The organism is Amycolatopsis sp. NPDC048633 (genome assembly GCF_040650695.1).
Lineage (GTDB): Bacteria > Actinomycetota > Actinomycetes > Mycobacteriales > Pseudonocardiaceae > Amycolatopsis.
Genome location: NZ_JBEZHS010000003.1, coordinates 1 through 54,630, shown reverse-complemented (window position 1 = coordinate 54,630; position 54,630 = coordinate 1). Strand labels below are relative to the sequence as shown.

The window sequence follows — 54,630 nt, the reverse complement described above, 5'->3', positions numbered from 1 at the left end:
GCGACCAGCTGCTGAGCGCCGTCTGGGGCTACGCCGCCGCGGCGGGCACGCGCACGGTGGACGTCCACGTGGCGCAGCTGCGGGCGAAGCTCGGCGCGTCGAGTCCGATCAGGACGGTGCGCAGCATCGGCTACGCGGCGGACCCGGCATGAGGTACCGCGGCACCCTGGCCGGGCGGATCACGCTGGTGTGCCTCGCCGTCGCGGGCGTGGCGGTGATCGTGGCCGGGCTCGTCGCGGCCCGGCTGATCCGGACCACGGCGGACAACGTGCTGCAGTCGTCGCTGGCCGCGCAGGCCGACGTCGTCGCGTCGCAGCTCGACGAGACCGGCATCGGGAACCGGCTGGGAGTCGGCAAGGTCGCCGACGTCGTGCGCGGGCAGGGCATCTCCGTGGTGGTCCGGCGTGCGGGCGGGCAGGCGGCCGGCGACGCGGTCGCCGTGCAAGCGGCGAACAAGGCGGGGCTCGCCGCCCGGCATTCGACGCGGGTGACGGTCGCGGGCGCGCAGTACCTGGTCGAGACCCGGGTGATCGGCACGCGCGGGGCGGCGTTCGCGCTCGTCCTGCCCGCGCGCAGCGCCGAAGCGACGCAACGGGCGCTGGTGCGCAACATCGCGCTGGCGCTGGGCATCGGGCTGCTCGTGGCGGCGTTGGCGGGCTTCTTCTCGGGCCGGCTGCTGGGCCGTCCCCTGCGCCGGGCCGCTCTTGCCGCGGGATCACTGCGGGCCGGACGACGGGACGTCCGCGTCCCGGTGGAGGGACCGCGCGAGGTCGCGGAGGTCGCCGGGTCGCTGAACTCGCTGGCCGACGCACTGGCGATGAGCGAAGCGCGGCAGCGGGACTTCCTGCTGTCGGTGTCGCACGAGCTGCGGACGCCGCTGACCGCCGTGACCGGGTTCGCCGAGGCGATCGCGGACGGCGTGGCAACCGGTGACGACGCTTTGCGCGCGGGTCAGACGATCCAGCGGGAGGCCGCGCGGCTGGAGCGGCTGGTTTCCGACCTGCTGGAGCTGGCGCGGCTGGGTGCCGACGAGTTCCGGCTCGACATCGCTGCGCTGGATCTGGGCGCGCTGGTCCGCGACTGTGCCGAGGTCTGGCAGCTGCGGTGCGCGCGGGAGGACGTGCGGCTCTCCGTTTCGGCGCCTTCTTCCCCGGTCCCGGTACTGGCGGACGCACGGCGGCTGCGTCAGGTGGTCGACGGGCTGGCGGAGAACGCGCTGCGGGTGACACCGGGTGGCGCGCCGATGGTGTTCGCGCTGTCGGTATCGGCTTCGGGTGCTTCGTTGTCGGTGCGCGACGGCGGCCCGGGCCTGGCGCCGGAGGACTACTCCGTGGCGTTCGAGCGCGGGGTGCTGAACGCGCGTTACCGCGACCGCCGTCCGGTCGGGTCGGGCATCGGGCTGGCCCTGGTCCACGGCCTGGTCACGCGCATGGGCGGCACGCTGACCGCGGGCCCGGCGCCGGAGGGCGGCGCGGCGTTCACGATCACGTTCCCCCTCGCGGCGTCGGACCACACGGTTCCCCTCCCTCTGGGCTGACCGACCCTCCAGGTACGCGAACCGACCGTCCAGGTACGCGAACCGACCCTCCGGGTACGCGTGTCAGACCGGCGGAGCCAGCTGGGCCGCGCGGTCGGTGACGTCCATCAGGGCCCAGTGCTCGACGACCCGGCCGTCGCGGACGCGGATCATGTCCATGCTGGTCACGGCGTAGCCGCGGCCGGTCGAAATCTGCGTGCCCGTGCTCGTGTAGCGGTTCACCGAGAACTCGCCGTCGGCGACGTTGCGCTCGACTCGCACGCCGACGTCGCGGAAGTCGGCGAAGAACTCGCCGCCGAGCATGGCTTCCCACTTCGCGCGCCAGGCGTCGATGCCGTGGTGGTCGCCGCCCGCGCCGCCGCGGTGGTCGATCACCTCCGGGTCGATGTAGCGCAGGCCTTCGGCGACGCTCTCCGCCGTGAACGGGGTCAGCGCGATCAGCCGGCGGTGGACTTCGGCGGCGTCCATGCTCGCTCCTTAAGTGGGGAGTTCCCCGGTTAGTGTTCGGCTACGCTAACCGGGGACATCCCCACTTGGCAAGGGAGCAGCATGACCGCACGGGCCCGCAGGTCGGACGCGCGGGACAACCAGGCCCTCGTGCTCGCCGCAGCCAAGGAGGTCTTCGCCGAGGACGGGCCGGACGCGCCGCTCGACCGCATCGCCCGCCGCGCCGGCGTCGGCAACGCCACCCTGTACCGGCACTTCCCGAACCGCCGCGAACTGGTCGTCGCGGTGTACGCCGACGAAGTCGCGGAGCTGCGAAGCCGCGCGGAACTCGACGCCGGCGACTCCGGCGAAGCACTCTTCGCCTGGCTGGAGCTCTTCGTCGAGCACGTCCGGACCAAGCGCGCCCTCGCGCTCTCGCTGGCCGATCCCGCGGGCGAGCACGAGAGCCTGTTCGCCGGCTGGCACACGGCGATGAACACGACCGCCGCCACGCTGCTCGACCGCGCGCGGACGGCCGGCGCGGTGGCCGCCGACGTCACCGAACTGGACCTCCTCCTGCTCGCCACCGGCATCGCCCTCTCCGGCGGCGAGCCCGGCCGGCTGCTCACCCTGGTCCGCCGAGGCGTGTCGACCCCCTGATCACGCGTGCCGACCCTCCAGGCACGCGAGCCGACCGTTCCGGTACACCGGACTCGCGTGATCGGGCGCGGAACTCGCGTGATTGAAGGCGGGACTCGCGTGATCGGGCGCGTGTCTCGCGTGATTGGGAGGGCATCACGTGTGATTGGAGGGTCGACTCGTGTACCTGGACGGTCGGGTCGCGTGCCTGGAGCGTCGGCTCGCGTGCCTGGAGCGTCGGCTCGTAGGGTCGGGTCATGGAGATGCTGCACCTGCGCTACTTCGTCGCGGTCGCCGAGGAACTGAACTTCTCCGCCGCCGCGCGGAAGCTGCACATGGCCGCGTCGCCGCTCAGCCAGCGGATCAAGGATCTCGAGCACGAGCTCGGGCAGCAGCTGTTCGACCGCAGCACCCACCACGTCACGCTCACCGCCGCCGGGACCGCGTTGCTGCCGCTCGCGCGGGACGTTCTCGAGCAGGTGAGCGCCATTCCGTGGCGGCTGCAGGAGGCCGTGCGGCCCCAGCGCAGCACCGTTTTCCTCGGCATGCCCGCCGGCGTGCACCCCGACCTACGGGAGCGGGTCAACACCCTGGCCGAGCGGGTCAAGGCGCGCTACGAGCTCAAGCGCTGGCCCGGCACCACCGCCGACCTCGTCCAAGGCGTGCACGACGGGAAGCTCGCGCTCACCCTCGCCCGGCTGCCGGTCACCGATCCGGCACTGGAGCAGCTGCCCGTGATGTCGGAACGGCTCGGCGCGGTCGTGCCGGCCGACCTGTTCGCCGGCCGGGACTCCGTCACCCTGGCCGAGCTGGCCGAATTCCCGTACGTGGCCTCACCTGGGGAGATCACGCCCGCGTACTTCGACCAGCTCGACCACCAACTGACCGAACTGGGCGTCAAGAAACGCATCCGGCTGACCAACACGGGATACGGCGGAACGTCCGAAATCATTTCCAGTGGCGAGGCTTTTTCCATTTCCATGCTCGACGACCGGAGCCCGATGCACGGTTACCGCCTGGACAACGTGATCGTGGTGCCGTTCAGCGACTTCCGGCCCCAGCTGGACACCGGCCTGCTGTGGCGCCGGGACCGCGATCTGCAAGAACTCGTCGAGGCCGCGAGAGACATCTTCAAAGAGCCGCTCAGCACCTGACGAAATGGTATGACCACCGCGGTCACACCATTGTGCGTATCATGATCATTCCCTTTCGCGCCGCCCGCGCCTACGTTCGTAAGTAGAGCGAAACAGCAAGGCGCGAAAGGACGAACGATGACGGACATCAGCACCGCGACCGGCCCGCTGGACGGCGTGCGCGTGATCGACCTCTCGACCGTGGTGATGGGCCCGTACGCGGCCCAGATCCTCGGCGACCTCGGCGCCGACGTGATCAAGATCGAGTCCCCCGCGGACACCGTGCGGGTGGGCCAGTACCGCACCACGCCGGGCATGACCCCGCTGAATCTGAACGTCAACCGCAACAAGCGCAGCGTGGCCCTCAACCTCAAGGACGAGACCGAGCGCGAGCAGGCGCTGAAGCTGATCGACACGGCCGACGTGCTGATCACCAACATGCGCCCCGGCGCGCTGGCCCGCCTCGGCCTGAACTACGCCGACGTCGCCGAGCGCAACCCCCGCCTGGTCTACGCCCACGCGCAGGGCTTCCGCGGCGACTCCGCGCAGGCCGGCAACGCCGCCTACGACGAGACCGTGCAGGCCTCCTCCGGCCTGGTCGACGTCGCCAACCGCGCCCTGGGCCAGCCGGTCTACCTGCCGACGATCATCGGCGACAAGGTGTCGTCGCTGACCATCGCCTACAGCGTGCTCGCCGCGCTGGTGCACCGCGACAAGACCGGGCAGGGCCAGCAGGTCGAGATCCCGATGACCGACACGCTGCTCGCGTTCAACCTGGTCGAGCACCTCGCCGGGCACACCTACGAGCCGGCCGAGGGTCCCACCGGCTTCGCGCTGTCGATGACGAAGGGCCACGCCGCGGTCCACACCAAGGACGGCCTCGCCTGCGTGATCCCCTACAACCCGAAGAACTTCCGCGACTTCTTCGCCGCGGCCGGGCGCGCGGACCTCGCCGGCGACCCGCGCGTGAACGGCGAAGCCATCGACCGCGTCGACAACGACTGGCTGACCGAGCAGATCGCCGCGTGCGCCCCGGCGCTGACCACCGACGAGTGGGCCGAGGTCTGCGCGAAGCACAGCATCCCGATGGCGCCGGTGCTCGAACTGGACCGCGCGCACGAGGACCCGTACGTCCGCGACGGCCACCTGCTGGACACCGTCGAGCACCCGAGCGAGGGCGCCATCCGCACGGTCGGCATCCCGGTGAAGTTCTCCGCGACGCCCGGCTCGATCCGCCGCCTGGCCCCGCTGGCCGGGCAGGACACCGCCGAAGTCCTCGCGGAACTCTGAGAAAGAAGCAAGACCATGACCGAAGTACGCACCGAGCGGATCGGCAGCACCCTGCTGATCACGATCGACCGGCCGCAGGCCCGCAACGCGGTCAACGCCGCCGTCGCGGCCGGGCTGGCCGCCGCCCTGGACGAGCTGGAAGCCGACCCCACGCTCCGGGCGGGCGTCCTCACCGGCGCCGAGAACACTTTCAGCGCCGGCATGGACCTCAAGGCCGCGCTCAAGGGCGAGTCCCCGGAGATTCCCGGACGCGGGTTCGGCGGCCTGACCGAGGCCGAGCTGGCCAAGCCGCTGATCGCCGCCGTCGAAGGGTTCGCCATGGGCGGCGGGTTCGAGCTGGCGCTGGGCTGCGACCTGATCGTCGCCGCCGAAGACGCCAAGTTCGGCCTTCCGGAAGTGAAGCGCGGCCTGATCGCCGCGGGCGGCGGCGTGATCCGGCTGCCGAAGCGGATCCCGCACCACTTGGCGATGGAGTTCCTGCTGACCGGCGAGCCCGTCACCGGCCGCCGCGCGGGTGAGCTGGGCCTGGTCAACCGCGTCACGCCGAGCGGGGACGCCGCCGCCGTCGCGCTGCAGCTGGCCGAGAAGCTGGCGGAGAACGCGCCCCTGGCGCTGGCCGCCGTCAAGAAGATCGTACGAGCCGCGAATCCCGCAGCCGTGCAGGGCGAAGAAATCAAGAAACTGATGCAGTCCGCCGACGTCCGCGAGGGCATGACCGCCTTCGCCGAGCGCCGCGCTCCGAAATGGACCGGTGAGTGACATGAAGATCGACGAAGTCCGCCGGCACGTGACGACTCCCCTGACCGCCCCGGCATTCGCGCCGGTGGTCCCGAGGTTCACCAACCGCGAATACCTGAACATCGTCTACCGCACCGACGCCGACGCCCTGCGCGCCGTCGTGCCGGAGCCGCTTCAGGTCGAAGAACCGTTGGTGCGCTTCGAGGTCATGAAGATGGGCGACGTCTCCGGCTACGGCCCGTACACCGAGTCCGGCCAGGCGATCGAGGTCAGCTTCGACGGCGAGCGCGGCGAGTACCTGCACGCGATGTACCTCGACAACTTCCCGGCGACAGCGTCCGGGCGCGAGGTCAGCGCGTACCCCAAGACGGTCGGCAGCCCGAGTCTGTACGTCGACAACGGTGTCCTGGTAGGCACTTTGGACTACGGGACGCTCCGGGTGGCGACCGCGACCATGGGCTACAAGCACCACGAGCTGGACGCCCGCGAGGCCGAACGCCAGATCACCGTCCCGACGTTCATGCTCAAGACGATCCCGGGCTACGACGGCGCGCCGCGCGTGCAGGAGCTGGTCCGCACCGAGATCACCGACGTGGTCGTCAAGGAGGCCTACACCGGCCCCGCGCGGCTGCAGCTGTTCCAGCACGTCCTGGCCCCGCTGGCCGATCTGCCGGTGCTGGAGGTCGTCTCCGCGAGCCACATCCTCACCGACCTGACGCTCGCCCCGGTCAAGCCGGTCTTCGACTACCTGAAGGGAGCCCAGTCATGAAGTTCACCAACGCAGCGGTGATCGGCGCGGGCACCATCGGCCTGTCCTGGACGGCGCTGTTCGCCCACCACGGCCTGACCGTCCGGGTCAGCGACCCGCGACCGGACCTCGCCGAAGCCATCACCGACGCACTGGAGATGTTCGCCCCGCACCTCGGCACGACCGCCGCGGAGCTGGCGAGCCGGGTCCAGGTCGCCGCCGACGTCACCGAAGCAGTCCGTGACGCCGATGTCGTGCAGGAGAACGGACCCGAGAACGTCGAGTTCAAAAAGGACCTGTTCGCGACGCTCGTCAAGGAGGCCCCGCAGCACGCGCTGCTGCTGAGTTCGTCGAGCGCCATCCCGTCGACGGCGTTCACCGGTGAGATCGACGGCAGCCGGGTCCTGATCGGACACCCGTTCAACCCGCCGCACCTGATCCCCTTGGTCGAGGTCGTCCCCGGCGAGCGCACGAGCGAAGAGTCCGTCCGGAACGCCGTCGACTTCTACACCTTCCTCGGCCGGACGCCGGTCGTGGAGCGCAAGGAGATCCCCGGGTTCGTCGGCAACCGGCTGCAGAACGCGCTGAGCCGCGAGGCGATCTACCTCGTCGAGCAGGGTGTCGTGACGCCGGAAGAACTCGACGCCGTGATCACGAATTCGCTTGGTATCCGCTGGGCGACCGTCGGGCCGTTCCTCGGCTCGCACCTCGGTGGCGGCCCCGGCGGCTACCGGCACATGGCCGAGCACATCGGCAAGTCCATGAAGAAGATGTGGGCCGGGCTGGGCAACCCCAGCCAGAGCCCGGAAGAGCAGGAACGGCTGATCGAAGCCGTCGAACAGGCTTACGGCTCCTCCACGTACTCGGAACTCGCCGAGACGCGCGACCGCAAGCAGCTCGCCGTGTTGCACGCAGTGGAGGAGAACTGACATGGAACCGCTCAAGGACAAGCTGACCGCCGACTTCTACGACTTCGAGGCGCTGCTGCCGGACGACGAGCGCAAGCTGCTCGTCCAGGCGCGCGAGTTCATGCGGAACGGCGTCAAGCCGCTGGTGAACGAGAACTGGGAGAAGGGCACCTTCCCCAAGGAACTGATCGGGATGTTCCGCGAGAGCGGCCTCGCCGGCCTGCCCTACGAGGGCTACGGCGAGCACAAGCCCGCGGTCAGCCACCTGCTCACCGGCATGATGGCGATGGAGATGAGCCGCACCGACGCGTCGGTGGCGACGTTCTTCGGTGTCCACAACGGACTCGCGATGTACTCGATCTACAGCGGCGGCAGCCAGGAGCAGCGTGACCGCTGGCTCCCCGAGATGGCCGCGATGGACAAGATCGGCGCATTCGCGATGACCGAGCCGCTCGGCGGGTCCGATGTGGCCGGTGGCATGCGTACGACAGCCAAGCGAGACGGCGACACCTGGGTTTTGAACGGCGCCAAGAAGTGGATCGGCAACGCGACCTTCGCCGACTACATCGTCGTCTGGGCTCGGGACGTGGATGACAACCACGTCAAGGGTTTCGTCGTCGAGAAGGACATGCCGGGCTTCGTGCCGGAGAAGATCGAAGGCAAGATCGCGTTCCGGATCGTCGAGAACGCCGAGATCACCCTGACCGACGTCCGCGTGCCGGAGGCGAACCGCCTGCAGGGCATCGACTCCTTCCGCGACGTCGCGGAGATCCTGCGCGCCACCCGCGGCGGCGTCGCCTGGCAGGCGCTCGGCGTGGCGATCGGCGCCTACGAAGCCGCGCTCGCCTACGCCCAGGAGCGTCAGCAGTTCGGCCGGCCGATCGCCCGCTTCCAGCTGGTGCAGGACCTGCTCGTGAAGAGCCTCGGCAACATCACCGCGTCGTGGGGCATGCTGGTGCAGCTCGCCCGCCTGCAGGACGCCGGGATCTTCAAGGACGAGCACTCGTCGCTGGCCAAGGCGTTCGTCACCTCGCGGATGCGCGAGGTCGTCGCCTGGAGCCGGGAGATCTTCGGCGGCAACGGGATCGTGCTCGGCTACGACGTCGCGCGGTTCTTCGCCGACGCCGAGGCGATCTACTCCTTCGAGGGCACGCGCGAGATGAACACCCTGATCGTCGGCAAGGCGATCACCGGACAGTCCGCGTTCGTCTGAGCACTCAGTTCACGCAGCCGGCGGCCGTCGAGGTCGCCGGCTGCTTGCTGCCCGGCGTGGACGTCGTCGTGGTCGCCGCCACCGGCTTCACGCCGCCGCCGGTGTCGTCGCCCGAGGCCTGCACCGCGGGCGTGCTGATCGCCGTGCGCACGAACTGCTGGACCTGCCCCGGGTCGACCTTCACCGCGTCGCCGTCGGACGGCGTGGCCAGCGAGAGGCTCTGCACCGGGATCGTGGCGAACGCGATCGCTCCCGAGCTCATCCCCCGCAGCTGCTGCGCGAAGCTCAGCACGTCCCAGCCCTGGTCCAGCACCACGGACCCCTGCACGGCGTCGACCAGCGCGGAGAGCTTCGACAGGCTGGTGAACGTGCCCGCGCTCAGTACCTTTTTCGCCATCCCGGACAGGAACGCCTGCTGCCGGGCGATCCGGTCGAGGTCGCCGTTGGCCAGGCCGTGGCGCTGCCGGACGAACGCGAGCGCCTGCGCCCCGGACAGCGTCTGCGGCCCGGCCGCGAAGTCCGCGCCGGAGTAGCTGTCGTGCACCGGTGCCTTGAGACAGACCTCGACGCCGCCGACGGCCTGCGACAGCGCGTCGAAGCCGGCGAGGTTGATGGCCGCGTAGTGGTTGATCGTCAGCCCGGTGAACTTCTCCACCGTCTGGATCGCGGTCTTCGCGCCCATCTCGTTCGAAGCCACTTCCAGCTGCGCGCCGGACAGGCCCTGGGCGCGCAGCCCGGACATCGCGGCGTTCTTGCCGCGGCTGTACGCCGAGTTGATCTTGTGCTTGCCGTAGCCGCTCGCGATGTCCACATAGGAGTCACGCGGGATCGAGATCGCCGTCGCCGCGGCGCCGCCCGCCGGGATGTGGACCACGATCATCGTGTCGGTGGTGTCGCCGCCGTCGTCGCCGCTCCCGGCGTGCAGCGCGTCGAGCACGTTCTGGGGCAACGGGTTGCCGTACGCGTCGGTACGCGCGTCGATCCCGACGAGCAGAACGTTCTGCGCGACCTTGAGCGGCTCGCCGGGGATCGAGTCCTCGTCGTCGACCTGGGCCGACGGCGCGATGACGTTGGCGGTGACGAGGCCGTCGTCCAGCTTGCTCAGCTGCGACCACGCGTACCCGGTGGCGCCGAGCACCAGCGCCGACACGACGCCGAGCGCGACCCGCCCGCCGATGCGGCGCCCCCGGGACGACAGCAGCACGACACTTCCCCTTGCTTCCCTGTGGTGAACCTCCGACCCCGCCTTCGAGGATCACCGGGTTAGCTGGGAATCAGCTGAGAAACTTGTTGAAACCTCGTGACGTTGCCCGATCGGCCGAGCTGAATCGAGCCGATCGGCCGATTTCGCGACGGAAAGTACCGGCGCGCACACGAGAACGCGCTGTGGCCGTGGCCACAGTCAGCGCGGCATGCGGCGCCAGACCGCGCGCGGCAGCAAGCGCATCCCGAAGAACACCGGACGGAGTACGCCGGGCACCCAGACGACCGCGCGGCGCTTGCGCAGCGCGGCGACGGTCGCGTCGGCCACCTGGTCCGGCGTGCTCGAGAACGGCGCCGGGCTCATGCCCTCGGTCATCCGCCCGATGACGAAGCCGGGTCGGACGAGCAGGAGGTGGACGCCGGAGCCGTGCAGTGCGTCGGCGAGGCCGCTCGCGAAGCCGTCGAGGCCGGCCTTCGCCGAGCCGTACACGTAGTTGGCGCGCCGCACGCGGACCCCGGCGACCGACGAGAACACGACGAGGCTGCCGTGCCCCTGGGCGCGGAGCAGGTTCGCGGCGTGGGTCAGCACGCCGACCTGGGCGACGTAGTCGGTGTGCACGATCGCGGTGGCGTGAGTGGCGTCTTCTTCGGCGCGGGCCTGGTCGCCGAGGATGCCGAAGGCGAGCACGACGACGTCGACGGACCCGTGCTCGGCGGCGACCTTCTCGAGGAAGGGACCGTGGGCGGCGAGGTCGTCGGCGTCGAACTCGGCCGTCTCGACGGTTTCGGCACCGGCTTCGCGCAGAGTGGTCGTGGCGGCGGTCAGGTCCGCACCCGGGCGGGCGGCCAGCACGAACCGCCGGTGGTCCCCGGCCAGGCGTTGCGCCACGGCCAGTCCGATCTCACTGCGTCCGCCGAGTACCAGCACCGTTCCGCTCACGCGGGCAGTCTTCCAGCCCCGGGTGCGCTAGCGTGCCCGGGTGGGTCATGCTCCGGACTTCGAGACGGTCGTCGAACGGCATCGGCGTGAGATCCAGGTGCACTGCTACCGGATGCTCGGCTCGCTGAGCGATGCCGAAGACCTCGCCCAGGAGACCTTCCTGCGCGCCTGGAAGGCCCGCGACCGGTTCGAAGGCCGGGCCAGTGTGCGGACGTGGCTGTACCGGATCGCGACCAACGCCTGCCTCGACGTCCTCGCGCGGCGGCCGCGGCGGGTGCTGCCCGATCAGCTCGGGCCCGCCGGGGAGCCCGCCGGCCCCATCTCGGCCGTCGACCTGCCGTGGCTCGAGCCGTACCCGGACCGGCTGCTGGACGAGGCCGGCCCGGACGCCGCCGTCGTCGAGCGGGAGACCATCGAGCTCGCCTACCTCGCCGCCGTCCAGTACCTGCCGCCACGGCAGCGGGCGGCCCTCGTCCTGCGCGACGTCCTCGGCTGGTCGGCCAAGGAGACCGCGGACCTACTGGAGACGAGCGTCGCGTCGGCGAACAGCGCCCTGCAGCGGGCCCGCGCGACGCTGCGTGAACGGCTGCCCGCGCGCCGTGCCGAGTGGACGGCCGGCGATCCGACGGCCGGGGAAACCGCGCTGCTCAAGAGGTTCATCGCGGCTTACGAACAGGGCGACCCCCAGGCGGTCGCGCGGCTGCTGCACGAAGACGCCCGCGCCGTCATGCCGCCGTACGACCTGTGGTTCGCCAGCGCGGCCGCGATCGTCCACGCGCTGTCCCTGTCGCTCGACCCGGCTTCCCCGCACTGCGTCGGCCGCTTCCGGATGCGGGCGACGCGCGCCAACCGCCAGCCCGCGGTGGCGACCTGGCTCCGGCACCCGGGTGCGGACGAGTACCGCTGGTTCGGGGTGTCCCTGCTGACGATCGAGCACGGGCTGATCACGGACCTGGCCGCCTTCGAGTCCGTCCCGGCGGCGGCGTGGGGCCTTCCGGAGATCTGGCGCGAGGGGTGAGCACGATGACCCCGGGTCGCCACAACCGTCATCGCGCACCGATGACCGGTGCGCGCATTCAGTAGTGCATCGATCACCCGTGAACGGCGTGAAAAAGCCCGGGCGGGTGATTCACGGGGAATCACCCGCCCGGGCGCACACCAGCCGGAAAGAAATTCTTCCGATTTCGGTGTTCGTCTTCCTGGCCGCCGGGAAGAGGTCACCGGCGGCGGGTCAGGCCGCTCGGTGCCGCTGCGGCGCGGTGCGCGCCAGCCGGCGTCGGTCCTCGGCGGTGGTCCCGCCGAAAACACCGTGGTCGAGACCGTTGTCGAGCGCGTAGCCCAGGCACTCGGACCGCACCGGGCAGCGCGCGCACACGGCCTTGGCCTGCGCCTCCTGCCGGGCGCCGGGTCCCACCGTGGAGATCGGGAAGAACAGTTCCGGGTCCTCGTCCTTGCAGGCCGCGAGTTCCGCCCAGCCCGTCATCGTGGCTTCCATTTCCTTCGTTCACCTCCCTCTGCTTCTACTTGTTTCCCATTGTCGTGACGCGTCAACCGACTTGACCGCGGTGGACGCGCGAGCGTATCCGCGTCGGTCAAGGGGTTTTGGCTTCGGTCCCCGGCTCACCCTCCGGGCAACCAAGACTGCAACACGTGAGAGTACGCCTTTCTTCCCGGGATCTCGATGTCGATCACGTCACCCGATCGGCGAGATCGGGCTCCGGCGCGGCCCGCGGCGAGGTGCGCCGGCTCGACCGGATCGACGAGCTTCGCGAGCCGCTCCGGCTACGCCGGCAGGCCGAGCTTTTCCGGACCCCGTAAGGCTTTCCGGTCCAGGTGCGGCCGGTACTCCGACCAACCTCGCGGGTGAAGATCCCGGCCCGAGCCGCGGCACCTTCGCCGCAGCCGGCAGTGTCCGGAATTCGCCGTTCGCGGCCTCGCGCACGCGTCTCAGGTTCTCGCCGCGCTCGCCCGAGGAGGTACTGCGCCCCTTCGCCGAGCGCGGCGGCCGTCTGTTCGTCGTAGCTCGCTGGGTCATCGGGACCGGGTACCCGAGATGCCCGCGCCCATTCGTCACCGGTCGTCACCGATCCGGAGCAGTGCATTACTCCTACCGAGCAGTCTTGATCGAATCGTTACACGTAGCGGTCACCTCACTGCACTTGTTCCAGTGGAGGCGAGGGGTGGTGAGGGGTCCGTGTGGGCTGACGACGATTTCGACGCGTTCTTCCGCGCCGACTTCCCGCCGCTCGTGGCGTTCCTGTGCAAAGCCGGGTTCGAGGCCGAGCTGGCCCGCGACATCGCCGCCGAGGCGATGGTGCTCGCGCTGGAGGCGTGGCCGCCCCTCGAAGACCCGCGGGCCTGGGTCCGCCGGGTCGCCGGCCGGCTGCTCGACGCGGTGGACGACGCCCGCGCGGACTGGACGCCGGCGGGCGACCCGCACGACGACGAGAAGCTGGCCGCCCTGGTCGACCAGCACGCGGGGCTCCTCGACCTGCTCACCTCCCTCCCCGGCCAGCAGCGGATGGTCCTCGCCTGGTCCCTCGACGGCTTCACGCCCACACAGATCGCGACGGCGCTGCGCATCGCCCCCGCGACCGTCCGCTCCAACCTCCGCCACGTGCGGGAACGCCTCAGGCGCCACCGGGCCGCACGACCCGGCGACCAGCGGGACAGGGAAGGGTGAGCACCATGCCGGCAACCGAGTACGGGGACCCCGCGATCACCGAGCTGCTGCGGGAGTCCAACGCCGCGCTGCACGACTCGCTGCGCGTCGGCCTCGACGTGGAGGGCACCCTGCTCCGGGTGCGCAGCCGCGCCCTCGTCCGCGAGATAGCCGCGTCGCAGCCCCCGGAGGCGTTCCCCCCGCACTGGCGGAGCCACGACGAGCCGGTCGCCGACGCGATCGCCGGCGACGACGCGGCGACCGCCCGCCTGCTCGCCACCATCCGGCCGCTGGTGGTGCGCTACTGCCGGGCTCGCGTCGGCCGGCACGAACGGTCGTTCGCCTCGGCCGACGACGTCGCCCAGGAGGTGTGCGTGGCCGTGCTGACCGCGCTGCCGTCCTACCGCGACCAGGGCCGCCCGTTCCTCGCGTTCGTCTACGGCATCGCCCAGCACAAGGTCGCCGACGCCCACCGCGCGGCGGCCCGCAACCGCTCCGACCCCGTCCCCGAGGTCCCCGACGGCGTGTCCGAAGCGGACGGCCCGGAGCAGCGGGCCCTGCGGTTCGAGCTGAACGAACGGCTGGCGCGGCTGCTGGACGTGCTGCCCGCGAAGCAGCGGGAGATCGTCGTGCTGCGGGTGGTCGTCGGGCTGTCCGCGGAGGAGACGGCCGGGGCGGTGGGCTCGACCCCGGGCGCCGTCCGCGTCGCCCAGCACCGCGCGCTCGCGCGGCTCCGAAGACTCTTGACCGGCGAAGAGGAGTAGCCGGCTACCGCAGGTCCGCGACGCCGGGAACGACCACGCCGTACAGGTCGGCGATGGTCGCCAGCGCGCCGTGGTGCAGTTCCTCGGCGGTCACCGCGGCGACCGGGGTCGCCAGCGGCCGGGTGGCGCAGGCGTCGGCGACGACGGTGGGGCAGTTGCCGCGCAGGAACGCGCCCTCGGCGGTGAACGTGACACACATGTTGGTCATGAACCCGGCGATGACCACGTCCTCGTGCCCGGCGGCGTCGACCCGCGCCCCGAGATCGGTTTCCACGAAGGCGTTCGGCACCTTCTTGACCACCACCGGCTCGCCCTCGGCGGGGGCGAGCGCCGGGTGGATGCCGCCGATCTCGGCCCGCACGTCGTACGGCGTGCCCTCGCCGCCGTCGTTGACGACGTGGATCACCGTCGTCCCCGCGGCCCGGGCCGCGGCGAGCAGGTCCTCGGCCGCGGCCAGCGCGGGCCGCCACCCGTCGAGCTCCATCACGCCGCGGGTGTAGGTGTTCTGGTAGTCGACCAGGATCAGCGTCGAGCCGGCCAGTGCGGCCGGAGTCCCGTCGAGCCCGTTCAGCTCACGCAACGTCGTCCTCGCCATGTTCGGATGTCCTTTCGCGGTGTTCGTCCGGCTTGCCCGGGCACCACCGACGCTATGCTCGGCCGTGAGTGTCGGCAATGACATGCTCGACGCAGAAACCGACATGCGTGGAACGGAGCACCGTGGAACACCCCGACCGGCTGGTCGTCGTCGTCCTCTTCGACCGGATCGACCTGCTCGACGTCACCGGTCCCGCCGAGGTTTTCTCGCTGCTGCACCGGGAACTGGACTCCCCGGCCGGCTACCGCGTGCTCCTCGCCGCCGAGACGCCGGACCCGGTGACCACCTCCGCCGGGGTGCGCGTGCTGCCCGACATCACCTTCGCGGAGCTGGCCGGCACGCCGATCGACAGCCTGGTCGTGCCGGGCGCGGTGACCGTCGGGGAGAACCGGGAGATCGTCGCCCGGTGCGACCCGGCGGTGGTCGAGACCGTGCGCCGGCTGGCCGGCCAGGCCCGCCGGGTGGCGTCCGTCTGCGTCGGGGCGCACCTGCTGGCGGCGGCCGGGCTGCTCGACGGCAAGCGCGCCACCACGCACTGGTCCACCGCCCGGCAGCTCGCCGCGGACCACCCCGAGGTCACGGTCGACGCCGACCCGATCTTCATCCGCGACGGCGACGTGTGGACCGGAGCCGGGCTGAGTGCCTGCCTGGACCTCGCCCTGGCGCTGGTCGCGGACGACTTCGGCCCCGGACCGGCGTCCCGGGTCGCCCGTCAGCTCGTCATGTTCCTCCGGCGGCCGGGCGGGCAGAGCCAGTTCAGCGTGGGTGTCGAGCCGGCGTCCGCGACCCGGCGCGTCGACGAGCTGCGCCAGTACATCGCCGCCCACCTCGCCGACGAGCTGACGGTGGCCGGCCTCGCCGCCCGGGTCCACCTGACCGACCGACAGATCACGCGGGTGTTCAAGGCCGAGCTGGGCATGACACCCGCGGCCTACGTCGGACACGCGCGGGTCGAAGCGGCCCGGCAGCAGCTGGAAACCACGGACGACACGCTCTCGCGGATCGCCGGGACCTGCGGTTTCGGCACGGTGTCCACGCTGACCCGGGCCTTCCGCCGGACGGTGAACACGACGCCGGGCGAGTACCGGGAGCGGTTCCGGATCACCCCGGACGTGGCCTAGCGCCGCACGCTGTCCAGGACGAACTCCTCCAGAGCCGCGGCCGGGCCCTCCATGGATTCGCGGGCCAGCAGCATGAACTCGATGTCGCCGGGCTCAGGCAGGCCGTCGAGCTCGAGGAGGTCGCCGGGCACCAGGCTGCGCGCGTGCAGGGTGACGCCGAGCCCGGCCGCCGCCGCGGCCCGCAGGCCGGTGAGGCTCGACGTCTGGCACGCGGCCCGCCACTCCAGGCCGGCGCGTTCGAGGCACTCCACGGCGAGCTGCCGCGTGATCGACGGCATCGGGTACTGCACCAGCGGCACCGGCTGGCCGGGCTCCAGCACCGTCGCGGCCGAGCCGATCCAGACCAGGGGCTCCCGCCAGAGCAGCCGGCCGTGGTGGGCGCCCGGGCGGCGCTTGCCCAGCACCAGGTCCAGCTGACCGGCGCGCAGCCGCTGCGCGAGGACGTCCGACAGCTCGACGGTCAGCTCGACGTCCACCAGCGGGTGGCTGCGGCGCAGCCGGTGCAGGATCTCCGGCAGCTCGCCGAGCGCGAAGTCCTCCGAGACGCCGAAGCGCACGCGGCCGCGCAGCTCGGCGCCGCGGAAGTGCCGCTCGGCCCGCTCTTCGGTGTCGACGACGGTCTGCGCGAAGCCCAGCATCGCCTGCCCGCGCGCGGTGAGCTCGACGGTGTGGGTGTCGCGCGCGAAGAGCAGCCCGCCCGAATCACGCTCCAGACGCCGGACGTGCTGACTGACCGTCGGCTGGCCGACCCCCAGCCGCCGCGCGGCCGCGGTGAAACTGCGCGTCTCGGCGACGGCGAGGAACGAACGGCACAGGCGAGGGTCCAGCACCCGGCCACTTTATCGCGATTCGCGATGACAGTCAGTCCGGTCATCGGGGTTCACAATGAGCACGGCGTCGCGGAGAATTGCCGGGGAAGGAGACCCATGTCCCGATTTCGTCTCGACCCGTTCGTCGTCGCCATCCTCGCCACGGTGGGTGTCGCCACCCTCCTGCCCGCTTCGGGCGTCGTAGCCGACGGCTTCAGCACCGCCACGACGATCGCCGTCGGGTTGCTGTTCTTCTTGTACGGCGCCCGGTTGTCCACGCAGGAGGCCCTGGAGGGGCTGCGGCACTGGCGGCTGCACGCGGTCGTGCTCGCCGCGACGTTCGTCCTGTTCCCGCTGCTCGGCCTGGCGCTGTTCCTGCTGCCGTCGTCGGTGCTGCCCGCCCAGCTCGCGGCCGGGGTGCTGTTCCTGGCCGTGCTGCCCTCGACCGTCCAGTCGTCGATCGCGTTCACCTCGATCGCCCGCGGCAACGTCGCGGCGGCGATCTGCAGCGCGTCGCTGTCCAACCTGGCCGGGATCGTGCTCACGCCGCTGCTGGTGGCGCTGCTGCTGTCGGGGGACGGCGCCGGCGTCGACGGTTCGGCCGTGCTCGGGATCGTGCTGCAGCTGCTCGCGCCGTTCGTCGCGGGACAGCTCGCGCGCCGCTGGATCGGCGCCTGGATCACGCGCAATTCGGCGCCGCTCAAGCTGTTCGACCGCGGGTCGATCCTGCTGGTCGTCTACACGGCGTTCAGCGCGGGCATGGTCGAGGGCATCTGGCACCGGCTCGACGTGGGCCACCTGCTCGTTCTGGTGGTCGTCTGCTGCGTGCTACTCGCGGCGGTGCTGGGCGCGACCGGCTGGGGTGCCCGCGTGCTGGGCTTCGCCCGCGTCGACCGCATCACGATCGTGTTCTGCGGGTCGAAGAAGAGCCTGGCCAGCGGCCTGCCGATGGCGACGGTCCTGTTCGGGCACGCGCAGGTGGGGCTGATCGTGCTGCCGCTGATGCTGTTCCACCAGATCCAGCTGATCGTCTGCGCGACGCTGGCCCGCCGGTACGCCGCCGCCGGGGCGGAGGAGCTCGTCCCGGCCTGACCGATGAGTTTTCCCGGCCACTCGCGTCGGTACCGGTGACCCGCTACCGGAAGGCACCATGGCCAAGGTCCTCTACCACATCACGATGTCCCTCGACGGCTTCGTCGCCGGCCCCGCCGACGACATGACGTGGCTCTCCGGCCTGCACCCCGGGCCGAACCCGGTCGTCGAGCGGGTGATCGGCGGGATCGGGGCGGTGGTGATGGGGCACCGCACCTACGCGCCGGCGACGACGGCGGAGGGCAAGGTGTACGGCGGCCGCTGGGAAGGCCCGATCTTCGTGGTGACCCGCTCGGCGGCGCCGTCGCCGGGCTTCACCCTGGTCGACGACCTCGGCAAAGCCGTGGCAGCGGCGTCCGCGGCGGCCGGGGACGGGTACGTCGCGGTGCTGGGCGCCACGACGGCCCGGCGCTGTCTGGAAGCCGGGCTGCTGGACGAGGTGCTGGTGCACGTGGCGCCGGTCCTGCTCGGCGACGGCGTCCGGCTGTTCGACCACCCCGGCGGCACGCGGGTGCGGCTCGAGCCCCTGGACCTGAGCAGCGCCGGACCGATCGGCAACTGCTGGTACCGGGTGGCGTGAGTCGTCACCCCACCAGGACGTTCTTGTAGAAGATGTTGGCGTAGCGGTTGATGTTGTCCAGGCTGCTGCGCGAGCCGAAGCCGAGGAAGAGCCGGGTTTCGCCGTCCGCGGTGCGGTAGACCGCCATGCCCTCCGGTTCGCGGTAGACGAGCGACTGGCCGGCCTTCGTCAGCGCGCGGCTCTTCACCGTGCCGGTGTTCATGTCGACGCGCGTCACGTAGGAGTCGATGTCCGCGGCGTCGGCGTGGCCCTGACCGTCCAATGTGTACAGCTGGTCGCCGAAGACGGTGTAGCCCTGGAAGACCACGCTTCCCGTGCTCAGCGCGGGCTGCGGGAAGTGCGCCAGCGGCGTGGAGAAGTCCCCGGCGGCGGCGCTCGCGAGGGGGAAGACGCTGTACCACATCTTGCCGCCTTCGCTGCGGCGCACGGCGATCCGCTGGTAGACGGGATCGGTGGCGCAGGTGATGGTCTTGCTGCCGGTGAGGAACTTCTTCACCGACGGCGTCCCGCCGTTGACGAACTTGAAGCGCGCCAAGGCGGTGCCGCGCGCGTCGGTCGTGGTGCCGTCGGCGTCGCACTCCATCCAGATGTAGGACGCGGTGCCGACGGGCTCCACCCCGATCGACACGCCGTGCCCGGCGTGCGCCAGGTGCATCGAGCCGAGCAGCTCGCCGCTGAAGCTGAGCTGGTTGACGCAGAGGTCGTCGCCGGAGGTGCCGTTCTGCGCCTGGACGACGAAGAGGCGCCGGTTGACGTTGTCGAAGGCGAAGCCCTGCATGACGTGGTGCGACTCGTGGAGCAGCTTGCCGCGGAAGAGGTCGTACGAGGGCTGGGTGATGTCGAAGTAGGGCGAAGCGGGCACACCATCGGCGCCGGCGGCGGTCCCGGCGAACACGGCACCGGCACCGAGCGCGGCGGCGGTCACGGCTCCCGCGCGGAACAGCGAGCGCCGCGACAGCGTCCGGCCGGCGATGGTCAGGTTCGGGTTCATGGGACGCAGACTGCACCCGCGGCCTACACGCGCCGTACAAACCGGCGCCGATCGTCCAGGCGGCGCAGGCGACCTGCGTGACCGACGGCAACGGCTTCTGCACCGTGACCCACGGCCTCGGCAAGGTGCCGGAGGCGATCGCGGTGTCGCTGAACACGCCGAAGACGTTCGGCCAGATCTGGTTCACCTACGCGGCTTACGGTCCATCGGAGCCGCCGTCTTTCCCGACCACCTCGGGCAGCTGAGCGGAATCCGCGTCTTCACCGGGGCCGGGGCGACGGCTTCCGCAGTTCCTCGGCGAAAATCGCGTCCACGCGGCGGTTCGCTCGGCGCAGGACTCGCGCCGCCGCGCGGATCGCGTAGCCCAGCACGAACGCGAACAACAGGGCGAGGCCGATGGCCGCGAGGTTCGCCACGAGCGCCTCCCGGTACTGGTGTGCCAGGTAGCCCAGGCCCGCCCCGGCGGTCAGTGCGTCCAGCAGCGCCAACCGAAGTGCGTGCGGCCCGTGGGGGACGGCTCGCGGTGCCGTGACCATCGCTCACCCTCCCGCCGTTCCGTTCAGCGGTGACGCCCCTGCAACCTAGACGAGACTGGGCCGGTCGGTCGCCACTTCAACCTGTTTGGCCTACCGGATCTCCCCGAATGGGCCCCTGTGATAACTTGAAGCGAACTGAGTCTTCTGTGCAAATGCAAATCCCCGTGCCGCCTGCGCGCCGGGGCCAGGGGGCGGTAGCTCAGTTGGTTAGAGCAGGGGACTCATAATCCCTTGGCCGCGGGTTCGAGCCCCGCCCGCCCCACGAGGCGGGGATTGCTGTTCGCAATCCCTCCGGGATTGCTCCCAGTGCCCGCAGTATCCACCCGGGGGACAACCACCGGGCACGTGGTGGTCCCGTTTCGCTGTCCACAAAGGACCTCAGCGGGCGCGGTCGTAGACCAGGGCCGTCTCCCCCAGCTCGCCCGTTTCGTGGTGGGCCAGGAGCCACTTCGACGCCGGCAGGCCGTCCTCGAACAACCGGGGCCCGCCGCCCGCGATTTCGGGGCAGACCATCAAGTACAGCCGGTCGATCAAGTCCGCCGCCAGCAGCGCCTTGATGACGCTCGCGCTGCTGTTGACCAGAATGTCACCCGATCCGGTGGTCTTCAGGTCCGCGACGACGTCCGCGGCCGGAGCGTTCACCACCCGGGTGCGCTCCCACGGCGCCTCGGCCAAGGTCGTCGAGAACACCACCTTTTCCGCGTCCACCAGCCACTTCGCGTAACCGCGGTCACGCGGGTCCGCGTTCTCGTCGGCGGCGACCGTCGGCCAGAAACCCAGGAAGCCCTCCGCGTTGCGGCGGCCGAGCACCGCCGTCGTCGCCCCCTCCCAGATCCGCGTCAGGTAGCGCCGCGCGACCTCGGTCGTCGCGTACGAAACGATCGCGCCCATGTCGCCGGGTCCGCCGGGGCCGTGGTAGCGCCCGTCGAGCGTCAAGCTCAGGTTCGCGGTGACTCGGCGAACGGTCATGGTGGTCAAGCCTTTCCTTGGAGGAGCACGTCGGTGAGGTGGTCGAGCACCTGGACCCAGCCGGTTTCGATCCCGGCGATGGCGGAGACGGCCCCGACCGTCGTCGCGGTGATGCGCAAGCCGAGCCGCAACCGGGTGCCGCCGGGCACCGGCGCGAGCTCGAGGTCGTAGTGGCCGGTGAAGGACGCCTCGCCCGTCACCGCGAGGTCGAACGCGAGCCGCCCGGGCTCGTCGGCGAGGCGGACCCACCCTTCGGAGTGGTACTCGCCGTCGGCGTCGCGGTAGGCGAGCACCGCTCGCCCGCCGAGCCGTGGCTCGAGGACGCAGGCAGTGACCGTCATCGACGGCGGCACCCACCACGACGCCAGCAGCGCCGGGTCGGTCCAGTGCCGCCAGACGACCTCCCGCGGCACGGCGACCACGCGCTCGAACGCGAACTCCCGCCCGTCCGCCCACCGGTCCCGGTCCGCGGCCGCGGTGTCCTCTTCGACGGCCACGCGGTACCGCGTGACGGCGTCCCGCTCCCCCTCGTGCGCTTCGGTCGCCTTCGCCAAATCCGCCAGCCGGCCCGCGAAAGCGAGCAGTGGCTCGGCTTCGAGGGCGTAGACGCGACGCTGCCCGAGCGGGAACACCGTGACGAGCCCGGCGCGGGCGAGGGTCTGGAGGTGCTTGGTGGTCTGCGGCTGCCGCAGGCCGGTCAGCTCGGCCAGCTCCCCGACGGACCGGGGACGCTCGGCGAGAAGCTCGACGAGACGCCACCGCGCCGCGTCCCCCAGTGCTGCCGCGGTCCCGTCCATAGCCCTAATTATTCATCTAAAAGAATATTCAAGTCAAGGAATATTTTCGGTCGCCAGCCAGCGCAGCCCGTAGGCGTAGCCCAGCTGCGGGTCGACGAACTCCTGCACCACCTCGCACGCTCCGTCGAGCGGGAGCGCCGGCCCCGGCTGGGCCGGGTCGGCGAGCACCGAGTACGGCACCCGGTCGAGCCGCCACACCCGCCACGGCAGCCGCCCCGGGTCGAAGCGGACCCGCACCGTGAACGACTCGCACGTCACCAGCGGCACGAACGTGTACGACGGCCGGATGGGCCGCCCGTCCCGGATCCGGATCACCAGCGCGTAGGTGTGGGTGTCACCACGCGCCAGGGGCCGCGGCAGGTCGAGCAGCCAGCGGAAGTGCCGCTGCCCCACGCGTTTCGCGTCGGTGATCCGGACGCCGTGCTGGGCGTCGGCGGCCACGTGGCGCTCGCCGTCGCGGCCGTCTTCGAGGCGGGGCACGGTGAACTGCGCGGAGATCCGGCTCAGCCCGTCGCGGGTCGCGACGATCATCCGTTCCTCGATCAGCTCCGGCTCGGCGGTGTCCAGCCGCACGAGCGCCTTGAGCCGCTTGACGAACCAGCCCTGGTCCGGGTCGGGCGTACCGGCGCCCGGCCGCATGGCGGCCTCGATCTCGGCGGCCAGCCGGGCGAACGCCCGGTCGATCCGGCGCCGCGCCGTGCGCTCGGAGACGCGCAGCTGTTCGGCGAGGATCCCCACCCGGTCGGACAGCAGCGCGTGCTGCGCGCCGGGCGCGATGCCCAGCGCGACGTTGACCGCCAGCCGGTCGTCGGCCGGGAACTCCGCGATCGCGGACGACACGGCGTCGCGCAGGACCCGCCGCGCTTCGCGGTCGTTCGCCGTCCGGTGGATTTCGCACCAGCCGGAAACGAGCGGCCCGAGCCGGGCGCGCAGCCGTTCGGCCTCCAGCCCCCAGCCGCGCCGCAAAGTGGTGAGCTCGCGGAGCAACCCGTCCTCGTGTGCCATGGGATTTCGATTGTGGCACGCGGACTTCCGCGCGATCGGCGGCACGGGCTGCGCCGATCAGGTGATTCCCCGGGTGGCCAGCGGATGGCCAGTTCCCCCGTGATTCGGCCCGCGGGCGGCCGTTGCCGGTTCCCCGGCTGACCCACCATTTTCCCGTCGACGGCATCGGGGAGGACGGGTTGCTCGACACCACGCACGCGCCCATCGGGCCGGCGGACGTCACGGGTGTCCGCCGGCTGGCCCGCGACGGCCGGCTCGCCGGCTCGGCTTCGGCCGCACCGCCCGGCGACCTCGCCCGCCTGCGCGGCGCCGTCTACACCGTCGCCTGGCCGCTGGTCTTCGCGCGGATCACCAAGCCCCTGGAACGGCAGCGCCGGCACCCGGACTGCGCCCGCGGGCTCGAATGGCTGCGGCCCGACTGCCTCGACCGCTTCCACGACGACGTCGAAGCCGTCGTCGAGCACGCGCTGCGGCGCGCGACGGACCCGATCGCCAACTTCGACGGCTGGCTGACGACCCGGCTGAGCCCGGCGACGGTCGACGCGCACCGGCGACGGCGCGGTGAGATCGGGGCCCTGCAACGGCCTCGCCTGCCGGCCTGGCTCGGCGAAGCTCTCGGTGGCGACCGGTGGCTGTGCGACCTCGCCGTCCAGATCCTGGTGTGGGCCGGGGTGCCGGCGACCGCGGGCGCCGAGCTCTGGCCGCTGGACGGCTGGGCCGCGCGCCGGGCCGAGGTCACCGGGACGCCGCCGGCCGGGCGCGACACGCTCGACCGCGAGGTGCGGACGGTCCTGACCGCCATGCGCACCCGGCCGAAGTGGCACGCCGAGCACGTCGAGCGCCCGCTCGGGCACAAGCGGGCGCCCGTCGCGCCGATGCCGGCGGACGGCGCGGCCGAACCGGCCCCGCTGCAGCTGGTCGGCCCGGACGAATCCGACGACGCCCGGCTCGCCGGCCTGGCCGACCGGGCGCTGCGCGCGATCGAGGCCCGGCTGGACCGCGGCGAAGACCCCGCGGCGGCGGTCACCACGGTCGTCCGGCGCGTGTTCGGATCGGCCGGCAGCGCGCTCGACCGCTTGCCGCACAACGGATCTCCCCGCGACGACTGGCTGGCCACCGCCCTCGCCGACGAGGCCCGGCTCGCCCGGATCGTGACGACGGTCCTGGCCGTGCTCGGCCGCTGAACGCGGCCGCACGCGGCGGCCCTCCGGGCGCGGGCGGATCAGCCACCCTCGCCGTCGCGGTTGCCCTCGGCCGTCGAACACGGCCCGGCTAGCCAGCCTCGCCGACGGGATCCGGACCGCCCGCGGCCGCTGAACGCAGGCGCGCGTCCAGGACGTCGAACAGGACCTCCGGTGGGCAGCCCGCGGCTCCGGCCCGGGTCTCGACGGACACCAGCTCGGCCAGCAGGACCGCGCGCACGTCCGCGCGCGTCGCCTGCGGGAGTCTCGTGGGCGGGACAGCTGATCCGGCCACCCCGGCCTCCTTTCGCCCGGCGCCGGGTTCGGCCGGCCCAGCCTTCCCCTGACGGACGGCGCTCAACGCCACCACGACGGCGGGGGCACCGGGAGCCGCAGCGGGCAGCCGGTGTGGCGGCCCGTCCAGGAGTCGGCCAGCCAGCGGGTCAGCGCGACCGGCCCGAGCAGGCTGTCCTCCCACACCGGGGTCAGCTCGCCCGCCCGCCGCAGCATCGTTTCCGCGGTGGCGCAGAAGGAGATGATCGCGGCGACGGCGGCGTCGGCCCGCTCGACCGACCAGGCGACCGCGGCCCCGGGCAGCCCGGCCGGGATGGCCAGGCCGGGGCCGACGGTGCAGCTGCCCGCCAGCTGGACGGCGAGGTCGAACTCGGCCGCTTCGGCGTGGCGCTGCCGGGCCCGCCAACGAGGCGAAGCCGCGGCGGCGTGCAGCCCGGTGAGCCGGGCGGCGACCAGCCCGTCCCACACGGTCAGGAGCACCCCTCGCGTGTCGGCCGGCAGTGCGGCGGCGAGGTCGTCGGTGACGGCGCCGAGCCAGGCGCACGGGTCTTTGACATGACGATCGACGGTGACGGTCACGGCGCCAGTTTTGCACCTGAAGGCACGTCCGGCAGCAAGATGATCATGAATCGCCGCAGGACCACCCGGTCGGAGGCGAACCGTTGAGCGGCGTTGTAACTCCTTTGGGCACTCGGCGTGACCAAATCGTCACAGTTGTGCGATCATGTCGGCGCTCAGTGCCGAGCACGTCCCCCTCGTTTTTCCTCTTCCAGAAAGGCCATCACCGCGTGATCAAGACCAGCAAGAGCCGGGCCGGCACCCAGCGAGTGACGTTCAGCCTCCCCGCCGCGGCCCCGCCCGGGCGAGTGAGCGTCGTGGGCTCGTTCAACGACTGGACGCCCGGCCGCCACCACCTGACCACGCGCTCCAACGGCCGCCGTTCGGCGTCGGTGGAGGTGCCGCCGGGCACGGTGCTCGAGTTCCGGTACCTCGGCGAGAACGGCTTCTGGTTCGACGACCCCGACCTGCCGGACCGGATGGACGGCAACTGCGTCTACGCGACGAACTGAGGCACGGGACCTCCGGTTCGGCTCCGGGTCAGGACTTCCGGCGCGGTTTTCCCCGCTTCGGGGCGCCACCGGTCCGCCGAGCCGGCTTCCCGGCCGACTTCGCCGGCGGTTTGCGTTCCGGGCGCTTGCGTTCCTCCGCCGCGGGCGGGCGTCCGCGCGTGCTGTTGACCGTGCGCCCGCGCACGATCCCGATGAACGTCTCCATCAGGTCCGTCGTCTCGTCTTCGAGCCACGACAGCGCGACGCTCGACTGCGGTGCGTCCGTGAGCGTCCGGTAGGTCAGGTCGCGGCGGTGGTGCAGGCGGGCCAGGGACTGCGGCACGACCAGCACGCCCACCCCGGCCGCCACCAGCTCGATCGCGTCCGCCGTCGTCTCGGGGCGCGAGAGCGCGGGCCGGCCCGGCAGCGAAGGCCACTCGATCGTGTCGTCCAGGGGCTGCAGCACGACCTCGTCCGCCAGGTCCGCTGTGGACACTTCGTCCGCGGCGGCGACCAGGTGGTCCTTGGCGACCACGACCACCGTCGTCTCCGTGTAGAGCGGGATCGCGTGGAGGCCGTCGCGGTCGATCGGGGACCGCAGCAGGGCCGCGTCCGCGCCGCGCGAGCGGACCAGGTCCGTCGCGTCGGCCGCGGCGACCGGGACCAGCTCCAGCGGCACGCCGGGCTGCCGCTCGCTCCACGTCCGCACCCACTTGGCGGGCGTCGCACCCGGGACGTACGCGAGACGGAACGAGGTCACCGGGTCAGGCTACCGGGCGGGGCGCTGGCTACCCTGGACGGCATGACGTCGCACAAGACCGCCCAGACGATGAAGCCCGCGACCGCGGCGAAGAAGCTGGGTGTGTACCTCGAAGCCACGCCCCCGGAGTTCCAGGAGGGCGTCGTCTCGCGCGACGAGCTGAACGCGCTGCAGGCCGAGCCGCCCGAGTGGCTGCGCGAGCTGCGCCGCACCGGCCCGCACCCGCGGCCGGTCGTCGCGGCGAAGCTGGGCGTCTCCATCGGCGGCCTCACCCGCGGCGGGATCACCGAAGCGCTCACCACCGAGCAGATCGACGAGCTGAAGACCGAGAACCCCGACTGGCTGGCGCGGGAACGCGCCACCCAGGCCGAGGTGCGCAAGGAAACCGTGCGGGTCAAGGAGAAGGAGCACTGACCACGCTCGAAGAAGCGCAGCGCCTCGACGCCGCCGACGAGCTGGCGGCGTTCCGGGACCGGTTCGTCCCGATCACCGACCCCGGCGTGGTCGCCTACCTCGACGGGAACTCGCTGGGCCGTCCCCTGCGCGCGACCGCCGAACGGCTTCAGGAGCTCGTCGCCGACCAGTGGGGCGCCCGGCTGATCCGGTCCTGGGAAGAGCGCTGGCTCGAGCTCCCGGAACGGATCGGCGACGAGCTGGGCCGCGTCGCGCTCGGCGCCGCCCCCGGCCAGACCATCGTCGCCGACTCGACGTCGGTGTGCCTGTACAAGACGCTGCGCGCGGCGGCCGCGCTCCGGCCGGGACGCGACGAGATCGTCACCGACTCCGCCAACTTCCCCACCGACCGGTTCCTCGTCGAGAGCGTCGCCGCCGAACTCGGCCACACGGTGCGGTGGATCGAGTCCGACGGCGTCGGCGCCGACGCCGTCGCGGCCGTCACGGGGCCGCGGACCGCGGCCGTCGTCCTGTCCCATGTGGACTACCGCTCCGCCGCGATCGCCGACCTCGCCGGGATCACGCGGCTGGTGCACGACCGCGGCGCCCTCACCGTCTGGGACCTCTGCCACAGCGTCGGCTCGATCCCGGTCGAGCTGGACGCCGGCGACGCCGACTTCGCCGTCGGCTGCACGTACAAGTTCCTCAACGCCGGGCCCGGCGCGCCCGCGTTCCTCTACGTGAACTCGCGCCACCACGCGGAGTTCGGGCAGCCGATCACCGGCTGGATGGGCGCGGCCGACACGTTCGGCATGGCCGAGCACTACGTGCCCGCGCCGGGCATCCGCCGCGCGTTGTCCGGCACGCCGCCGGTGCTCGGCATGGTGGGTGTCCAGGAAGGCGTCGCACTGCTGGCCGAGGCCGGGATCGAGCGCGTACGGGCGAAGGCCGTCGCGCTGGGCCGCTGGGTGCTCGCCCTCGCCGACGCGTGGCTCGTCCCGCTCGGCTTCACGGTGGCTTCGCCGCGCGAGGACGCCCGCCGCGGCGGGCACGTCACCCTCCGGCACCCGGACGCCGAACGGCTTTCCCGCGTCCTCATCGAGAACGGCGTGCTGATCGACTTCCGCCGTCCCGACGGCATCCGCGTCGGGCTGAGCCCGCTCACCACCGGCTTCACCGAGGTGCGCGCGGCCATGGACCGCATCCGCGAGCTCGCCGCCTGACTCGAAGGTCATGAACGACTCGTTCATGTCGCCGGACGGCATGAACGAGTCGTTCATGACGTCCGGATAGTAGCCATGTACTTAGTAGCCATGTACTATATCTGGCATGAGCACTCCGGGGCACCTGGTCTGGCGACTCTCGATGAAGTGGCGGGTGGCCGTCGACCGCGCCCTCGCGCCGGTCGGGCTGACGCATGCCCAGTACGTCTTCCTGTCCTCGCTCTTCGGCCTGGAACGCGCCGGAACGACCCCGAGCCAGCGGGAACTCGCCGACCACACCGGACTCGAAGCCCTCTACGTCTCCAAGCTCGCACGCACCCTCGACACCGACGGTCTCGTCGAACGCACCCGCGACACCGCCGACACGAGGACCATCCGGCTGACCCTGACCCGACGCGGCCGCGAAGTGGTCGAGCCGGCGATCGCGACCGTGGCCGAGCTGCTCGACCGGCTCCTCGCGCCGCTCGGCGGCCGGGACGGCGAGCGCACCGCGGCGCTGAGCCGCGAACTCACCCTCCTCCTCGACACCCCACTGGATCCCTGAAGGGACAAGACATGGACCTGCACCACGAAGAGTCCGGCACCGGCACCCCGATCGTCTTCCTGCACGGCAACCCCGGCTCGTCGCACGGCTGGCGCCACGTCCTCCCCCACGTCGGCGGCGGCCGCCTGCTGGCCCCCGACCTCATCGGCATGGGCCGCTCCGCCAAGCCCGGCATCGCGTACTCCTTCGCCGACCACGCCCGGTACCTCGACGCCTGGTTCGACGCGCTCGGCCTGGACGACGTCGTCCTCGTCGGGCACGACTGGGGCGGCGCGCTCGCCTTCGACCACGCCGCCCGGCACCCGGGCCGCGTCCGCGGGGTGGCGTTCTTCGAGACGATCGTCAAGCCGATGGCCTGGGACGACCTGTCGCCCCAGGCGGCCGAGCGGACGCGCAAGATCCGCACGCCCGGCGTCGGCGAGGACCTGGTGCTGGAGCAGAACCTGTTCGTGCGGCAGGCGTTCACCGGCGGCGTGCGCACGCCGGTGGCGGATCTCGAGCCGTACCTCGCGCCGTTCCCGACGCCGGAGAGCCGCCGCCCGATCCTCGCGTGGGCGCGGCAGCTGCCGCTCGGCGGCGAGCCGGCCGAGCTGATCCCCCGCATCGAGGCCTACGACGAGTGGCTGAAGACCAGCACCGGCACGCCGAAGCTGCTCATGACCTTCGAGGGCTCTCCCACGCTGCTCATCGGTGCGGAAATGAGGCGGTGGTGCGTGGCGAACGTCGCCGCGCTCGACGTCGTGGCCTGCGGGGAAGCCGGGCACCACGCCCAGGAGGACCGGCCGAAGGAGATCGCCGCCGAGATCGCGGCGTGGCTGGACCGCCACGGCCTCCGGTGAGTCAGCGGTGCCGCAGCGGCGGGGTCGCGTCCAGGCCGAGGACGCGGGCCGCGACCCACGCCAAGGAGTCGGCGGTGCGGGCCGGGGTGTCCGACGGCTGCATGACGTGGCTGAGCACCGTGCGGACCACGACGTCGATGACCGCCGTGAGCTGCTCGTCGGTGAGGTCGGGCCGGTAGGCCGGCACGCGCGTGGCCAGCATCGCCTTCGCCTGCTTCAGCAGTGACCCCGCCTGGGTCGTGAGCAGCGGGAGGAGCTCGTGCGCGGTGCCGTGCGTCGCGGACGCGATCGCCTGCAGCAGGAGGTTGTCGTCGGCGAGTTCGAGCACCGCGCGGACGGCTTCGTAGAACGCCTCGACGAGGTCGTCCGGGTGCCGCTCGAAAGCCGTGTCGACGACCGAGAGGAACCGGGCGAGCTCGTGCGCGACCATCGCCTCGGCCAGCGCGGCCTTGGAGCCGATCTCGTTGTACACGGTCTGGCGGCTGACCCCGACGACCTCGGCCAGGCGGGCCATCGTGACCGACGACCACCCGGACCGCGCGGTCAGCTCGATCGCCGCGGCGATGATCGGCTGCCGGTGCTGACCCCCTTCGAGCGGGGCCGGGAGTGCGGCGCTCATGATCGCCATTCTAGGCCGCGCCCGCGAAGGCCAGCGCTTCTCCCCACGCGGCCCGCGCGGCGACGCGCCTGCGGTACTTCATGATCTCGCGGGGACGGTCGACGGTCAGCGCGCCGACGATCCGGTCGCCGCGCCGGTACAGCGTCACCCCGCCCGCGAACACCACCTCGTCGGCACGCGGCGTGCCGACGAACTGGATCCGGTGCCCGTACCAGTCGGACCAGAAGTACGGCACGGCTTCGAAGGCGCGCGCCCCGGCCGGGTCGAGCGCGTGCCGAGCGGCGGCCGCACCCTGCTCGGCCGCGTTCGTCCAGTGCTCCGGCCGCATCGGCTCGCCGTCGAAGAGCGGGTTGGCCACGTGCGCGACGTCGCCCGCCGCGTAGACGCCCGGCGGTCCGGCGGACAGCGTCGCGTCGCACACCACGCCGCGGTCACGCTCGTGCAGCGTCAGCCCGCTGCCTTCGAGCCAGCCGGTGGCCGGGTCCGCGCCGATGCCGGCGACCACGAGATCCGCGGGCAGGACCTCGCCGGTGGACAGCCGGACGCCACCGGCCGCGACGCCCGTGACCTCGGTGCCGAGGCGCAGCTCAGTACCGGCCGCGTGGTGCAACCCGGCCAACTCCGCCCCGGCCTCCTCGCCGACGGCACGGACGAGCGGGACGGCCGCCGCTTCCAAGATCGTCACCGGCAGCCCGCGCTTGCGCGCCGCCGACGCGACTTCGGAACCGATGAACCCGGCCCCGATCACGACGGTGCGCGCGCCGTCGTCCAGCGCGGCACGCACCGCGACGGCGTCTTCGGCGGTACGCAGCGTGCGCGCCCCGGGGAGGCCGCGCGCGGTCGCGCCGGTGGCGATGACGAGGGCGTCGTAGCGCACGGCCGTCCCCGCGACGCTCACTTCGCGCGCGTCGGTGTCGAGGCTTTCGGCGGGAGCACCCAGCATGAGTTCGACGCCGAGTTCGTCCCGCAGCACGGTTTCCGGGTGGAACGGCTGGACGCGACCCGGGCCGCCGGAGTCGAGGAACGCCTTCGACAGCGGTGGCCGGTCGTAGGGCAGGTGCTCCTCGGCGCCGACCAGGACGATCCGGCCTCGGTACCCGGTGCGGCGCGCGGACTCCACGGCGCGCAGCCCGGCCAGAGAGGCGCCGACGACGACCAGGGTCATGTCAGCTTCAGAGCCTGCACGGGACAGGAGTCGACCGCCGCGGCGACGTCGGTCCGGTGTTCTTCACCGGGGCGTTCGTCGAGCACCACGACCGTACCGTCGTCGCCCACCTCGAAGAAGTCCGGCGCCATGGCTTCGCACATGCCGAGGCCGTCGCACTTGCCGCGGTCCGCTTCGATCCGCATCACGCACCCACCCGGCCCGGCGCGACGAAGTCGACCTTCTCGCGCACGCCGCAGTCCGGGCAGCACCACGAGTCCGGGATCGCCGACCACGGCGTGCCGGCCGGGAAGCCTTCGCGCGGGTCGCCGAGCTTCTCGTCGTAGACATAGCCGCAGCCCGGGCACATGCCGCCTTCACTGGCATCTCCGCGGGTGTCGGCTTTGTCTTCGGCCGCGGTGACGCGGGTGCCGTAGCGCGCGAGGAGCTTGTCGCGCTGGCCGGGCTGGATGTTGGCCCGGGTGAGATCGCCGTCGAAGTGGGCGAACACGCGCGGGTCCATGACGCGCCGCCACACCGGCGGGACCAGCGCGAGCACGATCATCCCGGCGTACCCGGTGGGCAGCACCGGGGACTCGGCGAAGTCGCGCAGCGTCTGGTAGCGCCGCGTGGGGTTGGCGTGGTGGTCGCTGTGCCGCTGCAGGTGGTAGAGCAGGACGTTCGTGGCGATGTTGTTGGAGTTCCAGCTGTGGCTGGGATCCACGCGCTCGTAGCGGCGCCGCCCGGGCGCGCCGACCCGCTGCCGCAGCATGCCGTAGTGCTCCATGTAGTTGACGACCTCCAGCAGCGAGAACCCGACGACGGCCTGGATCACCAGGTACGGCAGGATTTCCACGCCGAGCCACGCGATCATCGCGGCCCAGAGGACCGCCGACATCAGCCAGGCGTTGAGGACGTCGTTGCCGAGGCGGTACGGGTGCTTGTCCCGCCGGGCGTAGCGCTTGCGCTCCAGGCGCCACGCCGACTTCAGCGAGCCGAAGACCGTGCGCGGCCAGAAGCGGTAGAAGCTTTCGCCGACGCGGCTGCTCGCCGGGTCCTCCGGCGTCGCCACGCGGACGTGGTGGCCGCGGTTGTGCTCGATGTAGAAGTGGCCGTAGAAGCTCTGCGCCAGCGCGATCTTCGACAGCCAGCGCTCGTGGCTTTCCTTCTTGTGACCCAGTTCGTGCGCGGTGTTGATGCCGATCCCGCCGATGCAACCGATCGACACGGCGAGCCCGATCTTGTCCGCGACGGTGACGTCGCCGCGGGCGATCAGCCAGAACGCGGCCGCGAAGCCGAGGTACTGCACGGGCAGGAAGGCGAAGGTGATCCAGCGGTAGTAGCGGTCCTGCTCCAGCCGTTCGAGGACGTCGTCGGGCGGGTTGCTGCGGTCCAGCCCGGCGAGCAGGTCGATCAGCGGCACGATCACGAGGATCACGACGGGCCCGATCCAGAACCAGCCGGCCCAGCCGGTGGCGGCGTGCAGCCCGATGGCGAGGAACGCCAGGGACGGCACCACCAGGCCGATGAGCCACAGGTAGCGCTTGCGGTCGCGCCACCGTTCGGTCGACCCGGCGGGGATCGTCGCTCCGCTCATCACACCCTCCTCCGTTGGCTGGGTTTACAGAACGATAGAGGATGTACAGCACGATTGACAACAGCTTGTTCGATGTAAAGTCCGCCCCGGCCACCCGTGACGAAGATCATCTTCCTCGCCGGACAGCACGCAGGGTGGCCACGAAGAAGCCGTCAAAGGGTCGCCCGGGGCACTGCCGGTGCCCGTTCTTTCCCAGTCCGCGAACGCCGGACACGCCGAGTCGGCCGAATCCACTTTCACCCGTTCGGCCCAGCGTGCAAGCTCCGGAAATGCCGCCCGGGCCCGTTACCAGAGGAAATGGGAGTAATCGGCCCGCAGCACTCGGTAAACGCCGTTCGCTCTTCGCCGGACAACCGTCCGGAGGCCGGGCCAAGACCACCGTGCCTCAGTGGTTCGTGGTAAAAAACGGACCCTGATCGATTCCGCGGCAACACGGAGGGTGAGGCGAAGACGGGTGACGGCGGCAGCTGTGTCCCATCGTCGTGTCCGCTTCCTCGTCCGAGTCCCCGTTTATCGCCGACCGTCACTCAGGAGTTCGTGAACCGCCGTGCAGAACAAAGACGCTCAGGACGAGTCGGACAAGCCGTACGACAAGTCGATCCGCAAAAGGCTGACCAGGACCGTTCTCATTCCCAGCGTGACCCTGCTGGTGCTGTGGATCGCGGTCTCCTCCTACTTCCTCTTCAACGGCGTTTACGTCCGGCTGGTCGCGGCGTCCGTGCGCGAGGTGTCCATCCCCGCCGCCAGCGCGCTGGGCGAGTTCCAGAAGGAACGCCAGACCGCCCTGCAGTACCTCGACGACCCGGCGCTCGGCCCGGGGCGCCTGCAGCTGCAGCAGAAGGCGACCGACGAAAAGCTCGGCGCGCTGCAGAACGCGTTCGCCGCGACGATCTCCAACGCGCCGGACGAGATCGCGGCCAAGGTCAACGCCCTGAAGTCCCAGTTCGACCGGCTGCCCGTGCTGCGCTCGCAGATCAGCTTCCGCAGCATCGACCGCGGCCAGGTCAACAACTACTACAACGGCGTGATGGACACGGCGTCGAACCTCTTCGACACCCAGGCCCGCGTCGTGCCCGACGCCGAAGCGGCGACCGGCGGCATCACGGCGACCTCGGTCTTCCGCGCCGGGGACGCCATGTCCCGCGAGACGTCGCTCGTGTCGACGGCCTTCTCGGCCGGCACCTTCGCGCCCGAGGACTTCGCCCAGTTCGCGCAGCTGTCCGGGACCTACCGGACGCAGCTGGCGCAGATCGAGCCGTTCCTCGATCCCAGCGTCCGCACCAAGTACCAGACTTTGGCCAGGAGCGCCGCCTGGGGTCAGCTGGCCACCGCCGAGGTGTCGATCGTCAAGCACGGCCCGTGGTCGCCGAGCGACCAGAACTCCGTTCCGGTGTCCGAAACGGACTGGCTGAGCGCGACGAGCCAGGTCGCCCAGGGGCTCAACGACCTCGCCATCACCCAGGCGGACAAGGTTTCCGCGGCCGCGATCGACTCCGGTGACGCCCAGCTGCGCAACGTGATCATCGGCAGCATCCTGGCGCTGCTCGCGTCGCTGGCGGCGATCATCGTCGCGGTGCGGGTGTCCCGCTCGCTCGTCGACCGTGCCCTGATGACGCGCCTGGCGCGGCTGCGCAACGACTCCCTCGACCTCGCCCGCAACCGCCTGCCGGACATCGTGGCGCGGCTGAAGAACGGCGAAGCCGTCGACCTGAAGGCCGAGCTTCCGCAGCTCGACCACGGCCGCGACGAGATCGGCCAGGTGGCCGAGGCGTTCAACACCGCCCAGCTGACCGCCGTCAACGCGGCGGCGAGCGAGGCGAAAGCGCGCAGCGGCGTGCACAACGTGTTCCTCGGCATCGCGCACCGAAACCAGGTCCTGGTCCACCAGCAGCTGCAGATCCTCGACGAGATGGAAGCCCGCGAGGACAACTCGACGCAGCTGGCGTCGCTGTTCCAGCTCGACCACCTCGCCGCCCGGGCGCGGCGCACCACCGAGAACCTGATCATCCTCGGCGGCAAGCAGCCGGGCCGCCGCTGGCGCAAGCCGGTGGCGCTGATGGAGGTCCTGCGCGCGGCCGTCTCGGAAACCGAGCAGTACGCGCGGGTCCAGGTCGAGCAGGTGCCCGACGTCGCGATCCTCGGCGCCGCGGTGGCCGACACGATCCACCTCGTCGCCGAGCTGGTCGACAACGCGACGACGTTCTCGCCGCCCGGGTCCCCGGTCGAGGTCAGCAGCCGCGCGGTCGCGCGCGGGATCGTCGTCGACGTGTCGGACCAGGGGCTCGGCATGAAGGACGGCGTCCGCGACTGGGCCAACGCGATGATGGCCGAGGCGCCCGAGTTCGACGCGATGGCCCTGCGGGCCGACTCCAGCCTCGGCCTGTTCGTGGTCGCGCGCCTGGCGGCGAAGCTCGGCATGACCGTCACCTTCGACCCGTCCCGCTACGGCGGCCTCCGGGCCACCGTGCTCATCCCGTCCCAGCACCTGGCCGGTCAGCAGGAAAGCCTCCCGGCCGAGCCCGGTGCCTCCCCGGCGGAGACCACCGCGGTCCTCGCCCCGGTGGGCGCACCCGCGCCGCAGGCAGAAAGCTCACTCGGTGCCATGGACACGCCCAGCTCGTTCACCGGCCAGATCCCGATGAAGCGAGACGTCAAGCCGAGGCCGTACCCGGTGCGCGCGCTAACCCCGCCCGATCCGCTGCCCTCCGTGCCGGCCGCACCGCCCGTACCGCCGGCGGCCGCGGAGCCGGTGCCGGCCCCCGCCGGGGAACCGGCCAGGAAGTCCCCGCCGGCCGACGACCGGCCCCGGCTGCCGCGGCGCGAGCCCCAGCAGAACCTCGTCGCCCAGCTCGAAACCGAACCCGACGACAGCGACGAAGTCGTCGCGCCCGGAGAGGGGACCGCGCGCACGCTCGCGGCGTTCCACAAGGGCACCCGCCGGGGACGGGGCGGGCCGGACGATGCGTAGTCCCGACAGCACACACGAAAGTCCACAGAGGAAAGTCAAGGTCTCTGACGCATGAACGAGTACGGGAACCCCAAACCCGATCTCAACTGGCTGCTCGACGACGTGGTCAACCGCGTGGTCGGCGCGCAGAACGCCATCGTGCTGTCCGCCGACGGGCTGCTGATCGGCAAGTCGGCCGGCATGAGCAAGGACGACTCCGACCAGCTGTCGGCCATCGCCTCCAGCCTGCAGAGCCTGGCCAAGGGGGTGAGCAAGCAGTTCAACCGCGGCCCGGTGCTGCAGAACATGATCGAGATGGAGCGCGGCTACCTGTTCGTCTCGGCGGCCGGGCAGGGCGCGTGCCTCGCCGTGCTGGCGGCGGACAGCGTCGACGTCGAGATGATCGCCTACGAGATGAGCCGGCTGGTCAAGCGGGTCGGGGACTACATGGCGTCCGCGCCGCGTGAAGCGGCGCACGTCCTACGGGAGGCCACATGAGCGCCGAGGATGGCTGGTACGACGAGGCCGCCGGGCCGCTGGTCCGGCCGTACACGATCACCAGCGGCCGGACGCCGTCCGACTCGGCGCGGCTCGACCTGTCCACGCAGGTGATGACCCTGCGCTCGGAGCAGGAGCCGGTCGGGCTGGGCCCGGAGCACGTGGCCATCGTGCAGATGTGCCGCCACCCGGTTTCGATCGCCGAGATCGCCGTCTACGTGAAGATCCCGCTGGGGGTCGTGCGCGTGCTCGTCGGCGACCTGATCGAACGCGGCCTCGTGATCACGCGCTCCCCCACCCACAATTCGGCGCAGTCGCCGGACCTCGAAACTCTCCAGGCGGTTCTCGATGGCCTCATCAAGTACTGACCGGACCGGGGCCGACATGGTCCCCACGCCAGTCAAGATCATCGTCGCGGGTGGCTTCGGCGCGGGCAAGACCACCATGGTCGGCTCGGTCAGCGAGATCCCGCCGCTGACGACCGAGGAGGTGCTCACCGAAGCGAGCGCCGGGATCGACGACCTCTCCGGTGTCGAGCGGAAGACCACGACGACGGTCGCGCTCGACTTCGGCCGGATCACGATCTCGCCGCGGCACGTGCTGTACCTGTTCGGGACGCCGGGCCAGGCGCGCTTCTGGTTCATGTGGGACGACCTCGCACGCGGGGCGATCGGGACGATCGTGCTCGTCGACACCCGGCGCCTGGAGACCAGCTTCGCCGCCATCGACTTCTTCGAGCGGCGGAAGATCCCGTTCGTCGTCGCGGTGAACTGCTTCGACAACGCGCCGCGCTACACCGCCGACGAGGTCCGCGAGGCCCTCGTGGTCCCGGACCGGGTGCCGATCGTCATGTGTGACGCGCGTGACAGGGACTCGAGCAAGCTCGCGCTGATCCGGCTCGTCAAGCACGCGATGACGGTGGTGCCGGTGCGGGTCTGAGACCTGCGCTTTGTCCGCTCCCTGTCCGGTCCGGACAGCGCCGGTGTCCGATGTGTCCGAGCGTGTCCACCTCGGACACCGGCAAACCCACATGGCGCAATTGGTTGGACCACCCGGGTGCAGCTTTTTAGTTGAGCAAGCAGCAAACTGATAGCATCCGCACGTGACGATTCACGTGCCGAAGTTTCCTGAATATATAAGGGAAAACTACCCGGCCCAGGGTCGTCTCTTCGGTGACTTTCTGTGCGGGCTCTGGGCTACCGCGTGTGAAGCGCTCGAGGTTCCGGTGGCGCAGTCCGTGCGGACCACGCGGATGCTGCGCGCCCTGCTGCCCCCGTGGTCGCGCGAGCGGATCGGGGCCGCGCCGGCCCAGCCGTCCTATGTGGCGGACGACGGGTTCCCCGCCGAGATGTCGGTGAACTGGTCCGGGCGGCACCCCGAGCTGCGGGTGCTGTTCGACAGCCTCGGCCACGACGTGGCGCTGCCCGGAGAAAGCGGTTCCCGCAGGCTGGAACGGGTGCACGAGACGTTCACGCCGCGCGGGGGCCGGCCGTCGCCCGCGCCCCGGTGGCACTCGATCGCCTGGCGGCCGCCGTCGAGAGTCGTCCACAAGACGTACTTCGGGCTCTACCCGTGGCCGCACGCCCAGCGCGAGGCGGCGGTGGCCGAAGCCATGGACCGGCTCGGCATGGCGGAGGCGTGGGACACCACCCGGCGGCAGGTCGAAAACATCGAAGGCGCCCGGGAAATCGAGTTCTTCGCGGTGGACCTGGCCGACGAGGCCGAGGCCCGGGTGAAGATCTACTACCGCAACCACGGCGCCGGCCTCGCCGAGGTGAACCGCGTCGCCTCCGTCGCACTGCGCCACGACGCCGACGACGCGCGCGTCGCCTACCGAACCCTGGCCGGTGACCGGGAAGACGCCGGTGCGGCCGCCTTGAGCTGCCTCGCGTTCCGGTCCGGACCGGACCGCGCGGCCGAGTCGACGACGTACCTGCGCCTGCCCGATCTCGCTTCGAGTGACGAAGAAGCCGTCGAGCGCACCGCCGCGTTGCTGCACCGCGAAGGCGTCGACCCGGGCCGGTTCCGCCTCCTCACGTCGGCGCTGGCGCCGGGGCCGTTGTCCGGGACGGACATCCTCGAGCTGGTGAGCTATCGCACAGCGGGCCGGCGCGGCGACGTCACCACGTACTTCCGGTTCCCCGTGTACGACCGGTCTCTCGCGCCGGTTGATCTTGCCTGATGTCCCCGGAAAGATGATCTCCCGCAGCACCACGGTAAGGAGCCGATCGTGACCCAGCAGGACGTCGAGCGCGTCGCGCGCCACAACGAGCAGCGGCAACGGGAATACGGTGCGTCGGAGCTGATCCGGCTGCTGACCGACGCGAGCACCTCCGACGAGACGAAGAAAGCGGTGCTCACCTACCTGCAGCCGTGGTCGAACGCCTTCCAGCGGATGATCAGCGCCCGGGTCACCTTCGAGAGCGACCCGGAGCTGCGGGCGCTGGCCCTGGAGCACCAGGAGGAGGAGATCGGGCACGACAAGATCCTGGCCCGCAGCCGCGCGGACGACCGGCAGCTGGTCTGGGACCCGGTGATCGAAGCGGGCGCGTCGTGGTTCGTCGACCAGTTCGCGATCCTGCCCGGCGTCCAGCGCGCGGTGCTGGCGCACCTGGCCCTCGAAGCCGGCAGCCTGGTGTTCAGCCAGGCGGGCACGCGGGCGTTCCCCGACGACGAATACTTCGACCTGCACGACGAAGCCGACGTCGAGCACCTCGAGATGGGCTACGAACTGTTGCGCCGCCGCGGTGACTGGACGGTGGAGGACGTCGTCGCGGTGCTCGACCGGGCGTGGCAGGTGATCGGCGTCGTGTCCGATCGCATCGCCGAGTGCGCCCGCCGCGATACGGTGGCCGCATGACCACGACCGACCCGGCCTCGGCCGCTCGCGAAGTCGCCGCCGAAGCCGCCCGCGCGTACCAGGAAGCCTTGGGAGAGCGCCTGATCGGCGCGTACCTGCTGGGCAGCCTGACCTACGGTGGATACGCCCCGGCGGCGAGCGACATCGACCTGGCGCTCGTCTTGAAGGAGACCGACGGCTCCTCGATCGCGGACACGACGGCGGCGCTGCAGGAGCGGAGTCCGTTGCACCGCAAGCTGTCGGTGTTCTGGGCGTCCCTGCCGGCGTTGCGCGAAGGCCGCGACGACGGCCGCTTCCCGGCGCTGGACCGCCTGCAGCTGGCCGACCACGGCCGGGTCCTGCTCGGCTCGGACGTCCTCGCGGAGATCGCCCGCCCGGCAGCTTCGGAGCTGCTGCTGGAGAGTGCCCGGTTCGCGATCGCGGTCCTGGCCACACCCGAGGTGACCGCGGAGTTCCGCGAGCCGCGCCGGCTGCTGGTGGACACGGTCTGGTTCACGAAGGCGGTGCTGTTCCCGGTCCGCTTCCTGTACTCGGCAACGCTTCCGACGGGCCGCGCGGCGAACAACGACGAGGCGATCGAGTGGTACCTGGCCCAGCCGGACGCCCCGGCGGGCTCGCTGGTCCGGCTGGCGTTGCGCGTCCGGGAGGGGCACCCGCTGGACGCCGACGAGCTGCGGCCGGAGCTGGCGGCGGGGCTGGTCCCGTTGTACCGGTACTACATCGAGGACCAGCTGCGGCGGCTCAAGGAGATCGAGGCGCCCGCCGATCTGGTGGCTGCGTTCGCCGACTGGGACGCACGACTCGGCTGACCGCGATGCAGTGAATGACTCATGCCTGGCGCCGGATGCCAGGAATGAGTCATTCACCGCATCGAAGTCCGGCTTGCGCGACCGGCCGCGGGAACGCGCGTCAAAGCCGCGACACCTGCGCCGCCCAGGCGGCCACCTGGCTGCGCGAATCGAACCCCAGCTTCCGCAGGATCCGGTTCACGTGCCCCTCCGCCGTCCGGCGCGAGATGACCAGCTTGTCCGCGATCTCCTGGTTGGACCGGCCGTCCGCGATCAGGAGCGCCACCTCGTGCTCCCGGTCCGTCAGCGGGGTCTCCCGTGCCGGGCCGGGGGCCGGTGCCGGGGTCGCGTCCCCCAGCGCGTACCCGATCGCTTCCTCCAGCCCGAACTCCCGGCCGCGGCGGAAAGCCGCCTCGAACGGACCCTCCCCCAGCCCGCGGCGGGCCTGCTTCTCGCACTCTCCGTGCGGGGCGCCGAAGTACCGCGACCCGAACATCGGGAACCCGACCGCCTGCCAGATCGGCTGGGCGGACCCGAGCATCGTCGCCGCCGGTTCCCACCGGCCGCGGGCCGCTTCGTTCCAGGCCAGCACCTCGATCGCCAGCACGATGCCCAGCAGGTCGTGGAACTTCCGCTTGACGCGCAGGCAGTGCCGCCCGTACTCGGCCGCCCGGGCGAAGTCGCCGCGGCCCAGCGCGACCAGGGCCTGGACGAAGATCGCGTACGCCTGGGCCCACTGCTCGCCGTAGGCGACGCCGGTCGCGCACGCCTCCTCGCACAGCTCGCCCGCGCGGTCGAGGTCGCCCAGGAAGATCAGCGCGACCGCCAGCTCGATACCGGCCAGCATCACGTTGCTGTTGAGCTCGCCGAGCTTCCGGTAGCGGGCCTGCGCCTCTTCGAAAAGCGCCTTCGCGTCGCCGACGTCGTCGCCGACCAGCAGGTTGCAGCCGAGCCGGTGCGTCGCGTACGCCAGCGCCACGTCGTCGCCGGTCTGCCGGGCGTACGCGCGGCATTCCTCCAGCATCGCGACCGCGCCGGCGTTGTCCCCCTGCAACGTCGCGACGTACCCGTTGACCCACAACGCTTTCGCGCGTTCCTCGCCCGGATGGGGGTAAAGCGCGAGCGCGCGGTCGAGCCAGTGGCGGCCTTCGCCGAAGACCCCGCAGCCCGCCCAGTAGAACCAGAGGGTCGAGGCGAGCCGCAGGCCGATCTCGAGCTCGCCGGGCGTCGTCAGGCAGTAGTCCAGCGCGGCGCGCAGGTTCATGTGCTCCAGGCGGGTCCGGCGGAACGTCTCCGCCTGCTCCGGGCCGAACCACTCCCGTTCGCCGCGCACCGCCAGGTCGAGGTAGTGGTCCCGCATGGCCCGCAGGACGCCGCCGGCTTCCCCGGACTCGGTCAGCTTCTCCCGACCGAACTGCCGAAGCGGCTCCAGCAACCGGAACCGGCCGCCTTCGCGGATCAGCACCGACTTCTCCACCAGCCCCGCGAGCCCGGCGCGGACGTTCTCGCCGGCGCAGACGCGTTCGGCCGCCGGCAGGTCGAAGCCGCCGGTGAACACCGACGCCCGGGCCCACAGGCGCTGCTCGGCCGGAGCGCACAGCGTGAAACTCCAGCCGACGGCGGCCAAGAGAGTCTGGTGCCGGGGCTCGCCGCCGCGCTTCACCGTGCCGGGCAGCCGGAAGCAGTCGCCCAGCCCGGACTCCAGCTCCGCCAGCGTCAGCACCCGCAGCCGGACGGCCGCCAGCTCGATCGCCAGCGGGATGCCGGCCAGCAGCCGGCACACCTGCGCCACGCGCTCCTGGTTCTCCGCGGTGACGGCGAACGCCGGGTCGACGGCGGCCGCGCGTTCGGCGAACAGCGTCAGCGCCGGGTAGCGCAGCCAGGCCCCGCCGGGCAGCGGACGGCCGGGCTCCGGCAGGCGCAGCGGGGACACCGGCCAGAGGTGCTCGGCGGCCAGCGCCAGCCGCTCCCGGCTGGTCGCGAGCAGCCGCAGGCCGGGCGCGGCCCGCAGCAGGTCGTGCGCCAGCGCGGCGCAGGCGTCGAGGACGTGCTCGCAGTTGTCCAGGACCACCAGCAGCCGGCGGGCCCGCAAGTGCTCGGCCAGGACGGCCGCCGGCGCCCGGCCGGTTTCGTCGTGGACGCCCAGCGCCTCGAGCACGGTGTGCGCGACGAGCGCCGGGTCCTGCAGCCCGGCGAGCTCGACCAGCCAGACGCCGTCGGGGAACGCGCGGGACAGCCCGGCGGCGGTCTGCACGGCCAGCCGCGTCTTGCCGACCCCGCCCACGCCGGTCAGCGTGACCAGCCGGGCCCGCGTCAGCAGGTGCTTGACCTCGGCCACCTCGGACCTGCGTCCCACGAAACTCGTCGTGTCCGCGGGCAGGTTTCCCTTTCCGCACGTAGCACCGGACTTCCCCACCCGTGCACCGTAAGGACGTCCGCGCGGGCCGGTCAATGCGGACCCCTCGGAGGAAGCAACCGCCTCAAGCGTCGGGGAGGCTGTACAGCGTGGGCGTGTCGCCGCCGTGCATCGCCGAGAGGCTCGTGCGGCAGGCCTGGCGGACCTCGCGGTTGGCCGCCGAACCGGCCTGGCCGCAGCGCGGGCAGAACAGGTGCACCGCGCCGGGCGGCGTCTCGTCGACGGCGACGTCGACCGTGCACTCGCAGCGGCGGCACCACCGGTGCCCGGTGACCACGAGGACGTGCAGCGGGTCGCCCACGCACTGGTGCGCCCAGCACCGGTGGACGTAGCAGGTGCTCCGGGTGTGCGGGTTGAGACCGTGCTCCTCCGCCGTGTCCTCGGCGGCCAGGATGGCGGCCAGCCGCCGGTCGTCGAGGTCGGCGTAGCGGTCACGGGAACCCGAGGTGGCCGGTCGCGGCTCCGGGGCGTCATCGGGGGAAACGACCCGGAGGAGGGGACGCGACCGGCCGTGCTCCATGGGTTTTCCGACCTCCTGCGGTCATCGGGGGCCGGTCAAGCTTGCGTCGGGGCGGGCGTCGCCGCACCCGTACAAGTACCTGACTCCATACCTGTCCCTCACGTGCCGCGCCCGCGGCGCTACTGTCCGCCGCCGGTCACCGCAGGGTCAGCGAGGTCTCCGACTCGACGCGCGTCAGCTTCTCCGGGTTGCGCACGTAGTACAGGCCGGTGATGCGGCCGCCCTCGACGCGGACCGCCATGACGCCGTCGAGCTCGCCGTCCAGGTGCAGGACCAGCCCCGGGTTGCCGTTGACGACCGTGGGGGCGCTGGTCAGCTTCGCCTCGGTGCGGCCGATGCCGCCGGTCATGAAGCGGACCACCTTGTCGGCGCTCACGACCGGCCGCAGCGCCGCCTGCTTCACTCCGCCGCCGTCGCTGACCAGGACGACGTCCGGGGCGAGCACGTCGAGCAGGCCCTGCAGGTCCCGGGTCTCCATCGCACGCTGGAACGATTCCAGGGCGGCCCGGGTCTCGCCGGCGGAGACCGTCTCGCGCGGGCGGCGGGCGTCGACGTGCTTGCGGGCGCGGTGCGCGATCTGGCGGCAGGCTGCCGCGGTCTTGCCGACGGCGGCGGCGATCTCGTCGTAGCCGAAGTCGAAGACCTCCCGCAGCACGAAGACGGCGCGCTCGGTCGGCGACAGCGTCTCGAGGACGAGCATGAGCGCCATCGACACGCTCTCGGCGAGCTCGACGTCCTCGGCGACATCCGGCGCGGTGAGCAGCGGCTCGGGCAGCCAGGGGCCGACGTAGGCCTCCCGGCGGCGCTTCACCGTGCGCAGCCGGTTGAGCGACAGCCGCGTGGTGATGCGGACCAGGTAGGCGCGCTGGTCGCGCACCTGCCCGAGGTCGATGTCGGCCCAGCGCAGCCAGGTCTCCTGGAGCACGTCCTCCGCGTCGGCCGCCGAGCCGAGCATCTCGTAGGCGACGGTGAAGAGCAGGTTGCGGTGGGCGACGAAGGCGTCGGTCGCGCTCATGCCCGGCCCCAGGCGACGAAACCCGCGACGGCGAGGTACGTCAGGTTCAGCGCGACGAACTTCGCCTCGCCGTGGCGCAGGTGCGTGACCATGGCACCGATCATGAGCAGCACCCAGCAGACGGCGGTCACCGGGACCAGGACGGGGGCAATCCCGAGGGCCTCGGGCAGGATCAGGCCGGCCGCGGCCAGCAGCTCGAGGACCCCGAGCGTCTTAACGAAGCCGGCACTGCGTTCCCCGGTCCATTCCCCGCCCGTCGTGGCGGCGAGCTTCGCCTTCGGCACGAACGTCTTGCTGACGCCCCCGGTCAGGGCGACGACCGCGAGCAGCCCGGCGGCGATCCAGAGTGCGATGTCCATGAGGTCTCCTTCTGTCGGCCTCAAGACACCGGGTACCGGACGCCTGTGACAGCGCATGACCCGGGTCACACCGCGATCGGTTCGAGCAGCCGGCGCGGCGTGTTGATCGCGGCCGACACCGGGTCCGCGGCCCCGGGCTGCGGCTGGTGGCCCGGGCCGGGTTCGATGCGGATCTCCGGCACCGGGACCAGTGCCCCGCACTCCGCGCACCGGCCGTCGGCGTCGAGGCGGCCGCCGTCTTCGTCGTGCCGGGTGGTGCGCTTCTCGCCCGCCGGGGAGTAGAACGCGTCGCCCCAGCCCATCAGGGCCCGCACGACCGGCCAGAGCGCGATGCCCTTGTCCGTCAGCAGGTACCCGCCGTCGTCCGCACGGACCAGGACGCCCTCCCGCACGAGGGACTTCAGCCGGCTGGTCAGCACCGCGCGCGGGATCCCGAGCTGGGCGGCGAAGTCGCCGAACCGCCGGACGCCGAAGAACGCGTCACGGACGATCAGCAGCGTCCACCGCTCCCCGACGACCTCCAGGGAGCGCGCCAGCGAGCAGTTGCGGTCCGCGTAAGTGCTGGGGAGAGCCATGCGCCCAGCGTACACCGGGTAGTTCGTTCACTGAACTGGATCGTGCTACGGTGAGCCAGTTCAATGAATGAACTAGTCATCAGGAGGGTTCCGTGCACCAGTTCCTCGTCACCGGCGCGGCCGGCAAGACCGGCGGCGCGACCGCCGACCTCCTGCTGGCCCGCGGCCACCGCGTCCGGGCCATGGTGCGCCGGGAGGACGAACGTTCACGCGCCCTCGCCGCCGCGGGCGCCGAAGTCGTCCAGGCCGATTTCCTCGACCTCGACGGCGTCACCGCCGCGCTGCGCGGGGTCAGCGGTGCGTACTTCTGCTACCCGATCCGCGAAGGCCTGCTCGAAGCCACCGTCAACGTCGCCCAGGCGGCAACGGAAAACGGCGTTCGCTCGGTGGTGGACATGTCGCAGATCTCCGCCCGCCGCGAAGCGCGCAGCAACGCGGCCCGCCAGCATTGGCTCGCCGAACGCGTGCTGGAACGCACCGGCCTGCTCACCACCCACCTGCGGCCGACGTTCTTCGCCGAGTGGCTCACCACGTGGTGGGAACTGCGCGACGGCGAAGGCCTTCTGCGGCTGCCGTTCGGCGACGGACGGCACGCGCCGATCGCCGCCGCCGACCAGGCGCACGTGATCGCCGCGATCCTGGCCGACCCCGAACCGCACGACGGCGCCGCCTACCCCCTCCACGGCCCGGTCGAACTCGACCACCACGACATCGCCCGGATCATGGCCGCCACGCTCGGCATCCCGGTGCGCTACGAGCCGATCAGCGTCGAAGAGTTCACCACCGCCATGACCACGCGCGGTTTGCCCGCGCATCTCGTTCAGCACCTCGGCTACGTCGCCGTCGACTACCGCGACGGAGTGTTCGCCGGCACCAACGACGTCGTCGAGAAGGTCGGCGGCCGGACACCGCAGTCGGTCGAGCAGTTCGTGCTGGCGCAGAAGGACACCTTCACCACCGACGGCCCCAACTTCGTTCCCTGAGGAGAACCACCATGTCGTCCGTACTCATCACCGGCGCGTCCAAGGGCATCGGCCGCGCGATCGCGCTCGAACTTTCCCGCCGCGGCCACCGGGTGATCGCCACCGCGCGCGACCCGCAGACGCTCGCCGACCTCCCCGTCGATCAGCGGCTGCGCCTCGACGTCACCGACCAGGACAGCGTCGACCGGGCGATCCGGGACGCCGGCGAAGTCGACGTGCTGGTCAGCAACGCCGGGGAAACCGTGCGCGCACCGCTGGAAACCGTTCCGCTCGACGAGGTCGACCGGCTCTTCCGGCTCAACACGCTGGGCGCGCTGCGGGTCGCCCAGGCCGTGCTCCCGGCGATGCGCGAACGCGGCTCGGGCCACCTCGTGTTCGTCTCGAGCATCCAGGGCCGGCTGGTGCTGCCGATCATCGGCCCGTACGCCGCCAGCAAGTGGGCCCTGGAAGCGATCGCCGAGACGCTCGCCATCGAGACGGGCCACTTCGGCGTCAAGGTGAGCGTCGTGCAACCCGGCGCGGTCTCCTCCGGCGGCGGCGAACGCGCCAAGGTCTTCGTCGACGACAACGACCCGTACGCCCCGCTGTACGCACAACTTCCCGCCCTCCGCGGCGAAGTGGTGACGCCCGAAGAAGTGGCCGCCACGGTGGCCACGACGATCGAGCAGCCCGCGCCGCCGCTGCGCGTCCCGGCCGGGGCTCCCGCCGAGAAGGCCTTGCGGGCCCGCAAGGAAGCGCCGGAGAACGAGCCGTTCCTGTTCCCGGACATCGACTGGTAGCGGGCCGCGGCCGTGGTCCGGACCAGGCTTACTTGAACGAGCAACTAGACGGGAGTACTACTGGCAGCAGGAAGATCCATTCGCTCTTCAGGGGAGAATTCATGCAGTTGGGGTTCAGCCTTCCGGTCTTCGGCAAGGCAGCGGCCACGCCGGGCGGGATCGCCCGGTACGCGCGCGAAGCCGAGAAGGCCGGGGCGGCCAGTCTCTGGGTCGGTGACCGGCTGCTGTCGCCGGTCGCTCCCGTCGTCTCCTACCCGGGTTTCGACACCATGCCCGAGGAGTTCCACACCGCGCAGGACCCGTTCACCGCGCTGGCCGTCGCCGCCGCCGTGACCGAGACCGCGATCCTCGGCTCCAGCACCATCAACGCCACCCAGTACCAGCCCGCGAACTTCGCGCGGCTGCTCACCAGCATCGACGTCGCCAGCAACGGACGGCTGCTGCCCGGCCTGGGCATCGGCTGGTCGCCCGACGAGTACGCGGCCGTCGGCATCCCGATGGGCGAGCGCGGCAAGCGGCTGGACGACCTGCTCGACCTGCTGGACACCTGGTGGAGCAAGGAAACCGTGGCGCACGACGGCATCGGCTACACCATCGCCGAGTCGCACGTCGAGCTCAAGCCGGTGCGCAAGCCGCCGGTGCACCTGGCCGGGTTCGGCGAGAAGTCGCTGCGCCGGGTCGCCGAGCGGGCCGACGGCTGGCTGCCCGTCTGGTCGGTCCCCGAGCAGTTCCCCGCGGACGTGCTCACCTCCACCCTGGCCAAGATCCGGGCCGACGCCGAACGCGCCGGGCGGGACCCGAAGGCCATCGGCGCGGCCCTGCGCGTGAACGCCGCCGCGGGCACCGAACCGGAGCTGATCGCCGAATCGGTGACGAAGATCGTCACGGCGCTCGAACCGGACCACACGTTCGTCGACATCTCCTACCTGACGAGCAGCGTGGACGAGCACCTCGACCTCACCGGCAAGCTGCTGGACCTGGTCGCCCGCGGCTGATCCACCGCGCATCGCACTGTCCGGGCGGAGGTGGCCCGGACAGTGCGATACTGCGGGGTGTGCGCACCCAAGGGAATGACGACAACGTGATCCGCCTGGTGATCGTCGACGACGAGCCGATGGTGCTCGCGCACCTGCGTACGGTGCTGACCTCCGCCGAAGACATCGACATCGTCGGGCAGGCGCAGGACGGCGCCGAGGCCGTCGAGGCCGCGGGGCGCTTCCGGCCCGACGTCATGCTGATGGACCTGCGGATGCCCGGGGTGGACGGGCTGACCGCGATCGAGCGGATCGTCAAGCTCCCGAACCCGCCGTCGGTCGTGGCGCTCACGACCTTCGACACCGACAGCTACGTCCTCAAGGCGCTGCGGGCCGGGGCGTCGGGCTTCCTGCTCAAGTCGACACCCCCGGAGGACCTGATCGGGCTCGTGCGGGTCGCCGCCGACGGGCACACGGTGCTGTCGAAGGAGGCCGCGCGCCGGATGGTCACCGCGTCGGCCGGCGAGCACGAGCGCTCACAGGAGGCACGCGAGCGCACCTCGGACCTCACCGACCGGGAGCTCGACATGCTGGTCTGCCTCGGCGAAGGCATGTCGAACGCCGCGATCGCGGCCAAGCTGCACCTGTCCGAAGCCACGGTGAAGAGCTACGTCTCGCGGATGCTGACGAAGCTGGGGTGCGCCAACCGCACCCAGGCGGGCCTGCTGGCCCACGAAGCGGGTCTCGCGGGCTGACCCACCGGCCCGAAAGCGGTGCCTACGCGCTGCTGCGCGCCCCGAAGCCCCAGGCGCCGAAGACCTCGGCGAGCTCCGCCCGGCCCGAGATGCCCAGTTTCCGGTAGCAGTTCGTCAGGTGTTTCTCGACCGCCCGCCGGGTCACGTTGATCTCGGCCGCGATCTCGCCGTTGGTCAGCCCGTCGAGGGCGAACCCGGCCACCCGGCCCTCCGCCTCGCTGAGCGCCGCCGACGGCCTGACCAACGGTGCGCCCGGCCCGGTCGTCTCCTCGGCCGTCCGGCCGGTGAGCCACGGCGCGCCGCAGCCCTCGGCGAGCCGGTAGGCCTCGCGGAACCGGTCCTCCGCCTCCTCCTTGCCGTCGTCGCGCAGCAGGGTGCCCTCCGCCAGCAGGGCGCGGACCAGCTCCAGCCGGTCCCCCGACGCCCGGGACGTCTCGATCGACTCCGCCACCATGCGATCGGCCTCGGCGCCTGAGGACAGCGACGCCTTGATCCGCAGCGCGCGGCCGAGTGGCCCCGGCGCGCCCCAGCGGCGCGCCCACCGGATCTCGTCGTCGATCAGCTCGCCGGCCGAGCCGGGGTCGCCGAGCCGCCGCTGGAGCCAGGCGCTCCACGTCCGCCACGGGAACATCCCCGGGTTCCGCCAGCCCGCCCGGTGCAGGGCCGCACCGCAGTCGAGGAACCGCGCCAGTGCGCCGCGGGGGTCCTCCACCGCCGTCACGGCGCCGCGCAGCATCAGCAGGGCGGCCCGGATGTGCAGGCCGGCCCGCGCCAGCGCGTGCTCGTCGAAGTGCTCGACCAGTGTCTTGGCGAGCCGCTCGTCGCGGGTGATCACCGCGATCACGACCAGCGCCATCACCAGTGACTCGGGCGCTTCGCCGAGGTTCCCGCCGATCAGCTCGTACGCCTCCCAGGCCGTCGACCGCGCGCGGGTGAGCTGCCCGGTCTGGGCCAGCACCGCCCCGCGTGCGGCGATCAGCGACGCCGGTCGCGCCGGCCGGCCGTGGACCTGTTCGCCGGCCGCGCTCTCCAGCCACGTCGACGTCGGGCCGACAGCTCCCGCGGAGAGGGCCGAGATGATCAGCAGCGGCGCGGTGCCGGCGAACTCCGCGGACGACGCGGGGGCGCAGCGCAGCAGCCGGTCGGTCAGCTCCGCCACGGTGTCCGCAGGCATCCCGGCGGTGAGCGTGGCCGCGTGCAGCAGGACCGCCAGCAGCTCGCGTTCGGCGAGGGTGGCGGTCGGCGGCTCGGGGCCCAGCTCGCGCAGGCGGTCCACCGCGCCGGCGAGCAGCGTGGGGTCTTCGCAGCGGGTGAGCCGGATCCGCGCCTCCAGGCGGAGCCCGGCCTGGGCGCCGGCGTCCTCCGGGGTGACGCGGCCGACGAGGACGGCGGCCTCCGGCCGGAGGAACGCCGAGAGCGGCAGCAGGGTGACCGCCTCGGCCCGTTCCCGCGCGGTGGGCAGCAGCCCGACCGCCTGCGTGAGGTGCCGGATCGCGGCGAGGACGTCGAAGGCGGCTTCGGTGAGCGCCAGGTCCACCAGCCGCCAGCCGCGCTCCGGGCCGTCAGGCGGCAGGTCGAGCAGCGCGCGGCGCAGGTACCGCGCCGCCGTCTCGGGCTCCCCGCGCCGGGTCGCCGCGTCGGCGGCCGTGCGCAGCTCCTCCGGCATCCACGGCGACGGCGACGGCGCGGGCACCTCGAGCAGCTGGGCCGCGACGGTCTCCGCGGCGAACCCGGCTTCGTGGAACACGGTCGCCGCGCGCGCCCGCAGCCGCAGGTCTTCCTGCGCGGTCATCGACGCCTCGATCGCGGTCCGCAGCACGGGTGCGGCGAACCGCGGCGGGCACCCCGGGTCGAGGACCCCCAGCCGGCTCAAGGCCCGCACCGCCTCCGCGACGGCCACCGAGTCACCACCGGTGAGGTGCTCGACCAGCCACGGCTGGGCGTGCGCGCCGAGCACCGCGATCGCCCGGGCGCAGTCGCCCACCTGCGGGGGCAGCACGGCGAGCTGGGCGGCCAGCCGTTCCTTCAGCACCGACGGCCCGACGCGGTGCGGGTGGTCGCCGCGCACGACTTCGCTGAGGTACAAGGGGTTTCCGGCACTCGCCGCGTGGCAGGCGGCGACGAAGCGCGCGTCGCCGGCCCGGCTGTCGGACGCGGCGCGCAGCACCTCCCCGACACCGGCCTCGGACAGGTTCGCCGGCCGGAGCCGGGTCTTCGCCAGCTCCCACAGCTCGCGGATCGCGGGCCGGTCGGCCCCCGGATCGCCTTCGCGGACCGTGACGACGAGCGCGCAGGGCAGCTCGTGGATCCGCCGCGCGCATTGCCGCAGCCAGGTCAGCGACTGCCGGTCGGCGACGTGCAGGTCGTCGACCAGCACGACGAGCGGCCGGTCGGCGCTGATCGCGGCGAGCAGGCCGAGCAGGCCGTGCGCGGTCAGCACGTCGTTGTGGTCGCCGGGTTCCCACCCCGGCCAGCCCGGGGCGCCGGGGAACAGCCACCGCGCCGCCGACGCGGTCCCCGCGAACCAGCGGTCCGCGTCGCCCGCGTCCGCCTCGGCGACCAGCGGCTCGAGCACCTGGCAGGCGATCCCGAAGTCGAAGTCCTGTTCGGTCCGGCTGGCCGCCGCCGTGAGCACCTTCGGCCCGCCCGGGTCCGCCTCCACCGTTTGCAGGACTTCCTTGAGCAGCGCCGTTTTCCCCACGCCGAGCTGCCCGGTGAGCACCGTGACCGAGCCCTGCCCCGCCGCGGCCGCGGCGATCGCGCCGCGCAGCCGGCGCAGTTCGGTCTCGCGTTCCGGCAGCGCCACGGCTAGCCCTCCTTGCCGGCGGCGAGTGCCTCGGCCAGCTGCCGCCTGCCGCCGATGCCCAGTTTGCGGTAGACGTTGGTCAGGTGCAGCTCGACCGTCCGCCGGGTCACCGCGAGCTTCACCGCGATCCCGGCGTTGGAGGTGCCCGCCGCGGCCAGCTTCGCCACCCGGCGCTGGGCCTCGGAAAGCCCGTGCAGCCGCGAAACCTCACCGCCGGTCAGCTCGTGCAGCCGGCCGAGGACGCACCGCCAGCGGTACCGCGCCGCCAGGGTGCCCGCCTCCGCGAGGTGGTCGCCGGCCGCGGCACCCTCACCGGCTGCCGCCAGCTCCACCAGTGCGGTCGCGTGGCGCAGGTGGCTGCCGCTGCCGCGCAGCAGCCCGACGGCCTGCGTCAGGTGCCCGGCGCTGTCCGGGTCTTCGGGGCCGAGAGTGAGCGCGGCGGCCAGGTGCGCGCCGCCGACGGCGGCCCGGGTGCCCCACGCGCTCGCGGCGGCGAGCTCCTCGCCGAGCAGCAGCCGGGCGGCTTCGCGTTCGCCGCCGGCCACCAGGCACTTCGCCGCGGTCGAGCGCCACGGCAGGACCTCGGGGTTTTCCCAGCCGCGCGCGGAAAGCCGGCGGCCGCACTCGCGCAGCGGGGCGAGCGCCTGGTCGGGCCGGCCCTCGCCGAGCAGCACCGCGCCGTTGGCGTACAACAGGAACGAGCTGCCGAGCCCGGGTCCCGGCTCGACCGGGTCGCGCTCGAGCGCCTCCCGCGCGAGGTCGACGCGGCCGGCTTCGAGGTGCACCCTGGCCTCGGTCGCGACCACCCGGGCGCGCAGCATCGAGTGCCAGTGCCGGGGCGGCACCAGCTCGTGCGCGCCGGTCAGGTCGGTCACCGCGTCGTCGAGGGTCCCCGCCGCGAGGTGCCGCTCGGCCCGCTCGGCGAGGGCGCGGGCGACCAGCGTCCGGGAGCACTGCCGGCGCGCCTGCGCGAGCACCTCTTCGCCGTGGGCCTCCGCTTCGGCGAGGTCCCCGGTGAGAACCAGCGCGCGGACCGCCGCGGCGCGCACGGTCAGCGCGCTCACCTCCACCATCGGCTGGGCCAGCGCGGCGCGCGCGAGCCCGCGCACGCGGGCGGGCCGCAGGCCGCGCCGCGCGAGCACCACCGCGGCCACGGCCGCTTGAGCCGGATCCGACGGCCGCTCGGGCAGCGGCGGCATGCCGTAGCCGCCGACCGCCGAGCGGTCCTGCGGGTCGCCGTCGGCCAGCCAGTACAGGCCGAGCAGGGTGGCGCGCTCCGCCGTCGAGACGTCCGGGCGGCGGAACGCGGCGATGAGGGTGCGCGCGTCCAGCCCGCCCCGCGCGTTGAGCAGGTCCGCGGCCAGCAGCCGGTGCCCGCCGAGGCCCGGACCGTCCAGTTCGGACAGCACCTGGGCCAGGTGCCGGTCGCCCGCCTCCTGGTCGAGCAGCAGTTCCGCGGAGCCGAGGTCGATGAGCACGGCCGCGCGCCGCGCCGGTTCGAGGGGTTCCTGCAGGGCGCGCTTGAGCGACGCCGTCGCCTGCCCGTCGCGGCCGCCGGCCTGGCCCAGCCGGGCGGCCGCGCGCAGCACTTCCACCACCCAGGGCTCGCCGATCACGCGGGTCCGCCGCAGGATCGCCGCGACGGCCGCGTTCGCGACGCCGTGTTCGTGGCCCAGCTTCGCCGCGCGGGTGAAGAAGGCGTCGCGGTCGCCCTCGGTCATCCGGCCGAGCACCCGCTGGCCGGTGTCCGGTTCGGTCAGCCCGCCGTCCGGGGCGACCAGGCCGATCGCCCGCAGCCGCGCGAGGTCCGCGGCCAGCCGCTCCGGCGGGCATCCGGCCAGCTCCGCCAGCAGCGCCGGGCCGAACCCGTCCGGGCACACCGAAACGGCGCGCAGCACGGCGGTGAGCCCGGTGGGCAGGGCGTCGACCAGGCGCAGCAGGCGTTCCCCGGCGATCCGGGTGAACAGCCCGGCCTGCTCGCGCGCGAACCCGGGTTCCATGCGCAGCCGGTTCAGGCCCTCGGTCAGCACCGCCGGGTTCCCGCCGCTGCCGCGCACGGCGTGCTCGACCAGCCGCTCGTCGGCCCCCGCGCCCAGCCGCTCGCGCACCAGGCCGGCCACCGCGGCGTCGCCGAGCGGGCGCAACCGGATGCCGTGCGCGGCGGCCGCGGGCCGCCAGGTGTCCAGCCCGCTGGCCTGGCTGACCACCAGCAGCACGGGAATCTCGCTCAGCAGCCCGGAAAGCGCGTGCAGCCACGCCCGGGAAGCGGCGTCGGCCCAGTGCAGGTCGTCGACGGCGACCACGAGTGGCCGGCCGTCGGCCGCGGCGGCCAGGTCCCGGCACAACCCGCCGAGGACGCGGCCGCCGGGCACCGGGCCTTCGCCCTCCCCGACCGCCGCCTCGGGAAGCGCGGCGCCGAGCGCGGTGAAGACCTGGTGCAGCACGGTGAACGGCTCGGTGCCGTCGGACGGGCAGCACGGCACGTGGGCGACGCGCAGCCGCGCGTGCCGGGCGGTCGCCGCGACGGAGGCCAGCAGGGCGCTGCGGCCGGAGCCGGGCGCGCCGGTGACCGTGACGACCGCCGGGTTTCCGTCGGGCAGGCCGTGGACCAGCCCGGTCAGCAGCGCGGACTCCTCGTCGCGCTCGGCCAGCCGCGGCCCGGGCACGCCGCGCTGGTGCGGCAGGCCGGTCCCGCCGGGTGGCGTCCACTCGGCGAGCACCGGGGCGTCGTCGCTACCCGGCGAGCCCATGCGTCCTCTTCGGTGCCGAGGAGACCGAGGGGGAGCCCGCGCTCGCCCGCAGCGCCGCGGCCAGCTCGGCCCGGCTGTCGACGGCCAGCTTCCGGTAGACGTTGGTCAGGTGCAGCTCGACGGTCCGCGGCGAGACGAACAGGGTGCCCGCGACGTCGCGGTTGCTCGCCCCGCCGGCGACCAGCTCGGCCACTTCGCGTTCGCGCTGGGTCAAGACGTCGGCACCCGGTTTCCGCAGCCGGCCGCCCGCTTCCTCGAGCAGTTCGCGGGCGAGCCCGCCGATCGAACGCCACCCCGAGCAGGCGGACAGCATCGCCGCTTGGCGCAGGTGCTGGCGCGCGGCCTTGCGGTCGCCGACGCCCGTCAAAGCCTTGCCCAGCAGGTACTCCGCCCGCGCGTACTCGACCCGGCAGGGTGAGGCCGCCAGGACCCGGCCCGCCTCGGCCAGCAGTTCGACCGCGCGCGTCCCCGACGCGGCCACACCGCGGCCCAGCAGCACCAGGCCGCGCGCGGTCGGCGTCTGCCAGCCTTCGGCGAGCTCCTCGCCGCGTTCGGCGTACGCGGCCGCTTCCTCGTGCCGGCCGTGGGCGGCGAGCAGCAGCGTGGCGGTGAACCACCACGGCGCGAACACCGGGTTGCCGATGCCGGCTTCCTCCTGCCGGCGGCCGGACTCGAGCAGCAGCTCCAGCGCGCCGTCCACATCGGAGCGGGCCGCCCGGACCCGTGCCAGGCAAAGCAGCCAGAGCTGGTGCTGCGCCGGCTCGCCGGCCAGCTCGTCCGGGCGCGCCCCACGCAGCAGCGCCTCGGCGGCGGCCGGCTCGTCGTCGTCGCACAGGGCGGTCGACAGCGCGATCCGGACCGCAAGGGCCGGACGCCGTCCCGAGTCGGCCAGCGCCGCGACCCGGAGGTCGGCGAGCGCGCCTTCGCGGTCGCCGCTCTCCCGCAGCGCGTGGTAGCGGGCGGCCAGCGACCGGCCGAGCGCGGGCTGGTCGCCGCGCACCGCGGCCTCGGCCACCGCCCGGTCGAGCGCGCGCAGGGCGTTCGGCGCGTCGTCGACCAGCCGCAGGGTCCGCGCGGCGGCGAGCAGGTCGTCGCTCGACGCGGCCGCCGCAGGCAGCCGGACCACGGCGCGGGCGCAGGCCGCGGCGACCTCGCTGCCGCGGCCGGCCAGTGCGAGGGTCGCGGACCTTCGCCTGATGTCGACTTCGGAAGGCTGAGCGGTGGAGATCCGCCTGGCCGGTCCCGCCGACTGGCCGGGAATCTGGC

59 protein-coding genes and 1 tRNA gene (1 of these 60 only partly in view) are annotated in these 54,630 nt (G+C 72.3%); 34 read left to right on the top strand and 26 right to left on the bottom strand.

Going from position 1 to position 54,630, the window contains the following annotated elements:
* Both AB0C38_RS08875 and AB0C38_RS08870 read left to right on the top strand, forming a co-directional pair.
* Positions 1-152: the 3' end of a response regulator transcription factor gene (locus AB0C38_RS08875; protein ID WP_360668879.1), read on the top strand. 535 nt of this gene lie to the left of the window's left edge; only the last 152 of its 687 coding nucleotides appear in the window; its start codon lies beyond the left edge, outside the window; the stop codon is at positions 150-152.
* Complete coding sequence (locus AB0C38_RS08870; protein ID WP_360668876.1) at positions 149-1,537, top strand: HAMP domain-containing sensor histidine kinase; 1,389 nt, start codon at positions 149-151, stop codon at positions 1,535-1,537. Before AB0C38_RS08875 ends, AB0C38_RS08870 begins: the two co-directional genes overlap by 4 nt.
* A 63-nt stretch (positions 1,538-1,600) precedes the next feature.
* On the opposite strand, the gene AB0C38_RS08865 is transcribed toward AB0C38_RS08870, so the two are convergent.
* Complete coding sequence (locus tag AB0C38_RS08865; protein ID WP_360668873.1) at positions 1,601-2,005, bottom strand: nuclear transport factor 2 family protein; 405 nt, start codon at positions 2,003-2,005, stop codon at positions 1,601-1,603.
* Between the two features lie 81 nt (positions 2,006-2,086).
* Between AB0C38_RS08865 and AB0C38_RS08860 the strand changes: the two genes are divergently transcribed.
* From AB0C38_RS08860 to AB0C38_RS08830, 7 genes are all read left to right on the top strand, one after another.
* On the top strand, positions 2,087-2,623 hold the full coding sequence (locus AB0C38_RS08860; RefSeq protein ID WP_360668870.1) for a helix-turn-helix domain-containing protein: 537 nt from the start codon (positions 2,087-2,089) through the stop codon (positions 2,621-2,623).
* Positions 2,624-2,859: 236 nt separating this feature from the next.
* Complete coding sequence (locus tag AB0C38_RS08855) at positions 2,860-3,756, top strand: LysR family transcriptional regulator (protein WP_360668867.1); 897 nt, start codon at positions 2,860-2,862, stop codon at positions 3,754-3,756.
* A 117-nt stretch (positions 3,757-3,873) separates the two neighbouring features.
* Positions 3,874-5,025, top strand: coding sequence for a CoA transferase (locus AB0C38_RS08850; RefSeq protein ID WP_360668864.1), 1,152 nt, complete (start codon positions 3,874-3,876; stop codon positions 5,023-5,025).
* A 15-nt stretch (positions 5,026-5,040) separates the two neighbouring features.
* Positions 5,041-5,784, top strand: a complete 744-nt coding sequence (locus AB0C38_RS08845) for a crotonase/enoyl-CoA hydratase family protein (RefSeq protein WP_360668862.1) — start codon at positions 5,041-5,043, stop codon at positions 5,782-5,784.
* A 1-nt stretch (position 5,785) separates the two neighbouring features.
* The gene (locus AB0C38_RS08840) at positions 5,786-6,532 is read left to right on the top strand and encodes an acetoacetate decarboxylase (RefSeq protein ID WP_360668859.1); all 747 of its coding nucleotides are present in this window, start codon (positions 5,786-5,788) and stop codon (positions 6,530-6,532) included.
* Positions 6,529-7,440 (top strand): 3-hydroxyacyl-CoA dehydrogenase NAD-binding domain-containing protein, encoded by a 912-nt coding sequence (locus AB0C38_RS08835; protein WP_360668857.1) that lies wholly within the window; start codon positions 6,529-6,531, stop codon positions 7,438-7,440. The genes AB0C38_RS08840 and AB0C38_RS08835 overlap by 4 nt, the downstream gene beginning before the upstream one ends.
* Position 7,441: 1 nt before the next feature.
* Positions 7,442-8,632 (top strand): acyl-CoA dehydrogenase family protein, encoded by a 1,191-nt coding sequence (locus AB0C38_RS08830; protein ID WP_360668854.1) that lies wholly within the window; start codon positions 7,442-7,444, stop codon positions 8,630-8,632.
* A 4-nt stretch (positions 8,633-8,636) separates the two neighbouring features.
* Here the strand turns inward: AB0C38_RS08830 and AB0C38_RS08825 are convergent, their stop codons facing one another.
* Complete coding sequence (locus AB0C38_RS08825; protein ID WP_360668851.1) at positions 8,637-9,836, bottom strand: LCP family protein; 1,200 nt, start codon at positions 9,834-9,836, stop codon at positions 8,637-8,639.
* A 198-nt stretch (positions 9,837-10,034) separates the two neighbouring features.
* Positions 10,035-10,775 carry an SDR family NAD(P)-dependent oxidoreductase gene (locus tag AB0C38_RS08820; RefSeq protein ID WP_360668848.1) on the bottom strand — a complete coding sequence of 247 codons (741 nt, stop codon included), beginning with the start codon at positions 10,773-10,775 and terminating at the stop codon, positions 10,035-10,037.
* Positions 10,776-10,815: 40 nt separating this feature from the next.
* Here AB0C38_RS08820 and AB0C38_RS08815 point away from each other — a divergent pair, with 40 nt between their 5' ends.
* Positions 10,816-11,793, top strand: a complete 978-nt coding sequence (locus AB0C38_RS08815; RefSeq protein ID WP_360668845.1) for an RNA polymerase subunit sigma-70 — start codon at positions 10,816-10,818, stop codon at positions 11,791-11,793.
* Between the two features lie 213 nt (positions 11,794-12,006).
* Here the strand turns inward: AB0C38_RS08815 and AB0C38_RS08810 are convergent, their stop codons facing one another.
* On the bottom strand, positions 12,007-12,270 hold the full coding sequence (locus AB0C38_RS08810) for a WhiB family transcriptional regulator (RefSeq protein WP_360668842.1): 264 nt from the start codon (positions 12,268-12,270) through the stop codon (positions 12,007-12,009).
* A 699-nt stretch (positions 12,271-12,969) separates the two neighbouring features.
* Here AB0C38_RS08810 and AB0C38_RS08805 point away from each other — a divergent pair.
* The gene (locus AB0C38_RS08805) at positions 12,970-13,458 is read left to right on the top strand and encodes a sigma-70 family RNA polymerase sigma factor (RefSeq protein WP_360668839.1); all 489 of its coding nucleotides are present in this window, start codon (positions 12,970-12,972) and stop codon (positions 13,456-13,458) included.
* A 146-nt stretch (positions 13,459-13,604) separates the two neighbouring features.
* Positions 13,605-14,201 (top strand): RNA polymerase sigma factor ShbA, encoded by a 597-nt coding sequence (shbA, locus tag AB0C38_RS08800; protein ID WP_360669929.1) that lies wholly within the window; start codon positions 13,605-13,607, stop codon positions 14,199-14,201.
* A 4-nt stretch (positions 14,202-14,205) separates the two neighbouring features.
* Here shbA and AB0C38_RS08795 read toward each other — a convergent pair whose 3' ends face one another.
* Positions 14,206-14,796 (bottom strand): isochorismatase family protein, encoded by a 591-nt coding sequence (locus AB0C38_RS08795; RefSeq protein ID WP_360668836.1) that lies wholly within the window; start codon positions 14,794-14,796, stop codon positions 14,206-14,208.
* A 122-nt stretch (positions 14,797-14,918) separates the two neighbouring features.
* Between AB0C38_RS08795 and AB0C38_RS08790 the strand changes: the two genes are divergently transcribed.
* Entirely contained in the window at positions 14,919-15,917 is a 999-nt protein-coding gene (locus AB0C38_RS08790) for a DJ-1/PfpI family protein (protein WP_360668834.1), read from the top strand.
* On the opposite strand, the gene AB0C38_RS08785 is transcribed toward AB0C38_RS08790, so the two are convergent.
* Entirely contained in the window at positions 15,914-16,747 is an 834-nt protein-coding gene (locus AB0C38_RS08785) for a LysR substrate-binding domain-containing protein (RefSeq protein WP_360668831.1), read from the bottom strand. The genes AB0C38_RS08790 and AB0C38_RS08785 overlap by 4 nt on opposite strands.
* A gap of 96 nt (positions 16,748-16,843) precedes the next feature.
* Between AB0C38_RS08785 and AB0C38_RS08780 the strand changes: the two genes are divergently transcribed.
* Complete coding sequence (locus AB0C38_RS08780; protein ID WP_360668828.1) at positions 16,844-17,818, top strand: bile acid:sodium symporter family protein; 975 nt, start codon at positions 16,844-16,846, stop codon at positions 17,816-17,818.
* Between the two features lie 58 nt (positions 17,819-17,876).
* Positions 17,877-18,398 carry a dihydrofolate reductase family protein gene (locus AB0C38_RS08775; RefSeq protein ID WP_360668825.1) on the top strand — a complete coding sequence of 174 codons (522 nt, stop codon included), beginning with the start codon at positions 17,877-17,879 and terminating at the stop codon, positions 18,396-18,398.
* A gap of 4 nt (positions 18,399-18,402) precedes the next feature.
* On the opposite strand, the gene AB0C38_RS08770 is transcribed toward AB0C38_RS08775, so the two are convergent.
* Positions 18,403-19,389, bottom strand: a complete 987-nt coding sequence (locus tag AB0C38_RS08770) for a teichoic acid biosynthesis protein C (RefSeq protein ID WP_360668822.1) — start codon at positions 19,387-19,389, stop codon at positions 18,403-18,405.
* Positions 19,390-19,466: 77 nt separating this feature from the next.
* On the opposite strand from AB0C38_RS08770, the gene AB0C38_RS08765 reads away from it, so the two are divergent.
* Entirely contained in the window at positions 19,467-19,634 is a 168-nt protein-coding gene (locus AB0C38_RS08765) for a hypothetical protein (RefSeq protein ID WP_360668819.1), read from the top strand.
* Positions 19,635-19,649: 15 nt separating this feature from the next.
* On the opposite strand, the gene AB0C38_RS08760 is transcribed toward AB0C38_RS08765, so the two are convergent.
* Positions 19,650-19,925 (bottom strand): hypothetical protein, encoded by a 276-nt coding sequence (locus AB0C38_RS08760; RefSeq protein ID WP_360668817.1) that lies wholly within the window; start codon positions 19,923-19,925, stop codon positions 19,650-19,652.
* A 188-nt stretch (positions 19,926-20,113) separates the two neighbouring features.
* Between AB0C38_RS08760 and AB0C38_RS08755 the strand changes: the two genes are divergently transcribed.
* A tRNA-Ile gene (locus tag AB0C38_RS08755) sits at positions 20,114-20,187 on the top strand.
* A gap of 116 nt (positions 20,188-20,303) precedes the next feature.
* Here AB0C38_RS08755 and AB0C38_RS08750 read toward each other — a convergent pair.
* From AB0C38_RS08750 to AB0C38_RS08740, 3 genes are read right to left on the bottom strand one after another with little or no spacing between them, the layout of a single operon-like run.
* Complete coding sequence (locus AB0C38_RS08750; protein WP_360668814.1) at positions 20,304-20,903, bottom strand: dihydrofolate reductase family protein; 600 nt, start codon at positions 20,901-20,903, stop codon at positions 20,304-20,306.
* On the bottom strand, positions 20,900-21,691 hold the full coding sequence (locus tag AB0C38_RS08745) for a metalloregulator ArsR/SmtB family transcription factor (RefSeq protein ID WP_360668812.1): 792 nt from the start codon (positions 21,689-21,691) through the stop codon (positions 20,900-20,902). The genes AB0C38_RS08750 and AB0C38_RS08745 overlap by 4 nt, the downstream gene beginning before the upstream one ends.
* Before the next feature lie 33 nt (positions 21,692-21,724).
* Positions 21,725-22,696 (bottom strand): hypothetical protein, encoded by a 972-nt coding sequence (locus AB0C38_RS08740; protein ID WP_360668809.1) that lies wholly within the window; start codon positions 22,694-22,696, stop codon positions 21,725-21,727.
* 122 nt (positions 22,697-22,818) lie between these two features.
* Between AB0C38_RS08740 and AB0C38_RS08735 the strand changes: the two genes are divergently transcribed.
* Entirely contained in the window at positions 22,819-23,880 is a 1,062-nt protein-coding gene (locus AB0C38_RS08735) for a hypothetical protein (RefSeq protein ID WP_360668806.1), read from the top strand.
* 88 nt (positions 23,881-23,968) lie between these two features.
* Here AB0C38_RS08735 and AB0C38_RS08730 read toward each other — a convergent pair whose 3' ends face one another.
* Together AB0C38_RS08730 and AB0C38_RS08725 are read right to left on the bottom strand one after the other, a co-directional pair.
* Entirely contained in the window at positions 23,969-24,172 is a 204-nt protein-coding gene (locus AB0C38_RS08730; protein ID WP_360668803.1) for a hypothetical protein, read from the bottom strand.
* Between the two features lie 62 nt (positions 24,173-24,234).
* The gene (locus tag AB0C38_RS08725) at positions 24,235-24,750 is read right to left on the bottom strand and encodes a hypothetical protein (RefSeq protein ID WP_360668801.1); all 516 of its coding nucleotides are present in this window, start codon (positions 24,748-24,750) and stop codon (positions 24,235-24,237) included.
* 209 nt (positions 24,751-24,959) lie between these two features.
* Between AB0C38_RS08725 and AB0C38_RS08720 the strand changes: the two genes are divergently transcribed.
* Positions 24,960-25,241, top strand: coding sequence for an isoamylase (locus tag AB0C38_RS08720; protein WP_360668798.1), 282 nt, complete (start codon positions 24,960-24,962; stop codon positions 25,239-25,241).
* 28 nt (positions 25,242-25,269) lie between these two features.
* Here the strand turns inward: AB0C38_RS08720 and AB0C38_RS08715 are convergent, their stop codons facing one another.
* Positions 25,270-25,980 (bottom strand): substrate-binding domain-containing protein, encoded by a 711-nt coding sequence (locus tag AB0C38_RS08715; RefSeq protein ID WP_360668795.1) that lies wholly within the window; start codon positions 25,978-25,980, stop codon positions 25,270-25,272.
* A gap of 42 nt (positions 25,981-26,022) precedes the next feature.
* Here AB0C38_RS08715 and AB0C38_RS08710 point away from each other — a divergent pair, with 42 nt between their 5' ends.
* From AB0C38_RS08710 to AB0C38_RS08695, 4 genes are all read left to right on the top strand, one after another.
* Positions 26,023-26,394: a DUF5997 family protein gene (locus tag AB0C38_RS08710; protein ID WP_360668792.1), complete on the top strand. Its 372-nt coding sequence runs from the start codon at positions 26,023-26,025 to the stop codon at positions 26,392-26,394.
* Complete coding sequence (locus tag AB0C38_RS08705; protein ID WP_360669926.1) at positions 26,391-27,596, top strand: aminotransferase class V-fold PLP-dependent enzyme; 1,206 nt, start codon at positions 26,391-26,393, stop codon at positions 27,594-27,596. The genes AB0C38_RS08710 and AB0C38_RS08705 overlap by 4 nt, the downstream gene beginning before the upstream one ends.
* Before the next feature lie 106 nt (positions 27,597-27,702).
* Positions 27,703-28,140 carry a MarR family transcriptional regulator gene (locus AB0C38_RS08700; RefSeq protein WP_360668789.1) on the top strand — a complete coding sequence of 146 codons (438 nt, stop codon included), beginning with the start codon at positions 27,703-27,705 and terminating at the stop codon, positions 28,138-28,140.
* A gap of 11 nt (positions 28,141-28,151) precedes the next feature.
* On the top strand, positions 28,152-28,979 hold the full coding sequence (locus AB0C38_RS08695) for a haloalkane dehalogenase (RefSeq protein WP_360668787.1): 828 nt from the start codon (positions 28,152-28,154) through the stop codon (positions 28,977-28,979).
* Between the two features lies 1 nt (position 28,980).
* Here the strand turns inward: AB0C38_RS08695 and AB0C38_RS08690 are convergent, their stop codons facing one another.
* From AB0C38_RS08690 to AB0C38_RS08675, 4 genes are read right to left on the bottom strand one after another with little or no spacing between them, the layout of a single operon-like run.
* The gene (locus tag AB0C38_RS08690; RefSeq protein WP_360668785.1) at positions 28,981-29,607 is read right to left on the bottom strand and encodes a TetR family transcriptional regulator; all 627 of its coding nucleotides are present in this window, start codon (positions 29,605-29,607) and stop codon (positions 28,981-28,983) included.
* A 1-nt stretch (position 29,608) separates the two neighbouring features.
* Positions 29,609-30,763, bottom strand: a complete 1,155-nt coding sequence (locus AB0C38_RS08685; protein WP_360668782.1) for an FAD-dependent oxidoreductase — start codon at positions 30,761-30,763, stop codon at positions 29,609-29,611.
* On the bottom strand, positions 30,760-30,948 hold the full coding sequence (locus AB0C38_RS08680) for a ferredoxin (protein WP_360668779.1): 189 nt from the start codon (positions 30,946-30,948) through the stop codon (positions 30,760-30,762). The genes AB0C38_RS08685 and AB0C38_RS08680 overlap by 4 nt, the downstream gene beginning before the upstream one ends.
* The gene (locus tag AB0C38_RS08675) at positions 30,948-32,339 is read right to left on the bottom strand and encodes a fatty acid desaturase (RefSeq protein ID WP_360668776.1); all 1,392 of its coding nucleotides are present in this window, start codon (positions 32,337-32,339) and stop codon (positions 30,948-30,950) included. The genes AB0C38_RS08680 and AB0C38_RS08675 overlap by 1 nt, the downstream gene beginning before the upstream one ends.
* Positions 32,340-32,886: 547 nt before the next feature.
* Here AB0C38_RS08675 and AB0C38_RS08670 point away from each other — a divergent pair.
* The 7 genes from AB0C38_RS08670 (at position 32,887) to AB0C38_RS08640 (ending at position 39,453) form a co-directional block, all read left to right on the top strand.
* Positions 32,887-35,307 (top strand): ATP-binding protein, encoded by a 2,421-nt coding sequence (locus AB0C38_RS08670; RefSeq protein ID WP_360668773.1) that lies wholly within the window; start codon positions 32,887-32,889, stop codon positions 35,305-35,307.
* A gap of 51 nt (positions 35,308-35,358) precedes the next feature.
* Positions 35,359-35,784: a roadblock/LC7 domain-containing protein gene (locus AB0C38_RS08665; RefSeq protein WP_285998307.1), complete on the top strand. Its 426-nt coding sequence runs from the start codon at positions 35,359-35,361 to the stop codon at positions 35,782-35,784.
* The gene (locus AB0C38_RS08660; RefSeq protein WP_360668770.1) at positions 35,781-36,152 is read left to right on the top strand and encodes a DUF742 domain-containing protein; all 372 of its coding nucleotides are present in this window, start codon (positions 35,781-35,783) and stop codon (positions 36,150-36,152) included. The genes AB0C38_RS08665 and AB0C38_RS08660 overlap by 4 nt, the downstream gene beginning before the upstream one ends.
* 16 nt (positions 36,153-36,168) lie before the next feature.
* Positions 36,169-36,723 (top strand): ATP/GTP-binding protein, encoded by a 555-nt coding sequence (locus tag AB0C38_RS08655; protein WP_360668767.1) that lies wholly within the window; start codon positions 36,169-36,171, stop codon positions 36,721-36,723.
* Between the two features lie 286 nt (positions 36,724-37,009).
* The gene (locus tag AB0C38_RS08650) at positions 37,010-37,966 is read left to right on the top strand and encodes a hypothetical protein (protein WP_360668765.1); all 957 of its coding nucleotides are present in this window, start codon (positions 37,010-37,012) and stop codon (positions 37,964-37,966) included.
* Between the two features lie 48 nt (positions 37,967-38,014).
* Entirely contained in the window at positions 38,015-38,644 is a 630-nt protein-coding gene (locus tag AB0C38_RS08645; protein WP_360668762.1) for a hypothetical protein, read from the top strand.
* Positions 38,641-39,453 carry a hypothetical protein gene (locus tag AB0C38_RS08640; protein ID WP_360668759.1) on the top strand — a complete coding sequence of 271 codons (813 nt, stop codon included), beginning with the start codon at positions 38,641-38,643 and terminating at the stop codon, positions 39,451-39,453. The genes AB0C38_RS08645 and AB0C38_RS08640 overlap by 4 nt, the downstream gene beginning before the upstream one ends.
* 100 nt (positions 39,454-39,553) lie before the next feature.
* Here AB0C38_RS08640 and AB0C38_RS08635 read toward each other — a convergent pair whose 3' ends face one another.
* From AB0C38_RS08635 to AB0C38_RS08615, 5 genes are all read right to left on the bottom strand, one after another.
* Positions 39,554-41,788, bottom strand: a complete 2,235-nt coding sequence (locus tag AB0C38_RS08635) for a LuxR C-terminal-related transcriptional regulator (protein ID WP_360668756.1) — start codon at positions 41,786-41,788, stop codon at positions 39,554-39,556.
* 124 nt (positions 41,789-41,912) lie between these two features.
* Positions 41,913-42,368, bottom strand: coding sequence for a hypothetical protein (locus AB0C38_RS08630; protein ID WP_360668753.1), 456 nt, complete (start codon positions 42,366-42,368; stop codon positions 41,913-41,915).
* Between the two features lie 136 nt (positions 42,369-42,504).
* Positions 42,505-43,383 (bottom strand): RNA polymerase sigma-70 factor, encoded by an 879-nt coding sequence (locus AB0C38_RS08625; protein ID WP_360668750.1) that lies wholly within the window; start codon positions 43,381-43,383, stop codon positions 42,505-42,507.
* Entirely contained in the window at positions 43,380-43,742 is a 363-nt protein-coding gene (locus AB0C38_RS08620) for a DoxX family protein (protein WP_360668747.1), read from the bottom strand. The genes AB0C38_RS08625 and AB0C38_RS08620 overlap by 4 nt, the downstream gene beginning before the upstream one ends.
* Positions 43,743-43,807: 65 nt before the next feature.
* Positions 43,808-44,317 (bottom strand): helix-turn-helix domain-containing protein, encoded by a 510-nt coding sequence (locus tag AB0C38_RS08615; RefSeq protein WP_360668744.1) that lies wholly within the window; start codon positions 44,315-44,317, stop codon positions 43,808-43,810.
* Between the two features lie 92 nt (positions 44,318-44,409).
* Here AB0C38_RS08615 and AB0C38_RS08610 point away from each other — a divergent pair, with 92 nt between their 5' ends.
* From AB0C38_RS08610 to AB0C38_RS08595, 4 genes are all read left to right on the top strand, one after another.
* Complete coding sequence (locus AB0C38_RS08610; RefSeq protein ID WP_360668741.1) at positions 44,410-45,300, top strand: NAD(P)H-binding protein; 891 nt, start codon at positions 44,410-44,412, stop codon at positions 45,298-45,300.
* Positions 45,301-45,311: 11 nt separating this feature from the next.
* Entirely contained in the window at positions 45,312-46,079 is a 768-nt protein-coding gene (locus AB0C38_RS08605; RefSeq protein ID WP_360668739.1) for an SDR family oxidoreductase, read from the top strand.
* A gap of 101 nt (positions 46,080-46,180) precedes the next feature.
* Positions 46,181-47,074, top strand: coding sequence for a TIGR03619 family F420-dependent LLM class oxidoreductase (locus tag AB0C38_RS08600; protein ID WP_360668736.1), 894 nt, complete (start codon positions 46,181-46,183; stop codon positions 47,072-47,074).
* Positions 47,075-47,160: 86 nt separating this feature from the next.
* Positions 47,161-47,808, top strand: a complete 648-nt coding sequence (locus AB0C38_RS08595) for a response regulator transcription factor (protein WP_360669923.1) — start codon at positions 47,161-47,163, stop codon at positions 47,806-47,808.
* A 22-nt stretch (positions 47,809-47,830) separates the two neighbouring features.
* Here AB0C38_RS08595 and AB0C38_RS08590 read toward each other — a convergent pair whose 3' ends face one another.
* From AB0C38_RS08590 to AB0C38_RS08580, 3 genes are all read right to left on the bottom strand, one after another.
* Positions 47,831-50,614 (bottom strand): AAA family ATPase, encoded by a 2,784-nt coding sequence (locus tag AB0C38_RS08590; RefSeq protein WP_360668733.1) that lies wholly within the window; start codon positions 50,612-50,614, stop codon positions 47,831-47,833.
* A gap of 2 nt (positions 50,615-50,616) precedes the next feature.
* The gene (locus tag AB0C38_RS08585) at positions 50,617-53,364 is read right to left on the bottom strand and encodes an AAA family ATPase (protein WP_360668731.1); all 2,748 of its coding nucleotides are present in this window, start codon (positions 53,362-53,364) and stop codon (positions 50,617-50,619) included.
* The coding region (locus tag AB0C38_RS08580) for a LuxR C-terminal-related transcriptional regulator (RefSeq protein WP_360668729.1) at positions 53,348-54,630 on the bottom strand (1,283 nt) is incomplete at its 5' end. The genes AB0C38_RS08585 and AB0C38_RS08580, both read right to left, overlap by 17 nt.

What these genes read in the sequence shown, in the direction of transcription:
- AB0C38_RS08585 (WP_360668731.1), bottom strand. Translation starts at nt 53,364, where the DNA reads ATGGGCTCGCCGGGTAGCGACGACGCCCCGGTGCTCGCCGAGTGGACG.
- AB0C38_RS08865 (WP_360668873.1), bottom strand. Translation starts at nt 2,005, where the DNA reads ATGGACGCCGCCGAAGTCCACCGCCGGCTGATCGCGCTGACCCCGTTC.
- AB0C38_RS08600 (WP_360668736.1), top strand. Translation starts at nt 46,181, where the DNA reads ATGCAGTTGGGGTTCAGCCTTCCGGTCTTCGGCAAGGCAGCGGCCACG.
- AB0C38_RS08860 (WP_360668870.1), top strand. Translation starts at nt 2,087, where the DNA reads ATGACCGCACGGGCCCGCAGGTCGGACGCGCGGGACAACCAGGCCCTC.
- AB0C38_RS08695 (WP_360668787.1), top strand. Translation starts at nt 28,152, where the DNA reads ATGGACCTGCACCACGAAGAGTCCGGCACCGGCACCCCGATCGTCTTC.
- AB0C38_RS08855 (WP_360668867.1), top strand. Translation starts at nt 2,860, where the DNA reads ATGGAGATGCTGCACCTGCGCTACTTCGTCGCGGTCGCCGAGGAACTG.
- AB0C38_RS08630 (WP_360668753.1), bottom strand. Translation starts at nt 42,368, where the DNA reads ATGGAGCACGGCCGGTCGCGTCCCCTCCTCCGGGTCGTTTCCCCCGAT.
- AB0C38_RS08615 (WP_360668744.1), bottom strand. Translation starts at nt 44,317, where the DNA reads ATGGCTCTCCCCAGCACTTACGCGGACCGCAACTGCTCGCTGGCGCGC.
- AB0C38_RS08685 (WP_360668782.1), bottom strand. Translation starts at nt 30,763, where the DNA reads ATGACCCTGGTCGTCGTCGGCGCCTCTCTGGCCGGGCTGCGCGCCGTG.
- AB0C38_RS08795 (WP_360668836.1), bottom strand. Translation starts at nt 14,796, where the DNA reads ATGGCGAGGACGACGTTGCGTGAGCTGAACGGGCTCGACGGGACTCCG.
- AB0C38_RS08780 (WP_360668828.1), top strand. Translation starts at nt 16,844, where the DNA reads ATGTCCCGATTTCGTCTCGACCCGTTCGTCGTCGCCATCCTCGCCACG.
- AB0C38_RS08850 (WP_360668864.1), top strand. Translation starts at nt 3,874, where the DNA reads ATGACGGACATCAGCACCGCGACCGGCCCGCTGGACGGCGTGCGCGTG.
- AB0C38_RS08625 (WP_360668750.1), bottom strand. Translation starts at nt 43,383, where the DNA reads ATGAGCGCGACCGACGCCTTCGTCGCCCACCGCAACCTGCTCTTCACC.
- AB0C38_RS08760 (WP_360668817.1), bottom strand. Translation starts at nt 19,925, where the DNA reads ATGGTCACGGCACCGCGAGCCGTCCCCCACGGGCCGCACGCACTTCGG.
- AB0C38_RS08870 (WP_360668876.1), top strand. Translation starts at nt 149, where the DNA reads ATGAGGTACCGCGGCACCCTGGCCGGGCGGATCACGCTGGTGTGCCTC.
- AB0C38_RS08675 (WP_360668776.1), bottom strand. Translation starts at nt 32,339, where the DNA reads ATGAGCGGAGCGACGATCCCCGCCGGGTCGACCGAACGGTGGCGCGAC.
- AB0C38_RS08640 (WP_360668759.1), top strand. Translation starts at nt 38,641, where the DNA reads ATGACCACGACCGACCCGGCCTCGGCCGCTCGCGAAGTCGCCGCCGAA.
- AB0C38_RS08605 (WP_360668739.1), top strand. Translation starts at nt 45,312, where the DNA reads ATGTCGTCCGTACTCATCACCGGCGCGTCCAAGGGCATCGGCCGCGCG.
- AB0C38_RS08775 (WP_360668825.1), top strand. Translation starts at nt 17,877, where the DNA reads ATGGCCAAGGTCCTCTACCACATCACGATGTCCCTCGACGGCTTCGTC.
- AB0C38_RS08840 (WP_360668859.1), top strand. Translation starts at nt 5,786, where the DNA reads ATGAAGATCGACGAAGTCCGCCGGCACGTGACGACTCCCCTGACCGCC.
- AB0C38_RS08660 (WP_360668770.1), top strand. Translation starts at nt 35,781, where the DNA reads ATGAGCGCCGAGGATGGCTGGTACGACGAGGCCGCCGGGCCGCTGGTC.
- AB0C38_RS08680 (WP_360668779.1), bottom strand. Translation starts at nt 30,948, where the DNA reads ATGCGGATCGAAGCGGACCGCGGCAAGTGCGACGGCCTCGGCATGTGC.
- AB0C38_RS08740 (WP_360668809.1), bottom strand. Translation starts at nt 22,696, where the DNA reads ATGGCACACGAGGACGGGTTGCTCCGCGAGCTCACCACTTTGCGGCGC.
- AB0C38_RS08745 (WP_360668812.1), bottom strand. Translation starts at nt 21,691, where the DNA reads ATGGACGGGACCGCGGCAGCACTGGGGGACGCGGCGCGGTGGCGTCTC.
- AB0C38_RS08710 (WP_360668792.1), top strand. Translation starts at nt 26,023, where the DNA reads ATGACGTCGCACAAGACCGCCCAGACGATGAAGCCCGCGACCGCGGCG.
- AB0C38_RS08770 (WP_360668822.1), bottom strand. Translation starts at nt 19,389, where the DNA reads ATGAACCCGAACCTGACCATCGCCGGCCGGACGCTGTCGCGGCGCTCG.
- AB0C38_RS08620 (WP_360668747.1), bottom strand. Translation starts at nt 43,742, where the DNA reads ATGGACATCGCACTCTGGATCGCCGCCGGGCTGCTCGCGGTCGTCGCC.
- AB0C38_RS08690 (WP_360668785.1), bottom strand. Translation starts at nt 29,607, where the DNA reads ATGGCGATCATGAGCGCCGCACTCCCGGCCCCGCTCGAAGGGGGTCAG.
- AB0C38_RS08810 (WP_360668842.1), bottom strand. Translation starts at nt 12,270, where the DNA reads ATGGAAGCCACGATGACGGGCTGGGCGGAACTCGCGGCCTGCAAGGAC.
- AB0C38_RS08665 (WP_285998307.1), top strand. Translation starts at nt 35,359, where the DNA reads ATGAACGAGTACGGGAACCCCAAACCCGATCTCAACTGGCTGCTCGAC.
- AB0C38_RS08845 (WP_360668862.1), top strand. Translation starts at nt 5,041, where the DNA reads ATGACCGAAGTACGCACCGAGCGGATCGGCAGCACCCTGCTGATCACG.
- AB0C38_RS08830 (WP_360668854.1), top strand. Translation starts at nt 7,442, where the DNA reads ATGGAACCGCTCAAGGACAAGCTGACCGCCGACTTCTACGACTTCGAG.
- AB0C38_RS08655 (WP_360668767.1), top strand. Translation starts at nt 36,169, where the DNA reads ATGGTCCCCACGCCAGTCAAGATCATCGTCGCGGGTGGCTTCGGCGCG.
- AB0C38_RS08700 (WP_360668789.1), top strand. Translation starts at nt 27,703, where the DNA reads ATGAGCACTCCGGGGCACCTGGTCTGGCGACTCTCGATGAAGTGGCGG.
- AB0C38_RS08835 (WP_360668857.1), top strand. Translation starts at nt 6,529, where the DNA reads ATGAAGTTCACCAACGCAGCGGTGATCGGCGCGGGCACCATCGGCCTG.